Origin of the sequence: Streptomyces sp. NPDC088923, from assembly GCF_044749745.1 — a bacterium.
In the GTDB taxonomy this organism is placed as follows: Bacteria; Actinomycetota; Actinomycetes; order Streptomycetales; family Streptomycetaceae; genus Streptomyces.
This window is the reverse complement of the sequence record NZ_JBIVIO010000011.1, coordinates 97,545-150,403: the sequence shown is the minus strand read 5'-3', so window position 1 is coordinate 150,403 and position 52,859 is coordinate 97,545. Positions and strand designations below refer to the sequence as shown.

At 73.4% G+C, this 52,859-nt stretch carries 58 protein-coding genes; 21 read left to right on the top strand and 37 right to left on the bottom strand.

The window, feature by feature from the left end:
- Positions 1-144: 144 nt before the first annotated feature.
- The 3 genes from ACIP4O_RS29280 to ACIP4O_RS29270 all read right to left on the bottom strand — a co-directional run bounded on the left by ACIP4O_RS29280 (position 145) and on the right by ACIP4O_RS29270 (position 3,769).
- On the bottom strand, positions 145-2,379 hold the full coding sequence (locus ACIP4O_RS29280) for a trypsin-like serine protease (protein WP_401579062.1): 2,235 nt from the start codon (positions 2,377-2,379) through the stop codon (positions 145-147).
- An 82-nt stretch (positions 2,380-2,461) separates the two neighbouring features.
- Positions 2,462-2,746, bottom strand: coding sequence for a hypothetical protein (locus ACIP4O_RS29275; protein ID WP_401579060.1), 285 nt, complete (start codon positions 2,744-2,746; stop codon positions 2,462-2,464).
- 390 nt (positions 2,747-3,136) lie between these two features.
- A complete protein-coding gene (locus tag ACIP4O_RS29270; RefSeq protein WP_401579058.1) occupies positions 3,137-3,769 on the bottom strand; it encodes a TetR/AcrR family transcriptional regulator in 633 nt (210 codons plus the stop codon).
- Between the two features lie 108 nt (positions 3,770-3,877).
- On the opposite strand from ACIP4O_RS29270, the gene ACIP4O_RS29265 reads away from it, so the two are divergent.
- Complete coding sequence (locus ACIP4O_RS29265; RefSeq protein WP_401579056.1) at positions 3,878-5,011, top strand: amidohydrolase family protein; 1,134 nt, start codon at positions 3,878-3,880, stop codon at positions 5,009-5,011.
- An 80-nt stretch (positions 5,012-5,091) separates the two neighbouring features.
- Entirely contained in the window at positions 5,092-6,087 is a 996-nt protein-coding gene (locus ACIP4O_RS29260) for an amidohydrolase family protein (protein ID WP_401579054.1), read from the top strand.
- A gap of 57 nt (positions 6,088-6,144) precedes the next feature.
- Here ACIP4O_RS29260 and ACIP4O_RS29255 read toward each other — a convergent pair whose 3' ends face one another.
- From ACIP4O_RS29255 to ACIP4O_RS29245, 3 genes are all read right to left on the bottom strand, one after another.
- Entirely contained in the window at positions 6,145-6,501 is a 357-nt protein-coding gene (locus tag ACIP4O_RS29255; RefSeq protein WP_401579052.1) for a hypothetical protein, read from the bottom strand.
- 82 nt (positions 6,502-6,583) lie between these two features.
- Positions 6,584-7,072, bottom strand: coding sequence for a hypothetical protein (locus tag ACIP4O_RS29250; RefSeq protein WP_401579050.1), 489 nt, complete (start codon positions 7,070-7,072; stop codon positions 6,584-6,586).
- Between the two features lie 61 nt (positions 7,073-7,133).
- Entirely contained in the window at positions 7,134-7,322 is a 189-nt protein-coding gene (locus tag ACIP4O_RS29245) for a hypothetical protein (RefSeq protein WP_401579048.1), read from the bottom strand.
- Positions 7,323-7,544: 222 nt separating this feature from the next.
- On the opposite strand from ACIP4O_RS29245, the gene ACIP4O_RS29240 reads away from it, so the two are divergent.
- The 4 genes from ACIP4O_RS29240 (at position 7,545) to ACIP4O_RS29225 (ending at position 9,638) form a co-directional block, all read left to right on the top strand.
- Positions 7,545-8,399: a helix-turn-helix domain-containing protein gene (locus tag ACIP4O_RS29240; RefSeq protein WP_401579046.1), complete on the top strand. Its 855-nt coding sequence runs from the start codon at positions 7,545-7,547 to the stop codon at positions 8,397-8,399.
- A gap of 11 nt (positions 8,400-8,410) precedes the next feature.
- Positions 8,411-8,614 carry a DUF397 domain-containing protein gene (locus ACIP4O_RS29235; RefSeq protein ID WP_401579044.1) on the top strand — a complete coding sequence of 68 codons (204 nt, stop codon included), beginning with the start codon at positions 8,411-8,413 and terminating at the stop codon, positions 8,612-8,614.
- 413 nt (positions 8,615-9,027) lie between these two features.
- Positions 9,028-9,162: a hypothetical protein gene (locus ACIP4O_RS29230; RefSeq protein ID WP_401579043.1), complete on the top strand. Its 135-nt coding sequence runs from the start codon at positions 9,028-9,030 to the stop codon at positions 9,160-9,162.
- Positions 9,159-9,638, top strand: a complete 480-nt coding sequence (locus tag ACIP4O_RS29225; RefSeq protein ID WP_401579041.1) for a hypothetical protein — start codon at positions 9,159-9,161, stop codon at positions 9,636-9,638. The genes ACIP4O_RS29230 and ACIP4O_RS29225 overlap by 4 nt, the downstream gene beginning before the upstream one ends.
- Here ACIP4O_RS29225 and ACIP4O_RS29220 read toward each other — a convergent pair.
- On the bottom strand, positions 9,604-10,887 hold the full coding sequence (locus tag ACIP4O_RS29220) for a geranylgeranyl reductase family protein (protein ID WP_361329119.1): 1,284 nt from the start codon (positions 10,885-10,887) through the stop codon (positions 9,604-9,606). The genes ACIP4O_RS29225 and ACIP4O_RS29220 overlap by 35 nt on opposite strands.
- A gap of 98 nt (positions 10,888-10,985) precedes the next feature.
- Between ACIP4O_RS29220 and ACIP4O_RS29215 the strand changes: the two genes are divergently transcribed.
- Together ACIP4O_RS29215 and ACIP4O_RS29210 are read left to right on the top strand one after the other, a co-directional pair.
- Entirely contained in the window at positions 10,986-11,501 is a 516-nt protein-coding gene (locus ACIP4O_RS29215) for a GNAT family N-acetyltransferase (protein ID WP_401579039.1), read from the top strand.
- A gap of 160 nt (positions 11,502-11,661) precedes the next feature.
- The gene (locus ACIP4O_RS29210; protein ID WP_164290909.1) at positions 11,662-12,027 is read left to right on the top strand and encodes a PASTA domain-containing protein; all 366 of its coding nucleotides are present in this window, start codon (positions 11,662-11,664) and stop codon (positions 12,025-12,027) included.
- A 33-nt stretch (positions 12,028-12,060) separates the two neighbouring features.
- On the opposite strand, the gene ACIP4O_RS29205 is transcribed toward ACIP4O_RS29210, so the two are convergent.
- Positions 12,061-12,717: a demethylmenaquinone methyltransferase gene (locus tag ACIP4O_RS29205; protein ID WP_401579075.1), complete on the bottom strand. Its 657-nt coding sequence runs from the start codon at positions 12,715-12,717 to the stop codon at positions 12,061-12,063.
- A gap of 259 nt (positions 12,718-12,976) precedes the next feature.
- On the opposite strand from ACIP4O_RS29205, the gene ACIP4O_RS29200 reads away from it, so the two are divergent.
- The 7 genes from ACIP4O_RS29200 to ACIP4O_RS29170 all read left to right on the top strand — a co-directional run bounded on the left by ACIP4O_RS29200 (position 12,977) and on the right by ACIP4O_RS29170 (position 17,436).
- On the top strand, positions 12,977-13,975 hold the full coding sequence (locus tag ACIP4O_RS29200) for a chitinase (RefSeq protein ID WP_401579037.1): 999 nt from the start codon (positions 12,977-12,979) through the stop codon (positions 13,973-13,975).
- 44 nt (positions 13,976-14,019) lie between these two features.
- The gene (locus ACIP4O_RS29195) at positions 14,020-14,370 is read left to right on the top strand and encodes a VOC family protein (protein WP_401579036.1); all 351 of its coding nucleotides are present in this window, start codon (positions 14,020-14,022) and stop codon (positions 14,368-14,370) included.
- 195 nt (positions 14,371-14,565) lie between these two features.
- Positions 14,566-15,060, top strand: a complete 495-nt coding sequence (locus ACIP4O_RS29190; RefSeq protein ID WP_401579034.1) for a SigE family RNA polymerase sigma factor — start codon at positions 14,566-14,568, stop codon at positions 15,058-15,060.
- A 17-nt stretch (positions 15,061-15,077) separates the two neighbouring features.
- Positions 15,078-15,794 (top strand): hypothetical protein, encoded by a 717-nt coding sequence (locus tag ACIP4O_RS29185; RefSeq protein ID WP_401579033.1) that lies wholly within the window; start codon positions 15,078-15,080, stop codon positions 15,792-15,794.
- Between the two features lie 197 nt (positions 15,795-15,991).
- Positions 15,992-16,381 carry a hypothetical protein gene (locus ACIP4O_RS29180; RefSeq protein WP_401579031.1) on the top strand — a complete coding sequence of 130 codons (390 nt, stop codon included), beginning with the start codon at positions 15,992-15,994 and terminating at the stop codon, positions 16,379-16,381.
- 171 nt (positions 16,382-16,552) lie between these two features.
- A complete protein-coding gene (locus tag ACIP4O_RS29175) occupies positions 16,553-17,107 on the top strand; it encodes a hypothetical protein (RefSeq protein ID WP_401579030.1) in 555 nt (184 codons plus the stop codon).
- A gap of 71 nt (positions 17,108-17,178) precedes the next feature.
- A complete protein-coding gene (locus tag ACIP4O_RS29170) occupies positions 17,179-17,436 on the top strand; it encodes a hypothetical protein (RefSeq protein WP_401579028.1) in 258 nt (85 codons plus the stop codon).
- Positions 17,437-17,445: 9 nt separating this feature from the next.
- Here ACIP4O_RS29170 and ACIP4O_RS29165 read toward each other — a convergent pair whose 3' ends face one another.
- Complete coding sequence (locus tag ACIP4O_RS29165; RefSeq protein WP_401579026.1) at positions 17,446-17,892, bottom strand: imidazolonepropionase-like domain-containing protein; 447 nt, start codon at positions 17,890-17,892, stop codon at positions 17,446-17,448.
- Between the two features lie 17 nt (positions 17,893-17,909).
- Positions 17,910-19,109 carry a cyclic dehypoxanthinyl futalosine synthase gene (gene mqnC / locus ACIP4O_RS29160; protein ID WP_009067989.1) on the bottom strand — a complete coding sequence of 400 codons (1,200 nt, stop codon included), beginning with the start codon at positions 19,107-19,109 and terminating at the stop codon, positions 17,910-17,912.
- A gap of 167 nt (positions 19,110-19,276) precedes the next feature.
- On the opposite strand from mqnC, the gene ACIP4O_RS29155 reads away from it, so the two are divergent.
- Entirely contained in the window at positions 19,277-19,810 is a 534-nt protein-coding gene (locus ACIP4O_RS29155; RefSeq protein WP_401579024.1) for an AAA family ATPase, read from the top strand.
- Positions 19,811-19,868: 58 nt separating this feature from the next.
- Here ACIP4O_RS29155 and ACIP4O_RS29150 read toward each other — a convergent pair whose 3' ends face one another.
- Entirely contained in the window at positions 19,869-21,422 is a 1,554-nt protein-coding gene (locus tag ACIP4O_RS29150; protein ID WP_401579022.1) for a long-chain fatty acid--CoA ligase, read from the bottom strand.
- Between the two features lie 219 nt (positions 21,423-21,641).
- On the opposite strand from ACIP4O_RS29150, the gene ACIP4O_RS29145 reads away from it, so the two are divergent.
- On the top strand, positions 21,642-22,850 hold the full coding sequence (locus ACIP4O_RS29145; RefSeq protein WP_401579020.1) for a PucR family transcriptional regulator: 1,209 nt from the start codon (positions 21,642-21,644) through the stop codon (positions 22,848-22,850).
- Positions 22,851-22,935: 85 nt separating this feature from the next.
- Here ACIP4O_RS29145 and ACIP4O_RS29140 read toward each other — a convergent pair whose 3' ends face one another.
- The 6 genes from ACIP4O_RS29140 to ACIP4O_RS29115 all read right to left on the bottom strand — a co-directional run bounded on the left by ACIP4O_RS29140 (position 22,936) and on the right by ACIP4O_RS29115 (position 29,100).
- Positions 22,936-23,481, bottom strand: a complete 546-nt coding sequence (locus ACIP4O_RS29140; protein ID WP_401579018.1) for a cysteine hydrolase family protein — start codon at positions 23,479-23,481, stop codon at positions 22,936-22,938.
- Between the two features lie 33 nt (positions 23,482-23,514).
- On the bottom strand, positions 23,515-24,933 hold the full coding sequence (locus ACIP4O_RS29135; RefSeq protein ID WP_401579016.1) for an MFS transporter: 1,419 nt from the start codon (positions 24,931-24,933) through the stop codon (positions 23,515-23,517).
- The gene (locus ACIP4O_RS29130) at positions 24,926-25,465 is read right to left on the bottom strand and encodes a MarR family winged helix-turn-helix transcriptional regulator (protein WP_401579014.1); all 540 of its coding nucleotides are present in this window, start codon (positions 25,463-25,465) and stop codon (positions 24,926-24,928) included. The genes ACIP4O_RS29135 and ACIP4O_RS29130 overlap by 8 nt, the downstream gene beginning before the upstream one ends.
- Positions 25,466-25,558: 93 nt before the next feature.
- Entirely contained in the window at positions 25,559-26,932 is a 1,374-nt protein-coding gene (locus ACIP4O_RS29125; RefSeq protein WP_401579012.1) for a DUF4157 domain-containing protein, read from the bottom strand.
- Positions 26,933-27,138: 206 nt separating this feature from the next.
- The gene (locus ACIP4O_RS29120; protein ID WP_401579010.1) at positions 27,139-27,822 is read right to left on the bottom strand and encodes a DUF4232 domain-containing protein; all 684 of its coding nucleotides are present in this window, start codon (positions 27,820-27,822) and stop codon (positions 27,139-27,141) included.
- 159 nt (positions 27,823-27,981) lie between these two features.
- Positions 27,982-29,100 carry an FAD-dependent oxidoreductase gene (locus ACIP4O_RS29115; protein WP_401579008.1) on the bottom strand — a complete coding sequence of 373 codons (1,119 nt, stop codon included), beginning with the start codon at positions 29,098-29,100 and terminating at the stop codon, positions 27,982-27,984.
- Positions 29,101-29,211: 111 nt separating this feature from the next.
- Between ACIP4O_RS29115 and ACIP4O_RS29110 the strand changes: the two genes are divergently transcribed.
- Positions 29,212-29,958 carry a TetR/AcrR family transcriptional regulator gene (locus tag ACIP4O_RS29110; protein ID WP_401579006.1) on the top strand — a complete coding sequence of 249 codons (747 nt, stop codon included), beginning with the start codon at positions 29,212-29,214 and terminating at the stop codon, positions 29,956-29,958.
- A 126-nt stretch (positions 29,959-30,084) separates the two neighbouring features.
- Here ACIP4O_RS29110 and ACIP4O_RS29105 read toward each other — a convergent pair whose 3' ends face one another.
- The 9 genes from ACIP4O_RS29105 to ACIP4O_RS29065 form a co-directional block, all read right to left on the bottom strand.
- Positions 30,085-30,291 (bottom strand): DUF397 domain-containing protein, encoded by a 207-nt coding sequence (locus ACIP4O_RS29105; RefSeq protein ID WP_401579004.1) that lies wholly within the window; start codon positions 30,289-30,291, stop codon positions 30,085-30,087.
- A gap of 87 nt (positions 30,292-30,378) precedes the next feature.
- Positions 30,379-30,510: a DUF397 domain-containing protein gene (locus ACIP4O_RS29100; protein ID WP_401579002.1), complete on the bottom strand. Its 132-nt coding sequence runs from the start codon at positions 30,508-30,510 to the stop codon at positions 30,379-30,381.
- Entirely contained in the window at positions 30,464-31,444 is a 981-nt protein-coding gene (locus ACIP4O_RS29095; RefSeq protein ID WP_401579000.1) for a helix-turn-helix domain-containing protein, read from the bottom strand. The genes ACIP4O_RS29100 and ACIP4O_RS29095 overlap by 47 nt, the downstream gene beginning before the upstream one ends.
- Before the next feature lie 196 nt (positions 31,445-31,640).
- Positions 31,641-32,384 (bottom strand): prepilin peptidase, encoded by a 744-nt coding sequence (locus tag ACIP4O_RS29090; protein WP_401578998.1) that lies wholly within the window; start codon positions 32,382-32,384, stop codon positions 31,641-31,643.
- 412 nt (positions 32,385-32,796) lie between these two features.
- Positions 32,797-35,802 carry a BTAD domain-containing putative transcriptional regulator gene (locus ACIP4O_RS29085; RefSeq protein ID WP_401578996.1) on the bottom strand — a complete coding sequence of 1,002 codons (3,006 nt, stop codon included), beginning with the start codon at positions 35,800-35,802 and terminating at the stop codon, positions 32,797-32,799.
- Positions 35,803-36,106: 304 nt separating this feature from the next.
- Entirely contained in the window at positions 36,107-37,156 is a 1,050-nt protein-coding gene (locus tag ACIP4O_RS29080; protein WP_401578994.1) for an iron-siderophore ABC transporter substrate-binding protein, read from the bottom strand.
- A 99-nt stretch (positions 37,157-37,255) separates the two neighbouring features.
- Entirely contained in the window at positions 37,256-38,095 is an 840-nt protein-coding gene (locus tag ACIP4O_RS29075; RefSeq protein ID WP_401579073.1) for an ABC transporter ATP-binding protein, read from the bottom strand.
- A gap of 172 nt (positions 38,096-38,267) precedes the next feature.
- Positions 38,268-39,380, bottom strand: a complete 1,113-nt coding sequence (locus ACIP4O_RS29070) for a FecCD family ABC transporter permease (protein ID WP_401578992.1) — start codon at positions 39,378-39,380, stop codon at positions 38,268-38,270.
- Entirely contained in the window at positions 39,377-40,579 is a 1,203-nt protein-coding gene (locus tag ACIP4O_RS29065) for a FecCD family ABC transporter permease (protein WP_401578990.1), read from the bottom strand. The genes ACIP4O_RS29070 and ACIP4O_RS29065 overlap by 4 nt, the downstream gene beginning before the upstream one ends.
- Positions 40,580-40,757: 178 nt before the next feature.
- On the opposite strand from ACIP4O_RS29065, the gene ACIP4O_RS29060 reads away from it, so the two are divergent.
- Positions 40,758-41,810 carry a hypothetical protein gene (locus tag ACIP4O_RS29060; protein ID WP_401578988.1) on the top strand — a complete coding sequence of 351 codons (1,053 nt, stop codon included), beginning with the start codon at positions 40,758-40,760 and terminating at the stop codon, positions 41,808-41,810.
- Between the two features lie 58 nt (positions 41,811-41,868).
- Here the strand turns inward: ACIP4O_RS29060 and ACIP4O_RS29055 are convergent, their stop codons facing one another.
- Positions 41,869-43,689: a CocE/NonD family hydrolase gene (locus ACIP4O_RS29055; RefSeq protein ID WP_401578986.1), complete on the bottom strand. Its 1,821-nt coding sequence runs from the start codon at positions 43,687-43,689 to the stop codon at positions 41,869-41,871.
- Positions 43,690-43,878: 189 nt separating this feature from the next.
- On the opposite strand from ACIP4O_RS29055, the gene ACIP4O_RS29050 reads away from it, so the two are divergent.
- Positions 43,879-44,325, top strand: a complete 447-nt coding sequence (locus tag ACIP4O_RS29050) for an NUDIX domain-containing protein (RefSeq protein ID WP_401578984.1) — start codon at positions 43,879-43,881, stop codon at positions 44,323-44,325.
- A gap of 8 nt (positions 44,326-44,333) precedes the next feature.
- On the opposite strand, the gene ACIP4O_RS29045 is transcribed toward ACIP4O_RS29050, so the two are convergent.
- The 10 genes from ACIP4O_RS29045 to ACIP4O_RS29000 form a co-directional block, all read right to left on the bottom strand.
- Positions 44,334-44,816, bottom strand: coding sequence for a DUF3515 family protein (locus ACIP4O_RS29045; RefSeq protein WP_401578982.1), 483 nt, complete (start codon positions 44,814-44,816; stop codon positions 44,334-44,336).
- Positions 44,817-44,946: 130 nt separating this feature from the next.
- Positions 44,947-45,399, bottom strand: coding sequence for a TadE/TadG family type IV pilus assembly protein (locus tag ACIP4O_RS29040; protein WP_401579071.1), 453 nt, complete (start codon positions 45,397-45,399; stop codon positions 44,947-44,949).
- A 2-nt stretch (positions 45,400-45,401) separates the two neighbouring features.
- Entirely contained in the window at positions 45,402-45,827 is a 426-nt protein-coding gene (locus ACIP4O_RS29035; protein ID WP_401578981.1) for a TadE family protein, read from the bottom strand.
- Complete coding sequence (locus tag ACIP4O_RS29030) at positions 45,824-46,273, bottom strand: TadE family protein (protein ID WP_401578980.1); 450 nt, start codon at positions 46,271-46,273, stop codon at positions 45,824-45,826. Before ACIP4O_RS29030 ends, ACIP4O_RS29035 begins: the two co-directional genes overlap by 4 nt.
- Before the next feature lie 138 nt (positions 46,274-46,411).
- The gene (locus tag ACIP4O_RS29025) at positions 46,412-46,696 is read right to left on the bottom strand and encodes a hypothetical protein (RefSeq protein ID WP_007823446.1); all 285 of its coding nucleotides are present in this window, start codon (positions 46,694-46,696) and stop codon (positions 46,412-46,414) included.
- Between the two features lie 103 nt (positions 46,697-46,799).
- Positions 46,800-47,738, bottom strand: a complete 939-nt coding sequence (locus tag ACIP4O_RS29020) for a type II secretion system F family protein (protein WP_361329216.1) — start codon at positions 47,736-47,738, stop codon at positions 46,800-46,802.
- Positions 47,735-48,769, bottom strand: coding sequence for a type II secretion system F family protein (locus ACIP4O_RS29015; RefSeq protein ID WP_401578978.1), 1,035 nt, complete (start codon positions 48,767-48,769; stop codon positions 47,735-47,737). Before ACIP4O_RS29015 ends, ACIP4O_RS29020 begins: the two co-directional genes overlap by 4 nt.
- Entirely contained in the window at positions 48,766-50,067 is a 1,302-nt protein-coding gene (locus tag ACIP4O_RS29010) for a CpaF family protein (protein WP_095682367.1), read from the bottom strand. The genes ACIP4O_RS29015 and ACIP4O_RS29010 overlap by 4 nt, the downstream gene beginning before the upstream one ends.
- Complete coding sequence (locus tag ACIP4O_RS29005) at positions 50,064-51,206, bottom strand: hypothetical protein (protein WP_401578975.1); 1,143 nt, start codon at positions 51,204-51,206, stop codon at positions 50,064-50,066. The genes ACIP4O_RS29010 and ACIP4O_RS29005 overlap by 4 nt, the downstream gene beginning before the upstream one ends.
- 25 nt (positions 51,207-51,231) lie before the next feature.
- Positions 51,232-51,963, bottom strand: a complete 732-nt coding sequence (locus ACIP4O_RS29000) for an RcpC/CpaB family pilus assembly protein (RefSeq protein ID WP_401578972.1) — start codon at positions 51,961-51,963, stop codon at positions 51,232-51,234.
- A gap of 409 nt (positions 51,964-52,372) precedes the next feature.
- On the opposite strand from ACIP4O_RS29000, the gene ACIP4O_RS28995 reads away from it, so the two are divergent.
- Positions 52,373-52,672 (top strand): WXG100 family type VII secretion target, encoded by a 300-nt coding sequence (locus ACIP4O_RS28995; RefSeq protein WP_401578969.1) that lies wholly within the window; start codon positions 52,373-52,375, stop codon positions 52,670-52,672.
- Positions 52,673-52,859: the final 187 nt, after the last annotated feature.

The window sequence follows — 52,859 nt, the reverse complement described above, 5'->3', positions numbered from 1 at the left end:
CTACCACCAGTATACGTCTGTGTGCTCTTTCGTCCCCGCCCGCGGGGGGGGCGCCCGCGGGTGGTGTCGGGGGGCGGGGCCCCCCGGGGGGGGGGGGGGGGGGGGGGTGCCCGCCCCCCCCACGCCTCGTCGGGCGACCGCGGTTCAGCGCGCGGCGGAGCCGAACGCCTTGCCCGCGGCGGGCAGACCGCCGGTGCCGGGCTGGTACGTGGTCACCGCCCCCTTGGTGCCGCCGGGGACGACGTTGCCGATCGGCAGGGTGTGCAGGGCCCCGTACGCGCTCGGTCCGTTGGGCATGCCGACGTAGAGGCGGGTGCCGGTGAAGTGGATGCTCTCGCCGACGCGCTGGTTGGCCTTGTACGGGCCGGGCAGGCCCGGTTCGTTGCCGGCCTCCACCCACACGTCGTTGTCACCGGCCGCGCCGAGCGCCGAGAAGACCTGCACGGCGCCGGCCTTGGCCTCGGTGCCGAGCGCCTCCCCCGGGATGCCGACGGCGACGAGCAGCGTGCTCGTCGTGGCGACCGCGTGCGGCGCGGTGTTGACGATGCTCAGGCTCTCGGCCATCCGGTCGCCGGTCTCCGAGGCACCGCTCACGGTGTCGTCGACCTCGCCCTGGCGCAGCTCGTGAATGTAGCTCCAGGTCTTGTCCGGGTTGATCTTGACCAGGATCGCCCGTCCCGCCTGGGCCCGCTGCGTGCCGCCCTGCGAGGTCATCTCGCCCGGCGAGCCGATCGCCAGCATCGAGGTGCCGCTGCCGGAGGTCGCGGAGGTGCGGTACGAGGTCATCGCGAGCGAGGCGCCGAACTCGTCGTCCTTCTCGGCGGCGCCACTCACCGCGTCGTTGTCCTGGTCCATGCCGCCGATGGCCGTGGGCCTGCCGTCCGCGTCCAGGGTGTGGCTGAAGAGGGCCACGGTGCCGGAGTCGGTGTCGGTGCCGACCGCCTCGCCGGGCGCGCCGATCGCGAAGTAGTTCTCGTCACCCGCGACGGCGGCGCCGAACCTGTCGTTCGCCTCCGACGCCCCCGGCGTGTTGACGGGAAGGTCCTGGTAGAGGGAGCGGCTGGTGTCGCCGTAGACGTAGGTGGCCATACCGGCCGCCGCGAGCTTGCCGATGGACTCGCCGGGGACTCCGATGAGAATCCACGGGCGGCCCTCGGCGGTGGTCCCGGCCGCGAGGGACTGGCCCATGTGGTCGTTCGTCTCGGGGGTGGAGGCCTTGAGGGAGCCCGTGCCCGCACCCTGCTCCAAGTGCTGGGCCTTGACGGTGCCGGTCCCGAGGCCGCCGGGCGCGCCGAAGAGGATGTCGGCGAAGCCGGCGCCCGAGACGCTGCCCAGCGCTTCGCCCGGGGTGCCGACGACGAGGTCGGTGTAGCCGTCCTGGTTGTAGTCGACGGTGGCGAGTGCTCCGCCGAAGCCGTCGTTCGCCTCGGCCCCTCCGGGCACCCAGTCGAGGTCCTGGTCGAGCTGGGCGACGCCCTTGCCGGCGCCGTACACGACCCGTACGAGACCGGCCCCGGCGTCGCCGCCCACGGTGGCCCGGGGGTCGGCGACGGCTATGTCCTCGACGCCGTCGCCGTTGAAGTCGGTGATCCCGGGGGCACCGGTCGTGGCGTCGACCCAGGACTTCAGGTCGTCGACGCGCGCGGCGACGCCCGCCGTACTCGTCTGCTCCTCGTCGATGCCGAAGCAACCGCCCTGGAAGGACCGGCTGGTGAGGGCGACGAGCTGGGCGGAGGCGCCGCTGCCGCGCAGCACGGGGCCGCCGGAGTCGCCCGCGCAGGCGGCGGCGCCGTCCTTGCCGGTGACCTGGGCGCTCGTGGCGTCCACGGAGTCGACGGAGTAGGCGGCGGTGTGGAGCCTGAGCGGCGCCCACTCGTCCGCGGTCCGCCCGTACCCGGCGAACTTCAGCTCCTCGCCCGCGGCGGGGGCCGCCGTGGCGAGGGACGCGGGGGCGATGCCGGTCACGGGCCGGTCGAGCCGGGCGAGGACGACGTCGCGGTCGGTACGGGGTACGAGCTGGACGATCTTGCGCTCGGCGCCCGAGGTGGAGGTGAGGTCGGTGCGGCCGATCGTGGCCGTCACCGGCTGCCGGGGCGCCCCGGCGGGCACGGAGAGGCTCTGCGCCGGGTCCTCGGCGAAGCAGCTCGCGGCGGTGAGCAGCCAGTCGGCGTCTACGAGCACGCCGGAGCAGCCGTGGTCGTGGGAGCCGGTGATGATCCGCGCGGTGTACGCGTGCGTCGTGTCGGACGGCTCGGAGGCGGGGCCTGTGACGGCGGCGGCGGGGACGGCGCTCAGCGCGAGGGGGAGGGCCAGGAGGGCTGCCGCGCCCTGCGCGAGGAGACGCGAGCGTCCGCTCACGCGCGTGGTTCTGTCGGTCATGGGTGAATCGATTCCTTGGAGCGAGGACCGCGCGTCCGGGACGTACCGGACCGCGGCGTGGTTCACGGGCGGCTGCCTGGGGCTACGCGGAGGTCCTGAGGTCGGCGGGCGGGACGTCGCGGTTCTCCGGGTCGGCGGACTCGCCCACGGGGGTCCACGTGTGCTCGGAGAGCGGCTGACCGGTGTGCGCCACGCGGTCGGCGAGGGCGACGTGCCCGTCGCCGCGCTTCGGGACGAGGCCCTTCTCGGCCAGGATCTCGTCCGCCCGCGGGGAGGCGAAGTCCTCCACGGCGTACCCGGGGGTGTCGTCCGCCGCGCTGACGGTGGCGGCCTCCCGCATGGGCGGGGCGGGGGCGCCGGTCACCACGGCGAGAGCGCCCGCCGCCGCGGTGCCGAGATGCGCACCATGGCCCGTTTTCCGCTCGCCTTCACATCTGGTGGGCCGTAATTCCTCATCGCACTCCCCGTCTTGTATCGGAATGTGCCGACAGGTCGCGTACTCCTGTGGCCTTCCTGAGCGTGGTCATGGCAGCACGCGAAGAAGCCTCGATCAAGCGATAAAACGGCCCCTAAAGACGGACATTGACGGTACCTCAGCTGTGATTTCCACCACCTCGCGAAAGGTTGTACGGGCAGCGGCGACGATCGAATAACTTCTCGCACGGCGCCCGCGTCTTTCCCTCTTCTTCTCTCCGTGTTCACCGTGTGGCGCCGGTAGGGTCCCGCCGTTTACGCCGCCCCCACCGCCCCTTCCCCGTCAGGCCCGCGAAGCCGCCAGCGGGAGCAGTACCTCGCTGATGATCGCCTCGACCTCCGCCGCGTCCACCGTCCCCTTCTGCATCGACTCCGCGACGACCATGCGCGGCCCCACCGAGGCGACCCTGCGGTTCACGCGGCGCGGGTCGGCCTCGCCGCGGCCGACCGCGCGGGCCAGGACGTCGAGCAGGATGCGCTCGTAGGGCAGCACGATCAACCGCATGACCTCGTCGAAGAGTTCGGGGTGCCGGGGGCGTTGCGTCATCAGCGGGCGCAGGGCCCTGCCGTGCGGCTCGTCGAGCACGCGGGCGAAATTGCCGAGCAGTTGCGTCAGATCGCCGCGGAGCGAGCCCGTGTCGGGACCGACGGGTGTGCCGAAGCCCGTGTCCGGGTCGGCGAGCGCGTCGAGCACGAGTTCCTTCGGCGTGGACCAGCGCCGGTACAGCGCCGACTTCCCCGTACCCGCGCGCGCCGCGATCTTGTCGAAGGCCAGCTCCTCGAAGCTCGTGAGCGCCAGTTCCTCCAGGGCGGCCTCGTGGAGCGCGCGCGTGAACGCCTGGCCGCGCCGCCGTGTCGCCCTCGCCGGGCGGTCGGGGGCGGCGGGATCGTCGGATGGCCGGGGTGCGCTGCTCACACCTGCCGTTATAGCGCGGCACGGCGGGGTGGCGCGAAAGCACGGCGGGTGTACCGTGGCGCTTAGTGGACAGAATTGTCCACTAATCTCACGGAAGGCGAGACGACAGTGCCCGAAGCACAGCCACCCGAGAGCACCCGGCCCACGACGCCCGCGACGCCTCCGGCCGAGAGGTTCGCCCTCACCGGCGTGCGCGTCTTCGACGGCGAGAAACTGCTGCCCCCGGCCACGGTCGTCGTGGACGGCCCCGTGATCGGCGAGCCCGGTGACACGCGGGGCGCGCGCGAGATCGACGGGAACGGCGGCGTCCTGCTCCCGGGACTGATCGACGCGCACGTCCACCTGGAGGACGAGAACACGCTGCGGGCCTTCGCCGCGTACGGCATCACGACGGCCCTCGACATGGGGACCTGGCCCGCCTCGCGCGTCGACGCCCTGCGCGGGCGCCCCGGCCTCACCGATATCCGCAGCAGCACCTACGCCGCCACCTCGCCCGCGAGCGGGCACGCGGCCCACATGGGCCTGCCCGAGGGCTCCCTCGTGGCCACGGCGGCGGCCGCGGAGCGCTTCGTCACGGAACGCCTCGCCGAGGGCGCCGACCACATCAAGCTCATCATCGACTCGCCCGGTTTCGGCCAGGAGACCGTGGACGCGCTCGTCGCGGCCGCGCACCGGCACGGGCTGCGCACGATCGCGCACGCCCCGGCGCTCGAAGCGACCCGGACGGCACAGCGCGCGGGCGTCGACGTCCTGACCCACGCGCCGCTCGACCGGCCGATGGAGGACGCCGACGTGGAGCGGGCGGCACGCGAGGGCCGCGTCATCGTGCCGACGCTCACGATGATGGAGGGCATCGCGGCCGCGCTCGCCCGCCCCGGGGCGCCGGGGCCCTCGTACGAGGCGGCCCGCGCGAGTGTCGCGGCGCTGCACCGGGCGGGGGTGCCCGTCCTCGCCGGTACGGACGCCAACCACACGGCGGCCGCGCCGTCCTCGCCCCCGTACGGCGAAAGCGTCCACCACGAACTGGAGTTGCTGACGGCCGCGGGCCTGAGCCCGGTGGAGGCGCTGCGGGCGGCCACCGTGCTGCCCGCCCTGCACTTCGGGCTCGACGACCGGGGCGTCATCGCCCCTGGCAAACGCGCGGACCTCGTCCTGCTCTCCGGCGACCCGCTCACCGACATCCGCGCGAGCCGCACGGTCGTACGCGTGTGGTGCGCGGGGATCGAGTACACGCGCGCCTGACGGCACGGACCCGCCCCGCACCCGTACCGCCGGACCCGTGCCACCGAAGAACCCGAACCACCGAAGGGAACGAACCCCCCATGAAGATCATCGCTCTGGAGGAGCACTTCGCCGACCCCGCCGTCGCCAAGGCGGGCGGGCGTGAGGCGCAGGCCCTCAGCCCCGGTTTCGGCGAGGCGTTCGGGCCGGCGAGCGGCCTCCCGTACTCGCCGTCGCCCGAGGTGCTCCAGGACCTCGCGGAGAAGCGGCTCGCGGACATGGACGCGGGCGGCATCACGATGCAGGTCCTCTCGTGCCTCGGCGCGCAGACGGTGCCCGCCGACGTCGCGCCCGAGGTGATCGCCGCGGCGAACGACAAGGCAGCGGCAGCGGTACGGGCCCACCCCGACCGCTTCGCGGCCTTCGCCTCGCTCCCGACTGCCGCGCCCGAAGCGGCAGTCGCCGAACTCGACCGCGCGGTCAACGACTTGGGCTTCGTCGGCACGATGATCTTCGGCCGCACCGAGGGCGAGTTCCTCGACGCCCCGCGCTTCGAGCCGATCCTCGCCAAGGCGGCGGCACTGAACGTGCCGGTCTTCCTGCACCCGGGCGTGCCTCCGCGCGAGATCACGGACAGCAACTACGCCGCCGGACTCCCCCTGGTCACCGAGACGCGCCTCCAGACCGCCGCGTGGGGCTGGCACCAGGAAACGGCCGTGCACTTCCTGCACCTGGTCCACTCCGGCGTCCTCGACCGGTACCCCAACCTCCAGTTCATCCTGGGGCATTGGGGCGAGATGATCCCCTTCTACCTCGACCGCGTGAACGAGGCGCTGCCCCAGCGGGCGACGGGCCTGGACCGCAGCTTCCACGAGTACTTCCGCGGGAACGTGTACATCGCGCCGAGCGGCATGTGGAGCCAGGCGCAACTTCGGTTCTGCCTGGAGACGATGCCGCTGGAGCGGATCGTCTTCGCGGTCGACTACCCGTTCATCGGCAACGAGGGCGCGGTGCCGTTCCTGGAGCAGGCGGACCTCCCGGAGGCCGACAAACGGAAGATCGCCCACGAGAACGCGGAGCGCCTGCTGGGCCTGTGACCCAACGGACGGCGGGAGGCACGGACTTGCCCGCGCCTCCCCGCCGACGTCACGCGCTCAGCAGAGCACCTCGACACCCGTCACGAGGTTGTTCCCGTCCAGCGGGCGACCGGAGTTGGGCTGCACGCGGTCCCCACGCCCGTCCGCGTACTTGACGCCGAAGGCGTTGCCGTGGGCCCAGGCGCAGCCGTAGTGGTCCTTGATCGTGTGGTACCCGCACCCGTCCAGGTTCCACACCGCACCCCCAGCCCCCTGCCGCCCCCCGGAAAGCCGCATACAGGCCCGCCCGGCATCGCACGAGGGCGCCCAGTACCCCCCGGCGGCGGAGGCCGGAACCCCACTGAAGACGATGGTGGCGGCGACGGCGGTGGCGAAAGCGGTGCCGAAGGCGGCAACACGGCTGGTGAGTCTCACAACAATTCCCCGTTCCGTTCAGTGACCTTTCGATCACATGACGCACGCCCCGCAGCGTAGGCGCCCGCACCACCCGAACCGGCTACCGCGGAAGCCGTGTCGCGGACGGCCAAAGACGCGCGCGAACGCGCCGCACCACACGCCAGGCGAGCACACCGACCCCGAGGAGGTCGAGGCAACCACCAAGCACGACAAGGGGATTGACGACGGCCGGCACGAACTCGCGCACCTGCGCCCCGCCGTCCGCCACGCACTTCACGCTGAGCGGCCACGTGTACCGCTCCTCGAACCGCGCCCCGGGCAGCCCCACCGCGTCGCACGCCCCCGCGTCGAACCCCGTGAGCCCCGCCCAGAACCCGAGGCCATAGGCCCCGCCCCCGACAGCGAGCCCCAGCAACACCCCCGCGAACCCCAACGCCCCATCCGGCGGCCACCACACCGAGACCCCCCGGTCCCGCGCCCGCAATACACCGGCCCCGAAGAGCACACACCCGACGAGCCCACACACGACGGCCCACAGGGGCGCGGTGTACGCGAAGAAGAAGAGAGACTCCCGCACTGGCTGACGCATGCCAAGACCGACGAGACCGGCCCCGCAAAGGTTGCACGAGACCCCGGGCCCGCTCCCCTGCTCAGCCGGACACCGGGCCCGCTTCTCCGGCCCCGGCCTCCCGCCCCGTACGCCGAAGCGCGTCCACCCGCGCCAGAAGGGCGCCGGTCCGACGCCGGACGCTGACGGCTTCCTCCTCGGTGAAGCCGAACTCCTTCTTCAGCTCATCCCACGGAACGGCTCCCGATGCCTTCGGCGCGCCAGTCGCCATGACCCCTCCTCCCCGCCAGGGGCATCACTGCCCCGTGGCACCTGTGCCCGTCCGCCCATCGCCAATGCGAGTGGACCCGCTCCCCGGCGAGACGGCAGACTCGGAACTCCACTTTTAACATTCGCCTGAGCCCTCAGTCGTGCCTTCCGTTGAACATTCGGCCGAACCCTCAGCTGGCCTCCGACCGAAGACGCGAACCAGCTTCCGGTAGAGAAGAGAGCCATGCCGCCCAGGGACAACCCGACCGCCCGACAGGTCCGGCTCGGCACGGAGCTGCGGAAGCTGCGCGAGGCGGCGGGCCGCACCGCGCGCGAGGCCGCCGGGATGCTCTCCGTGGACCAGGCCAAGATCAGCCACATCGAGGCCGGCCGCATCGGCGTCAGCGAGGACCGCGTCCGCCGCCTGTGCACGTACTACGAGTGCGCGGCGCCGGAGCTGGTCGAGGCCCTGTGCGGGATCGCGCGGGAGCGGCGGGGGGCGCTGTGGTTCGACGAGTACCGGGGGATCCTGGCGCCGTCGTTCCTGGACATCGCCGAACTTGAGCACCATGCCGTAGAGCTGCGCTCGGTACAGGCCCTCACGATGCCGGGGCTGGCCCAGACGGAGAACTACGCCCGCACGCTGTACCGCAGCGCCATCCCGCCTCTGCCGCCCGACGAGATCGAAGCGAGAGTCGAGTTCCGGATGCGGCGGGCGCGGATTCTGCACACCGATGCGCCCACCCCCTGCACGATGCTGATCCATGAGGCGGCCCTGCGCATGCGCTTCGGCGGACGGGACGTCACGCGCGAACAACTGGACCATCTCGCCGAACTGTCCACTCTGCCGCACATCGTGGTGCGGGTCATCCCGTTCAGTACCACGGAGTTCATCGAGGCCACGCAACCGACGCTGCTCGCCCGAGGTGTCATCCCTCAGCTCGACACGGTGCAGATCGACGCGACTTTCGGTGGCCGACTGCTGGACGCCCCGGCGGATCTCGGACGCTACCCCGCCCTCATAGACGTCGCCGAGAAGGCGAGCCTTCCGCCGGACGAGTCCCGGCACCTCATCCGCTACATCGCACGAGAACTGTGAGACCGCACAACATGAATCCTTCCCACGCCTGGCAGAAGTCGTCCTTCTCCGGGGCAGGCGGAGAGAACTGCATCGAACTGCGCAGCACCGCTCCCGGCACGATCGACCTTCGCGAGAGCACCGCGCCCGACATGGTGGTGAGCACGACGAGCGACAACCTGCGAGCGTTCCTCCTGGGCGTGAAGGCCGGCGAATTCGACCATCTGCTCGACTGAGCCCGCCCACAGGGGAGCGCGCGCCACTGGCGATGCGCCCGGCCTGCGCACCGAGCGCATCGGCAGCGCCATACATGCTCCGTAGCATCCTTGCCACGCTTCTCTCCGTGCGACTACGGTCACTCCACGTCCGCAAGCGGTCTCACCGCTCCTGCGGAGTGGTTTGCCGAGCCTGCGTTCCAGCGGGCCCGGCCGTGCACGGAGGACCATCCATGTACACCACCGGTTATGTCGTCCACGCGGAGCGTCTCGACACCGTGAGGCCCCTCCGCACCGGTCCGCCCGTCGCGTTCCTCCACGCACCGCACGCACTCCGGTTCGTCATACGGGATCTGCGGGACCGTGGCACGTTTGCCCTCAGTGAAGCTGAACGGGCGCGTGCGACTGGGGTGTTGGACCGGGGTGGGCGCATCATGTCGCTGGCCGCACTCGCCGAGGGCAAGTCCTGCGGCTTCCGCTTGCGGATGGACGACGGCGGGTGCGCGGAGTGGCACGTGGGCGTCGTACACCTTCTGGCACAGGGCTGTCTCGGCGCGGTGACCCCGTGAGGGGCCCCGGGGTCTGGAGCTGGGTGACCTTCGGCGGCGGCGCGGCCGTCCCGCATCTGCTGCTCGCACCGGGTACGGCGGAGGAGGCGGAGCGGCTGCGCGCGGCGTACGTACGGTGGGGACTGCGCCCCGCCGCGCGCGCAGCGCCACCGGCGCTCGCCCGGCCCGTACTCCTCAGCTCCCCGTCCGGAGCGCATTTGCTCTTGGACCCGGAGAGCGAACCGCTCCCCGTCGCGGTCGGCTTCACGTGGCTGCTGCACGTGGGGCTCGGCGCACCCGTACTCGTACTGGGCGGGCTCGATCCCCTGCCGCCGACGGCCGGCCTGGGCGCGACCGCGGCGTACCTCGCGGCGCGAAGGCCGTACGGGCGGCTGCACGAAGGCCGCGTGACGGCGCGACGGCGGGGAGCCCTCGCCCGCCATCGCCCCGCCCCCGCTCCGCCTACGCCCTCGGCGCCACCTTCGTCAGGCCGTTGATGATGCGGTCCATCGCGTCGCCGTGCGTCGGGTCGGTCAGGTTGGCGAGGAGCTTCAGGGTGAACTTCATCAGGACCGGGTGCGTGAGGCCGCGTTCCGTCGCGAGCTTCATGATCTTCGGGTTGCCGATGAGCTTCACGAAGGCGCGGCCCAGGCTGTAGTAGCCGCCGTACGTGTCCTTGAGGACCTTCGGGTAGCGCTGGAGCGTCAGTTCGCGCAGCTGCGGGGTGCGGCGGCCGTGGGCCTGGACGATGACGTCGGCCGCGATCGCGCCGGACTCCATCGCGTAGGCGATGCCCTCGCCGTTGAAGGGGTTGACCAGGCCGCCCGCGTCGCCGACGAGGAGGAGCCCCTTCGTGTAGTGCGGCTGGCGGTTGAAGGCCATCGGGAGGGCCGCGCCGCGGATCGGGATCGTCATGTTGTCCGGCGTGTAGCCCCACTCCTCGGGCATCGAGGCGCACCACGCCTTCAGGACCTCGCGCCAGTCCAGCTCCTTGAAGGACGAGGACGTGTTGAGGACGCCGAGGCCGACGTTCGACGTGCCGTCGCCCATGCCGAAGATCCAGCCGTAGCCCGGCAGGAGCCGGTCCTCGCCCGGCCCTCGCCGGTCCCACAGCTCCAGCCACGATTCGAGGTAGTCGTCGTCGTGGCGCGGCGAGGTGAAGTACGTACGGACCGCGACGCCCATCGGGCGGTCCTCGCGCCGGTGCAGGCCCATCGCGAGTGAGAGCCGCGTCGAGTTGCCGTCGGCGGCGACGACGAGCGGGGCGTGGAAGGTGACCGGGGTCTTCTCCTCGCCGAGCTTCGCGTGCACGCCCGTGATGCGGCCGGCCTCGTCGGTGATCGGCGCGCCGACGTTGCAGCGCTCGTACAGCCGCGCGCCCGCCTTCTGCGCGGCGCGGGCCAGCTGCTCGTCGAAGTCGTCGCGCTTGCGGACGAGCCCGTAGTCCGGGAAGGAGGCGAGTTCCGGCCAGTCGAGCTGGAGACGGTTGCCACCGGCGATGATGCGGAGGCCCTTGTTGCGGAGCCAGCCCGCCTCCTCGGAGATGTCGATCCCCATCGCGATCAGCTGCTTCGTGGCGCGCGGCGTGAGCCCGTCGCCGCACACCTTCTCGCGCGGGAACGCCGTCTTCTCCAGGAGCAGGACGTCGAGTCCGGCCTTCGCCAGGTGGTAGGCGGTCGCCGACCCGGCGGGTCCGGCGCCCACCACGATCACATCCGCGCTGTGTTCGGACAGGGCCTCGGCCACGACACTTCTCCCGACGACTTGAAATCACGTGCCGAGCGGCACCGGACACGGGCAGTCTATTCAGGCGCCGTCTCCCCCGACCGAAGGGCTGACCGGAATTGACCACCTCGCCCCCCGCCCCCGTCCTCGCCCTCCGCGTCCCCCTCGACGAGGACGCGCACCACTGGCACCGCGTCTTCGCCGACCCCGAGGTCATGGAGTTCCACGGCGGCCGCCCCGCCGAGCTCTCCGTCTACCAGGAGCTGACCGCCCGGCAGCGCCGCCACGACGCCGAACTGGGCTACTGCCTGTGGACGGTGACCGACGCGGCGGGCGAGGTCGTCGGCTTCACGGGCGCGCAGCCGTGGCCGCACGCCCACTTCGGCCCGGTCGGCGCCGTCGAGATCGGCTGGCGCCTGGCCCGTACCGCCTGGGGCCGCGGCTACGCGACGGCGGCGGCCCGCACGACCCTGGACCGGCTGCGCGCGGCCGGGGTCCCGCGGGTCGTCGCGATGGTCAAGGAGCGCAACACGCGCTCGCTCGCGGTCGCGGAGCGGCTCGGGATGCGACACGCGGAAACGTTCGAACTGCCGGACGGGTCGGAGCGGGGCAGGAGGTACGAGCTGGCGCTGTGACCTCGTGGGCGCGGCGGGTGAGCCCCCCGTACCACCGCTCCGTGTGAGCGCGCCCCGATCCGGGGCACACGCCTGTTCCGGAGCGTCCCGCGCGTACCGACCGCCTCGCACCTGGGGCGCCGCTACCGTTGGGTACCGCCAGACCTGGGGAGTTGAGAGCATGTCCTCGCTCGTGCCGGAGCCGACCGAGTTCGTCCTCGTGCCGCGCCTGCTCGGCCTCATGGCCATGGACGCGGTGACGGCCGCGCAGGAGAAGGGGCTGGCGACCGAGTCGCCCGACGATCCCGAGGTCCTGGAGGGCGGCCTCGACTACGTCGTACGCCAGTACCCGGAGCCCGGCGCGCGCGTGCCGCACGGCGCCGTCGTGACGCTGTGGTTCGACACGTGGCCGGACGAGGGCGACGAGGGCGGCGGCGGTACGGGAGTACGGGAACCGCTCGATCCGGGGCCGGGCGCGAGCGGCCTGGAGCGCGAGAAGCCGGAGCCGGACGCGGACGGGCCGGAGGGCGTCGCGGTCTCGGGCTGAGGTCGCCCCGACCCGTACCCCCCGGGGGCGGGCTCAGCGCTCCTGCGGCTTGAACCCCCGGTGCAGCGCGACGATGCCGCCCGTCAGGTTGCGCCAGGCGACCTTCGACCAGCCCGCGTCCTGGAGCAGCGAGGCCAGGGCGGGCTGGTCGGGCCAGTCGCGGATGGACTCGGCGAGGTAGACGTACGCGTCGGGGTTGGACGAGACCGCGCGGGCCACGGAGGGCAGGGCGCGCATGAGGTACTCGGTGTAGACGGTGCGGAAGGGCGCCCAGGTCGGTGAGGAGAACTCGCAGATCACGACGCGCCCGCCCGGCTTCGTCACCCGGTACAGCTCCCGCAGCGCGGCCGGGGTGTCGCTCACGTTGCGCAGCCCGAAGGAGATCGTGACCGCGTCGAAGACGTCGTCGCGGAAGGGCAGCCTGGTCGCGTCCCCGGCGGTGAACGGCAGCCAGCCGTGCCGCTGCTTGCCGACCTGGAGCATCCCGAGCGAGAAGTCGCAGGGCACGACGTAGGCGCCGGTGCGGGTGAAGGGCAGCGAGGAGGTCGCGGTACCGGCCGCGAGGTCGAGGACCTTCTGCGCCGGGCGCGCGTCCACGGCCTTCGCCACCTCCGCACGCCAGGCGCGGTCCTGGCCGAAGGAGAGGATGTCGTTGGTGAGGTCGTAGCGCTTGGCCACACCGTCGAACATCGAAGCGACTTCTTGCGGCTGCTTGTCCAGGGATGCGCGTGTGGTCACCGGCTCATTGTGGCAGGCGCGGATAAAGACGGCGTACGGGGCCGGGAGCGGGCCGCGCCCGGGGACGGTCCGCGGGGGGAAGCGGGCGGAACGGACAGCGGATCGCAGAAACGGGCAGTTGTCCGACGAATACGGTGGAAACGCCGCACGGAGCGGCCCGGCGTGGGACGTTCGGGAGGCTCCACCGGCCTCCCCCGAAAGGGACTCCCTCGTGCCTCTGCCGCCCCGCCGTTCCCCGCTGCCCGCTCTCGCCTGCGCGCTGCCGCTGCTCCTCGCGGGCTGCTCCGGCGGGCCCGGCGACTCCGCCGACTCCGCGCCCCCGCACCGCTTCGGCTTCGCCCCGTACGTGAGCGCGGAGTCCGCGTCAGCGCTGGACGCGACGGCTCACCCGGACGAGTACCGGCTCGCCTTCGCCGTCGCGGCGGGCCCGCGGCGGTGCGTGCCCGTGTGGGGCGGTACGGAGCCGGTCGACGACCCGGCGGTCGTGCGGCGGGCCGCGGGGCTGCGCCCCGCCCGCGTGTCCTTCGGCGGCGAGGCGGGTACGGAACTGGCGCGGGCCTGCGACTCGGTCGACGAGCTGGCCGCCGCGTACCGCGACGCGCTCGACGCGGCCGGTACGGACCGGGCCGACTTCGACATCGAGGGCGAGGCGCTCGGCGATCCGGCGGCGAACGCGCGCCGTGCGAAGGCGCTCGCGCGGCTGCAATCCGGCGACGGCCTCGACGTCTCCGTCACGCTGCCCGTCATGCCGGAGGGCCTGGAGGCGGACGCGCGGGCGCTGCTGCGGGGGCTGCGCGCGGCGGGCGTGCGGGTCGGTGAGGTCAACATCATGACGATGAGCTACGGCTCCGCGTACCCGGACGCGAAGGGCCCGATGAGCGCGTACGGGGAGCGGGCGGCGCGCGCCGCGCACGCCCAGCTCCGCGACGCGCTCGGCTGGTCCTCCCGTACCGCGTGGAAGCGGCTGCGCATGACGGTGATGCCGGGCGTCAACGACGTACCGCACGAGACGTTCACGCGGGCGGACGCGCGGCGCACGCACGATTTCGCGGTCCTGGCGGGGCTCGGCGGCCTGTCGATGTGGGCGTCCTTCCGGGACCGGGCCTGCGCGAAGGGCGAGACCTCGCGGGAGCGGTGCACGGGGGTGGCGCAGAAGGGGGGCGACTTCGCGCGGCTGCTCGCGGGTGCGGGCGGCGGCGCCGCAGACTGAGGGGTCGCCCGCGTACTCCGCCTCCCACACGTACAGGAGCCCCCGTGCACATCACCCACGTCCTCGCCGTCGCCCCCGTCACCGACCACGAGGCCGCCGTCGACTGGTACGCGCGCCTGCTCGGCCGCCCCGCCGACGCCCGCCCCATGCCGGGCCTCGCCGACTGGCACCTCACCGACGGCGGCTGGCTCCAGGTCTTCACCGACCCCGACCGCGCGGGCAAGGCCCTGATCAACCTCGCGGTCACCGACCTGGACACGGAACTCGCCACGCTGGCCGCGCACGGCATCGCGGCGGGCGCGGCGACCCCGGGCAAGGACGAGGTCCGCTTCGCCGCGGTCCACGACCCCTCCGGAAACCGGGTGACGCTTATCGAGCGGCCTGCGGTGGGGTGATCACGGCCGGGGAGGGCCGGGGAGGGCCGCGCGAAGACGGGCGGTGAGGGGGTGAGGGTGGCGCGCGCGGCCGTCCGCGCCCCGGTGCGCCGAGAATTTCCGGGCTCCGTGCAACGCCGGGGCCCCTCGCATCCGTGAAAGGGGTGACCGAAGAGAGACTCGTCGCACAGAGGATGCGTGCCTGTGGAGCCGACTGTGGAACGGGACCAGGAATTCACCGCGTTCGTACGGGCACACCGTGCCGGGCTGGTGCGGTTGGCGGTGCTGCTGTTGTCGGGGGATCAGGGTCGGGCCGAGGACGTGGTGCAGACGGCACTGACCCGCCTCTACCTGGCGTGGCCGCGTCTGCGCGGGGCCAATCTCGACGCGTACGGGCGTCGTTGCGTGGTGAACGCCGCGATCGACGACCGCCGCACCGTCTTCCGCCGGCGTGAGCAGGTCCACGCGCAGGTACCCGATACGGCCGGGCCGGAACAGCCCTACACCGACTACGCCGACCTGCTGGCACTCCTGGGTTGTCTGTCGACCCGGATGCGGGCGGCTGTCGTCCTCCGCTACGTCGAGGGCCTCGACGTGGCCGCCGCAGCCCAGGTGCTGGGCTGCAGCCAGGGAACGGTGCGGAGCCAGAGCAGCCGCGGACTGCTGCGGCTGCGGAAGATGCTCCCCCAACCTGCGAATTCCTCCCACTGAACAGATGGAGATACGCGATGAATGAAGCGCGGACCGACGACCTCGTCGACTCGCTGGCCGCACTGCGCCACAGCGGCGATCACGCCCCCGTCGATGCCACCACGATCGCCGCTGACCTGGAACGCGGCCACAAAGCGGCGAGGCTCCGCCGTCGCCGTCGGACCGCTGGTGCCGGCCTGGCAGTCGCGGTCGTCGCGGCCGCCGCGACGGCGGTGGTGACGGCCGGGCCCGGCGACCGGCACGGCTCCGAGGCGTCACCCCTGACGCCGTCGCACGCCGCTCCCTCCACCCCCTCGGCGACCGTCAGCCAACCGCCGCAAGCCCTTCAGCTGGTGGCTTACACCGGAGCCCAGCCCGAAGGCTTCCGCGTGAAGAGCGTCCCCTCGGGCTGGAAGGTGAGTTGGGACGGCCAGTGCAGCTTCGTCGCGACGCCGCCGGGCGTCACCCTGAGCCAGAGCGACGAGGAGGTCCACTTCGACCAGGCCATCGCCGTCACGCTCGACGGCGGCCCTCCCGCCGACACGAAGGGGTTCACCAAGGTGACCGTGCGGGGCCGGGCGGGATGGCTCGGGGCGACCGCCGACAAGGGCGCCGAGCTGCTCCTGTTCCCCGACGGGAAGAACCAGACCGTCGAGATTCAGTTCCCCGCCGAGGCGGGCCTGACCCACCAGCAGATGATCCAGTTCGCCCAGGGTGTCACCCCCACTGCCGACGCCTGTCTCTCCTTCGGCTGAGCACTGCTGTCCTCCGGAGGTCGGCGGGGGCAAGGTCCGGGCCCGGGCCCCGTGAGGGGGTCCGGGCCCGGACCTGATCGCGGCATGCCGCCCACGAGCGCATCCACAACGCGTCGAGGCACGCGCGAGACGGAGCGGGGTACCCGTGCGCCAATGATCCGGGGGCGGCTCCGGGCAGCGCGAAGGGGTGGGGACGGATGGCGGTCCTGCGGCAGGAGAAGGCACTGCGCGAGGCACTGGGCACGGACGCGGCGGGGGTGTCCCGCGCCCGGCGCGCGTACCGGAGCAACGAGGTGCCCGGGGACGCGGAGGGCCGCAGGCTGCTCGCGGCCTACGTGCGCTTCTACCGCGAGGAGTTCACCCGCCCCCGGCGCTTCCTGGGGCTCTTCGGCTGGGGCGGCGTCTGCTTCGTGCTCGGCGTCGCGGGCTTCCTGGTGGCCGGGCGGTACGGGACAGCGCTCTTCTTCCTCGGCATGTACCTCGTCCTCGCCCTCGTGAGCCTCGGTCTGCGCGGCCGCCTGCGCAAGAGTCTCGCGACAAGGGAACGGGCGCTGGCGGAGGCCGGGCGCGGGCGGGCTGACGGCTGAGGAGTCCGGCGCCGGGCCAGGCCCGGTATGGACGTTCGGAGAAGGCCGGTTGCGTGGGAAGTGCCATGGGGGGTACCCGCCGGTGCGGCCGGAGGCCGGGACGGGGAGGCGATGGGGATGGGCGCGAGAGCTGTCCGGGCCCGCTTCGGCGGGCCGCGTGAGTGGGCTCGCATGGCTCTGGTGCTGGCGGCGGGGATCATCGCCGGGACCGTGGTGATGCTGCTCCTCGGCGAGAGACCCGGCGAGTTCCTGCCGGTGATGATCCCGGTCTGGATCGTCACCGCCCTGAACGGGCGCTGGCAGGCAGGCGGGGTCGCCGAGGCCATGGGGACGGACCTGGCGGGGGCGCGCCGCGCGCAGCGCGCCTTCCGGAAGAAGAAGGTCCCCGAGGACGCGGAAGGACGCCGTCTACTCGGCGCCTACCTCGCCTACACGCGCGAACGGCGCGCGAAGCGGGGGAAGTTCGTGGTCGCGTGGATCATCCTGGGCCTCCTGTGCGGGGGTGTCCTCGTCCTCTTCCTGCTGGACGGCGAGGTGCCCGCCGCGCTCCTCACGGCCGCCGTGGGCCTCCTCGTGGCACTCGTGCTCGCCATGTCCTGGCGGCGGGACGGCAAGCGGATCGCGGAGACGGAGCGTGCCCTCGCGGACGTGGAGCACCGTGACGCGCGTACGGACGTGGAGCACCGTGACGCGCGTACGGGCGCGGGGCCTGACGAACGGTCCTGACCTGCGCGAACACGCGCCGGTGGCGCCCCCGCTGAGATACTGCGACCCGGAGCACGAGAGGGGAGCAGACCATGGTGCGCACGAGAATCGCGGCCTTCGCCGCCCGGCACGGCTGGTACTTCAGGGGTGGGGTGCCGGGGCGGGTGCGGTGGGTCGTGGGCGGGGTCCTCGTGGTGGCGGGGGTGGGGGACGTCGTGGGCGGGGACTGGTGGGGGCTGGCAGCCGTGGGCTTCGGGATGTGCGTTCCGCTGCTGACGCTGCACCGGCTCCCGCGCGCGGCGCGGCCGGGCGTACGGCCGCTCGACGTATCCGGGCCGCCGCAGGGGTGAGGGGCGGGCTCAGCGCCGCCGGTAGACCAGTCGGCCCGCGCACACCGTCGCCACGCACTCGCCGTCGTCCGTCGTCGCGCGCAGGTCCGCGCGGGCGCCCTCGGTGAGGGGGGTCGGGGGCGGGGTCGCGACGAGGCGGAGGCCGCCGCGTGTCGCCGCCTCGCGGAGCGGCGCGGCGAGCGGGCCGTCCACCAGCAACGCCGTCGCTCCGCTCGCGAAGAGGGCGCGGACCGTTTCGCGGGGGCTCGGCGCCGCCGGGGGCGGGCCCGTGTGGACGCGGGCCGGGGCGAGGCGCCCCGGCCACTGGCGTACCCGCGCCTCGGGGTACGTGGCGAGCAGCGCGGCGAGCGGGCCCACGGCCTCGATCCGGTCGCCGGAGACGGCGACGGCACCCCCGGTCAGTACGGGGGTGCCGTCGCCCGCGTCCACGAGCGGCGCGGTGTGCAGCGTCAGCACGTACGCGTTCCGTCCGCTCAGCTCGCCGGGATGAGCTTCAGCTCGGGGTGCGCGGTGCCGCCGTCGATCGCCGTGGAGGAGATGTGCGAGGCCACGCGGTCGTCGACCGGGTCGTTCGCCGGGTCGTCGTGGATGACGAGGTGCTCGTACGTCGTCGCGCGCTGCGCCGGGACGCGGCCCGCCGTGCGGATGAGGTCGATCAGCTCCTGTCGGTTGGAGCGGTGCTTGGCGCCCGCCGAGGAGACGACGTTCTCCTCCAGCATCACCGAGCCGAGGTCGTCGGCCCCGTAGTGCAGCGAGAGCTGGCCGATCTCCTTGCCCGTGGTGAGCCAGGAGCCCTGGATGTGGGCGACGTTGTCGAGGTAGATGCGGGCGATCGCGATCATCCGCAGGTACTCGAACATCGTGGCCTGCGTGCGGCCCTTGAGGTGGTTGTTCTCGGGCTGGTACGTGTACGGGATGAAGGCGCGGAAGCCGCCGGTGCGGTCCTGGACCTCGCGGATCATGCGCAGGTGCTCGATGCGCTCGGCGTTCGTCTCGCCCGTGCCCATGAGCATCGTGACGGTCGACTCGACGCCCAGGTTGTGGGCGGTCTCCATGATCTCCAGCCAGCGCTCGCCGGACTCCTTGAGCGGCGCGATGGCCTTGCGGGGCCGCGCGGGGAGGAGTTCGGCGCCCGCGCCCGCGAAGGAGTCGAGACCGGCGGCGTGGATGCGGCGGATCGCCTCCTCGGCGCTCACGCCGGAGATACGGGCCATGTGGTCGATCTCGGAGGCGCCGAGGGAGTGGATGACGAGCTGCGGGAACGCCTTCTTGATCGCGGCGAAGTGCTCCTCGTAGTACTCGACGCCGTAGTCCGGGTGGTGCCCGCCCTGGAACATGATCTGCGTGCCGCCCAGCTCGACGGTCTCCGCGCAGCGGCGCAGGATGTCGTCCAGGTCGCGGCTCCACCCCTTCTTCGTGTCCTTCGGGGCGGCGTAGAAGGCGCAGAACTTGCAGGCCGTGACGCACACGTTCGTGTAGTTGATGTTGCGCTCGATGATGTACGTCGCGATGTGTTCCGTACCGGCGTAGCGGCGGCGGCGGATCGCGTCGGCGGCGGCGCCGAGCGCGTGCAGCGGCGCGTCGCGGTAGAGGTCGAGCGCCTCCTCGGCGGTGATGCGACCGCCTGCGGCGGCACGGTCGAGGACGGACTGAAGGTCGGCCTGCTCGGTCACCGGCTGTCACCTTTCGGGGGCGGTTCGCTTCACAGCGGTCGGGGGGTACGGACCGATTCAGCCTACGCCCCCGGGGTGGGGGCGCCTCGGTGGCGGGGGGCGGGACGAGCGTGCCGGGCCCGGACAATGGGCGGGACGAGGGACGGTCCCGGACGAAAGGGGTGTACGTGGCGATCGCCGTGCTGCTCGTGGGGCTGACGGGCTCCGGGAAGACCACCGTCGCGCGGGCGCTCGCCGCGCGCGGCTTCGTGCGGCTCTCCGTCGACGAGGAGGTGCACCGGCTGCACGGGAGGTACGGGGTCGACTACCCGGAGGACACGTACGCCGCGCGGGAGCGGCCGGCCGTCGAGGCGGTGCGCGCGCGCTTCGGCGCGGAGCTGGGGGCGGGGCGGGACGTCGTGCTCGACCACGGCCTGTGGCGGCGGGCGGAGCGGCAGTCGTGGCGGGACGCGGCGCGCGGTGCGGGAGCGCGGGCCGTACTGGTGTACCTGCCGGGCTCCCGCGAGGAACTGCTGGCACGGCTGGCGGTACGGAACCTGCGCGAGGACGCCAACGCGCTCACCGTGACTCCGGAAGCGCTCGACGACTTCATGGCGCGGTTCGAGACGCCGGGGGCCGACGAGGACGCGCTCGTCCACGACGGGGACACGGCGCGGCTCGTGGACACCCTGGCGGCGCTGCGGCCCCCGCCCCGGGGGTGAGGGGGGCGGGGGCCGGGCGACGGCCCGGTCTCGTACGTACGCGAAGGCCCTGCCGCCCTCAGACCGTCTCCGGCACCGCGATGTCCCGCTTCTGGATCTTGCCCGTCGGGCCCTTCGGCAGCTCCGGGAGGAACCACACGCGGCGCGGGTACTTGTAGGCCGCCACGCGTTCCTTCATCCAGGCGCGCAGGGCTTCCGGGGTCGCGTCCGCGCCGGGGCGCAGGACGATCGCCGCGCCGACCTCCTCGCCGAGGCGCGCGTCCGGGACCGGGAGGACCGCCGCCTCCAGGACGGCCGGGTGCTCGTACAGGACCTCTTCCAGTTCGCGCGGGTAGACGTTGTAGCCGCCCCGGATGATGAGGTCCTTCTTGCGGTCGACGATGGAGTAGTAGCCGTCCTCGTCGCGGCGCGCGAGGTCGCCCGTGCGCAGCCAGCCGCTGGGGAGGAGGACTTCGGCGGTGGCCTCGGGGCGCCGCCAATAGCCCTTCATGACGTTCGGGCCGCGCACGGCCAGTTCGCCGATCTCGCCGTCCGCGAGCTCCGTGCCCTCCGAGTCCAGGACGCTCAGCTCGACGCCCGCGACCGGTGTGCCGATCGAGCCGGCCTTGCGGGGGCGGTCGAGGTGGTTGAAGGCGGCGACGGGCGAGGTCTCCGAGAGGCCGTAGCCCTCCAGCACGTCGCAGCCGAACGCCTTCTCGAAGGCGTGCAGGACCTCGACGGGCATCGCGGCGCCGCCGCTGATGCACAGCCGCAGCGAGGACGCGTCGGCGTGCGCGGCGTCCGGGTGGTGCAGGAGCCCGGCGAACATCGTCGGCACGCCCTCGAAGACGGTGGCGCGCGTCGCGGTGAGCGTGTCGAGCACGGCTGCGGGGTCGAAGCGCGGGACGAGGGCGAGCGCGGCGCCCGAGAGGACGGCGGCGTTGAGCCCGGTGAGCTGGCCGAAGGCGTGGAAGAGGGGCAGGCAGCCGAGGATCGTGTCGGCGCCCGTGAGGCGCGCGAGGCCGACCGTCGTCGCGGTGTTGCTCGCGAGGTTGCGGTGGGTGAGCTGCGCGCCCTTGGGGTGGCCGGTGGTGCCGGAGGTGTAGAGGATGACGGCGTCGTCGTCGGGGCCGCGCTCGGTCAGGGCGTCGGGGGCTTCGAGGTGGTCGGTCCCGGCCGGGGTGAACTGCCCGAGGCGCACGGGGTGGTGCGGTACGTCGGCCTTCGCCGCGCCCTCGGCCGGCTCGCCCGGCACGCCGTCCCAGGCGTACAGGGCGCGGGCGCCGCTGTCGGCGAGGTGGAAGGCGACCTCGCGCTCCTTGAGGAGCGGGTTGAGCGGGACGACGACGCCCCCGGCGCGCAGGACCCCGTAGTAGAGGACGGCGAACTCGGGGACGTTCGGGAGCATGAGCCCGACGCGGTCGCCCGGCGTGAGCCCTTCGGCGCGCAGGCGCGCTGCGACGACGGCGGTCGAGCGCTCCAAAGCGCGGTAGTCGAGGGAGTACGGGCCGAGGAGGAGGGCCGGGGCGGCGGGGGTGCGGCGGGCGGTGTCCAGGAGGTGGTGGACCAGGCTGCCGGTGGACTCCTCGGGGGCCGCCGCGACGGCGCTCCGCTCCTTGGCCACGTCGCTCATGGGGGTGCTCCGCTTCCTCGCGCTCGCCCGGGCCCGGCGCGTACGTACCCGCCGCCGGTCTTCGGGCCGCCCGGCCACGGTGCCGGGCGCCACCGGCCATCGTGCGCCCCGCGCTCCGTACGGGGCCATGTTCCCCGCCACAATGCGAGGCGTCTCACGTTGTCGCCGTGAACAACGCCACAGCGGCGGGCGCGCCCGCGCGGCGCTACCGTGCGCCGTATGCCTCCCGTTCCGCCCCTCGCCCCGCCGCCCGGCACGATCCCGCTCGCGCGCACGCTCCTCGCGCGCGAGGAGGAGCTGGCCGAGAAGCTCGACGAGAGCATCCGGGCCGAGGCGGAGGCGTACCGCGCCGAGGACCCGGTCCCGCGCGCGGCGCTGCACGCCTCGACGCTCGGCAACGCCCGGCAGGTCCTCGGCTTCCTCGCGGGCGAGTCGGCGCCGGACGTGTCGGCCGCGGCGGCGACGGGCCGCGAGCGCGCGGCGCAGGGCGTCTCGGTCGCCGACATGACGCGCGCCTTCCGCATCGGCTTCGAGTCGCTGTGGCACCGGCTCGTCCGCGAGGCGGCGCACCGCGAGGAGGTCACCGCGGACGACCTCGTGACGCTCTCCGCCACGTTGTGGCAGCTCGCGGGGGTGTACGCGGACGCGGCGGCCGAGGCGCACCGGGCCGCGACCGCCGAGCGCCTCCTCGCGCGCGAACGCGAACGCTCGGCGCTCGTCGAGGCGCTCTTCACGGGGGTGCTCGCGGAGCGTTCGGGGCTGCGCGAGGGGGCGCGGGCGCTGGGGCTCGCGCTGGACGGGCCCTTCGTGGTGGCGGTCGCGCGTTCGGAGGACGGGGACGCGCTGCCGGGGCGCGAGGCGCTGCCCGGGATCGAGGCGGCGTTGCTCTCGGCGGGGCTGCGCTCGGCGTGGCGGCTGCTGCCCGACGAGCAGATCGGGGTGGTGGGGGTGCCCGGCGCCGGTGCGGTGCAGGCGCTCGGGGAGTGGCTGGGGCGGGTCGCGCACGCGCGAATCGGCGTGAGTCCCCCGTACGACTCGCTGCGCGAGACGCCGCGCGCCCTCTGGTTCGCGCGCCTCGCGCTGCGCGGTCTCCCGCGCGCGGGCGTCGCGCGCTTCGAGGACAACCCGCTGACGGTCGTCGCCGCCGCCGCGCCCGAGGAGGCGGGCCGCGTGGCACGGCTCGTCCTCGGGCCCGTACTCGCACTGGGCGCGGCGGAGCGGGACCGGCTGCTGGACACGGTCGAGACGTGGTTCGCGGCGGGGGGCTCGGCCGAGGAGGCGGGGCGGCTCCTGTACTGCCACCCGAACACGGTGCGCTACCGGCTGCGGAAGGTGGAGGCGCTCACGGGCAAGTCGCTGGGCGCCCCGCAGGCGGTGGCGGAGCTGGGCCTCGCGGTACGGGCCGTCCGGCTGGAGGCGGCGGAGTAGCCCGCCTGGCGGCTTCCGCGAAGCGGCCCACCGGTACGCGCCGGGCCCCGCGAAGCGGCCCGGCCCGTACCGGAGTTCGGCCTCCTCAGAGCGTCGCCGCCCACTCCCCCACCGTCGCGACCTCGCCCCGCCGCGCGAGGAGGTCCTTCAGCAGCACGTCGTGCAGCGCCGGGTTCGGGTCCGCGCACGCGTCCGAGAGCGCCGTGAAGCGGTAGTCCAGGTCGATCGCCTGGAGCGCCGTGGAGAGCACGATGCCACCGGTGGCGATGCCCGCGAGGGCGAGGTGGCCGATGTCCTGGGCGCGGAGGATCTGGTCGAGGTTGGTGCCCGCGAAGGCGCTGACGCGGTTCTTGTACAGGACGACCTCGTCGTCGGCGGGGGCCACGTCGGGGTGGATCTCGGCGTCGGGGTCGCCCGGTACGAAGCGGTCGGCCGGGAGCTTGCCGAACACGTTGTTGTTCGGGTGCCCGTCGACGTGCCCCGGGAGCAGGCGGAGTGCGACGTGGATGACGAGGATCCCGTTCTCACGCGCGGCCTTCAGGGCTGCGGCGGCCTGGGGGAGGGCGGTGGGGTCCACGCGGGTGGCGTGGGCGTTCTGGAAGTCCATGAGGAGGAGGGCGGTACGGGACACGTGGGTGCCTTTCGGTTGCGCGGGTGGGGGGGGTCAGTCCGGCTTGCCGACGCGGCTCAGCGAGCGGTCGAAGAGCGTCATGAGGAGGAACAGCGCACCCGCGCCGAGCATGACCCACGCCAGTTCGTGCATGCCGCCCGTGTCGGCGCGCTCCCCGAAGGAGGCGGCGCTCGCGGAGGAGGCGACCATCGAGCCGATGTAGGCGAAGGTGCGCAGGAGCCCGGCCGAGGACGCGGTGCGTTCCGGATCGGCCTGGAAGTAGACGGAGTTCTGGAGGGCGAGGTTGTTGAGTCCCTGCGGGACGCCGAAGACGACGGCGACGAGGAGCAGGCTCCACAGCGGGCTCGAACCGGAGAGCGTGAGCAGGATCAGGCACGCGGCGATCTGCCCGAGCGCGCCGACAAGGAGCTTGCTCCGTACGCCCTTTCGGCGCCCGGACCAGATGGATACGCCGATGGCGAGCAGGAACATGGGGATCTGCACGAGTCCGGCGTGGAACGGCGAGAACCCGTACCCCTCCTCGGTCCACTGGCTGAAGCCGTAGAGGAAGGCGTACGAGACGACGTACGCGACGAGGGCGCGCCCGTACGTGGCGAGCAGCGTCGTGTTGCCGCCGAGCACGCGGAGGTCGATGAACGGTGTGGCGGCGCGCAACTCCCGTACGGCGAAACCGGTTCCGGCGACGAGCGTGATGGCGAGCAGGTACCAGTCCCGCAGGTGCAGGTTCATGAGGAACAGCAGCAGCGAGGTGAGGGTGGCCGCGAAGAGCGCCATACCGGGCAGGTCGAGCTGTGCGGTGACGCGCCCGCGCTGCGGACTCTCGCCCGTACCAGCGGACTTGGGCAGTCGCCACCAGCCGAGCAGCACCGCGGCGACGGCGAGCGGGATGTTCAGCGCGAAGGTCGCGCGCCAGCCGCCGACGGCGATGAGGAGGCCGCCGAGGAGCGGGCCGATGACGGCGATGGTCTGGTTGGCGACGGCCAGCGCGGTGAGCACGCCGCCCGGGCTGTCGCGCCCCGTCCGCTTCGCCTCGCTCCGTACGAGCGCCATCGCGGCCGGGTAGCCGCCGCACGTGCCGAAACCGAGCAGGACGCGGGCCGCGATGAGGACGCCGAGGTTCGGCGCGAGGGTGCCGAGGATTCCGGCGAGGCCGACGATGCTCGTACTGATGAGGAAGAGTCTGCGCGGCCCGAAGATGTCGATGAGCCGCCCGACGACGGGCTGCCCGAGCGAGGTCGCGAGGTAGAGCGCCGAGACGAGCCACGCGGTCTGCGAGGCGGGGGTGCCGAGGGCGTCGCCGATGGGGACGAGGGCGACCGAGATGATCGTCGAGTTGATCGGGTTGAGGACCGAGCCGAGCATCATCGGAGGCAGCAACCGCCGGTCGAAACCGGGCCGTTGATCCTGGGACGTCTTCTCGCTCGTCCCGGTCCCCGCTTCGGGCTCAGTCATGGGTCAGCCGCTCCAGCACGGACATGGCGGCGATGACCGCCCGAAGCTCCTCCTCCGTGCACTCCTCCTGGAGCCGCGCCGCGAGCCACTCGGTACGGGCCTGGCGTCCCTCGTGCACGCGACGGCGGCCCTCGGGCGTGAGGGTGATCAGCAGCCGGCGGCCGTCCTCGGGATCCGGGGCGCGGACGACGAGGCCGCGCGCGGCGAGGGCGGCGACGGTCGTGGTCATCGACTGGTGCCGGACGCCTTCGGCGGCGGCGAGCACGCTAGTGGTGACCCCGGCCGCCGTCGCGGGCGTCTCGGTCTCGCGGGCGAGGCGGGCGAGCGCGGTGGACTGCCCGAGCGTGAGGTCCTCGGCCTCGGAGGCCCCCAGGATGCGGCGGCGCAGTCGGCTGATGACGGCCCTGACCTCGCGGGACGCCTGGACGGCGGCGGGCGAGGGGGGCGGTCCGGAGGCTTCGCCGGGCTCGGCGCCGGGGACCTTGCCGGGTACGGCGCCGGTGGCTTCGCCGCGTACGGGATCGGTGGACATGCCACCCACCGTAACGCGTACAGGCTGAGCTGTACAGCCTTGCCTGTACATATGGGCGGGCGCATACCGGCGGGCCCCCGGGGGCAGCGGGGTTCAGGAAGCGGACTTGAAGGTGAGCAGCTTCCAGGCGTAGCGGCCGGAGGCCAGCTCGGCGTTGAGGGCCTTCACCGCGTCGCCCTTCGCCGGGTGCTTGCGCTTCGTCTCCAGCGCGGCGATCTCCGCCGTCTTCGTCCGGACGCGCTCCTCCGCCTTGGCGCGGTGCTTGTTGTCGCTTCTCGCGGCGTCGCGCTCGTCCTTGGGCAGGCCCTTGCGAATCTTGTCGATGTCCGTGTCGATCTTCTTGTTCGCCCGGGTGTTGTCGTGCACTTCCCGGCTGTACTTGGCGGTGTCGCCCACGGCCGTCGAGGGCTCGTCGTCGTCCTCCGCCTTCGTCCCCGCGCCCACCGACTGGAGGAACTGGTTGACGTCCGGGACCATCGCGCCCGTCGCGTCGGTCAGGACGGGGCGGTAGAAGACGACGAGGTGGGTCGGGCTGTCCGCCTTGTTGGTGATGTACGACTCCGAGTACGCGCGATTGGTCGCGAAGCCCTGGTAGTGCGCACCCTGCGGCAGACCTCCGCGCAGCAGCCCGCCGAACTCCTCGGGGCCCATCGCGCGGTACAGCGGCCTGTTGTCGACCGTCTGGTCGGACACGGAGTACCGCTTCGCGCCCCCGCCCATGTCGCGCGCGTCCGCCCCCGGCATCAGCCGGAGTTCCGTCGGCACCGCCGCCGTCGGCGCCGGCGCCCGCTGCACCGCGCCGGGGGCCGGACCCGTACCCGCGTGCGCCTCGTGACCGGCGTCCCGCGCCTGCCCCCGCGCCCGCGCCTGTGCTCGCGGTGCGGGACCGGCCATGACGCGTTGGGCGTTCGCCTCCGCCTCGCGCTCGAAACGGTCCGAGGGGTCGCTCACGCGCAGCCCGCTGCCGTTGTCGGTGCCCGCGACGGGCCCCGAGCGCTGCTGGATGACGTGGGTCAGTTCGTGCGCCAGCGTGTGATCGTCCGCACCGCCCGCGCCCAGCACGACGTGGTTGCCCGAGGTGTAGGCGCGGGCGCCGACCTCGGCGGCCGAGGTGCGCGCGGCCTCGTCCGTGTGCAGGCGCACGTCACCGAAGTCGGCGCCGAGGCGGGACTCCATGTCCTGGCGCACCGGCGCGGGCAGGGGCGCGCCGGCCGAGCGGATCACCTGCTCGACGGCGGAGCGCTGCACCGCCGTACCGTGCCCGCACCCGGCACCGTGCTCGTGTTGTTCGCGGGCCAACGCCTCCGCGACGGCCGCGTTCCCGGCGGCGCGCTGGAGGGCGAGGACGGCGTGCGGCACGCCCGCCGACGCGGATCGCCCCGGGTCACGGACCTGCTCCGGCGCCTTCGGGTACGACCTCCGGGCGGCACGCTCCGGTGCGCCCTGAGGCCTGTCGTGACCGTGCATGCGCGAACCCCTGACCGGGCGGAGAGCTGTGGACCCTCCTGCCTACCAGCCCCCGTTTCGCGCGCGACAGGCCCGGGCGGGCAACGGTGCGGGCAACCGCGAAGGGCGGGGCGGGGCGGTGGCGGCGTGCGGGCCGCTCCGTACGCGGCGGGCCACGGCCGGGGGACGCGGGGCCCGGCCACCGCCGCCGTGGCCGGGCGACGCCGTCAGCGAGGGAAGGACGTGACCAGGGGGCCCGTGGTGAAGGTGCCGCCGCAGACCTGGATACCGGCGGTGTCGGTGGAGGTGACGGCCTCGGTGTTGCCCGGGGCGTACACCTTGATCTTCGCGGGCTCGGCCGCGCAGTCGCCACCGGTGACACCCTTCCCCGGGGTCTTGACCACGGCGTGCGCGCTGTCCCCGTTGTCCAGCACGACGTTGCCGACCGCGCCGCCGTCCTGGGAGCGGGTGGCGGGCTTGCCGATCTGCTTGCCCCCGTCGTCGAGGAGCGACAGGCCGGCGTAGCCGCGCACGGCGCAGCGCCCGCCGGTATTGGTGAGCCGCAGGTCGTAGTACTCGCTGTTCATCTCCGAGCCCTTGGCGACCAGTTCGACCCGCAGATCGGCGGCGGTGCAGTCGGACCTCGGGACGTCCGCGCCGGGGGAGCCGGAGCCCGCTTCCTTGGCCGGGGTGGAGTCCCCGGCACCCCGGTCGGAGGCGGAGGGCTGGGGATCGGACGGTGGGGAGTCGGACGTCGGGGAGTCGGAGGCGTCCCGCGTGGCGGGCGCCGAGGACCCGGAGTCGGGGGCCGCCGCCGTGTCATCGCCGCCGACCCCGCATCCGGCCAGGCCGAGGGCGCCCGCGAGGGCCACGGCGGCGAGCAGTCCGGTTCGTGTACGCGCGTTCGTCATGATCGCCTCTTTGCCTCTCGTACGGGGAACATGCTGTCCCTCACTGTGATGACAGGCGAAACGAAAAAGTTCACGCCGCTCGCATCCCGGTACGGGCGGCCGTCCCGTCCGCCCCGTGCGCCCCGGTCGAACGCCGCACGGCTCCCCGAACGGCGCCGGTCACGCTCCCGCGACCCCCTGGAGGAGCCCTCGCGGCGTGTCGTCGCCGAGCATGTCGTACAGGTCCCGCGCCCCCGCGTTCGCCGCCTCGCTCCGTACGAACAGCTCCCGCTCGTACGTGTCGAGCGCGGCCTCGGCGTCACCGGGGTGCGCGGCGAGCAGCCGGGCCAGTTCGGCCCCGTCGTACAGGGCCAGGTTGGCGCCCTCCCCGTTGGGCGCGGCCAGGTGCGCCGCGTCGCCGAGCAGGGTGACGCCGGGCCCGCGGTCCCAGCGGTGCGCGACGGGCAGCGTGTGGATGCGGCGCAGTACGGGCGGGGTCTCGCCGTCCGCGACGAGGGCCGTGAGCTCCGGTGCCCAGCCGTCGAACTCCCGGACGATCCGTGCGGTGGCGGCGGCCGGGTCGGTGAAGTCGATGGCGTCGAAGAACTCCGCCGGCCTGCGCAGCATCACCCACGTGTGCAGATTCCCGCCGCGCTCGCGGTGGGCCAGGATGCCCTTCCCCGGTTCGAGGACCATCATGGCGCCGCCGCCGACGAGCGCGGCGCTCTCCGGGTGCCGCGCGTCGCCGTCGAAGAGGTGCGTCTCGACGAAGGAGATCCCGGTGTACGCGGGTGTCGCCGCCGAGAGCAGCGGGCGCACCCGCGACCAGGCGCCGTCCGCGCCGACCAGCAGCCGCGTGACGAGGGTGGTGCCGTCGGCGAAGGTCACCTCGTGACGACCGTCGCCGCACACGCGGAAGGCGGTGGCCTTGCGGCCCCACCGGACGGTCCCCGCCGGGAGCGAGTCGAGCAGCATCTGCCGCAACTCGCCGCGCTGCACCTCGGGTTCGTCGCCTGTGCCGTCGTCGGGCGCCTCGAAGAGGACCTCGCGGGACCGGTCCAGGAGCCGCATCGCCTGGCGGCCCTCCAGGACGAGCCGCCGGAACTCCGCCGTGAGACCGGCTGCCGCCAGCGCGGGCTGCCCGGTGTGCGGGCGTATGTCGAGCAGGCCGCCCTGAGTACGGGCGGACGGCGAAGTCTCGGCCTCGTAGACCTCGGCCGGGATGCCGTGCACGTGCAGCACACGGGCCAGCGCCAGGCCGCCCAGCCCAGCTCCGACGATGGTGACGGGTGTCGTCATGGTGGTCCTCCTCGGTTCGGTCGGCGCCCCTGATCGGCTTGATTGGATCGCCACTCCAATCAAGCTAGCACGCGGAATGGATTGTCGATCCAACCGTGGGACACTGGGGGCATGGCGAAGAATCCGGCGGACGGACCGGCGCGGGCCCCGCGCCGCACGAGCGGCCTCTCCAGGGACCTGATCATCAGGACCGCGATCGAGATCCTGGACGAGGGCGGTGAGAGCGCGCTCACGATCCGCGCGCTCACGATCCGCCTGCGCACCGGGTACGGGGCGCTCTACCACCACGTCTCCGACAGGAACGACCTGCTCACGGGCGCCACGGACGCGATCATCACCGGCGTCCTGTCCGGCACGGCACCGGACGCGGACCGGCTCGGGTCCGGCACGGAGACGGACACCGACCCGCGCGGGACCGGCACGGCGGCGGACCCGCGCGCCTCGCTCCGCGCCCTCGCCCTCGGCCTCTTCGACGCGGTCGAGGCCCACCCGTGGGTCGGCCGCGAACTCTCCCGCGAGCCGTGGCGGCCCGCGCTCCTCGACTTCTACGAGGCCATCGGCCGCCTGCTCGACGCCCTCGCCGTCCCCGACGAGGCCCGCTTCGACGCGGCTGGCACGTTCATGAGCTTCGTCCTGGGCGCGGGCGCCCAGAGCGCGGCCAACGCGAGCCACCTCGCCACCGCCACGACGGCCCGCGACACCTTCCTCGCCGCCACGGCCTCCCGCTGGACGGACCTGGACCCGGCGAAGTACCCCTTCGTCAGGGCCACGGTGACGCGCCTGAGCGACCACGACGACCGCGAACAGTTCCTGGCGGGGGTGGACATCATTTTGCGGGGGATCGCGGCGCAGGGCTGACGGGGGGCGTTCCCCCCGAGCGGGGGGGGGGGACACGTGGGTGCGAGGCGGCCGCCCGGCCTCAGGTCTCGCGGCGCGGGGGGGGCGGACGCGGGCCGTGGCGGGCGGAACTGCCCTCGGCGAGCCCTAACGGGCCTTGACGACGCTGCGCAGGAAGTCCGAGAACGGCGCCGCCCCTACGACCACGACCGGCCCGCACCCCGCCAGTTTGCTGTCCCGCAGAGGGACGAGGCCACCTGGCAGGCTGAGGGCGACTTCTACGCGGTCCCCACCGTTGGCGTTGCTGTAGCTGCTCTTCACCCAGCAAAGGGCACTCGCTTCGTCACTGGTCATCCCGGCCGTACCTCTCCGTCGCACGCCGAAGGCCACCTCAGCACGGGGATACCGCGCCGAAATGGCCCTCAAACCAGCTCGGTTGTGTCAGCGGGACTCGGTGACATACTCCAGGAAGGCCGAGAACTGCGCAGCGCCCACGGTCACGACCGGACCGTCCACCACCTTGCTGTCACGCACGGGGACGACGCGGCCGGGGAACCCGAACCCGATTTCCACGCAGTTTCCGCCGTTGCCGTCGCTGTAGCTGCTCTTCACCCAGCGGGCGGTGATCAGTTCGTACTTGGTCATCCCCGTCGTACCCTTCCATCGCTTCCCTGAGCAGGGTCGCGGATTCCCTGGCGGACAACGCGTCAGCCCTCAGCACATCATAGGTACGGTTGTGCCGGGCCACTTCCGCCGGATCACTCGCGAAATGGGCTTTGGTCAGTGATTCCGAGTAAACCCAGCGATCACCCCCAGGCATCGTGAGGACGGAGAGCGGCCTGAGCGGACGAGCTATGCCATAGGACGCCGCGCGGGCCACCTGCACAGTGATGTTAGGCCGCTGGGCAAGCTCCAGGAGGTGCGCCAACTGCTGCACCATGACCTCATTGCAGCCCACAACCGTTCGGACACAGCTCTCGTCGAGCACCGCCACTAGCCTGGGGCCCTTGGCGTCCAGAAACCGCAGCTGTCGACTCATCCTGGCGCGCACCCGCTTGTCCGGGTCTTCCTCATCTCCGTGCAGGGAGTGGATGGCGCGAACGTACTCCTCACACTGAAGCAGTCCGGGCACCACCATTGAGGCGTACTCGTAGATCTCCGTAGCTTCCGCTTCCATCTCCGCCCTCCGCTCGAACCAGTCCGGGTGCTCCACCTCCGGGTACCAGTCCGTCTGATCCCAGAGCACCACCAGCGCTCCGTTCGCGTCCAGGAAGCGGTCCGCCGCTTCCGCGTGCCTTCGGTCCGGGACGCGGTCTCCGGATTCGAACCGGGAGATGTGGGTCCGCGTGGCGTTGATCGCGATCGCCAGCTCTTCCTGCGTCTTGCCCGCCCTGGCCCGGAAATGGACCAGGACGCTGCCCCAGATCGCCGGTCCGGTACGTCCGGGCACGGCCCCGTCGCCGTTCCTGAGCCTCTTCACCCTCGACGTGCGGGTCGTGTTGGTCATACGAGCCCCTTTTCCTCGTGTGTCACTCGCTCCTGACACACACCGCGCCTTGCGCCGCCGCCTCCCCGAAGGCGACGATCCCAGTCACCTTCGGTAGTCGCCGCGATTCTCATATCAGGATGTATCACCGCACAAGGGACGCGCAGACGATTCACTCAACAGAGCGAACGCAGGCCGGACTTGGTCCCCGCGACCGTCAGCCCGCGCCGAACGCCCCCGCCAGCACCCCGAGGTACGCGCCCGCGAGGAGGGCCGGGCCGAAGGGGATCGCTGTGCGGCGGGTGGCTTTGCGCAGGGCGATGAGGACGAGGCCGTAGAGGGCCGCGAGGAGGAAGCCCGCGAAGACGCCGAGGAACAGGGCGCCCCACCCGTACCAGGTGAGGGCGAGGCCGAGGACGAGGGCGAGTTTCACGTCGCCGAAGCCGAGGCCCGAGGGGCTGATGAGGAAGAGCACCGCGAAGACGCCCGCGAGGGCCACCGCTCCGAGGAGGGCGCGCGGCCAGCTTCCCGCGTGTTCGGGGTTCAGGGCCGCGAGGCCGAGAAGGGCGGCGGCGAGGGGGGCCGTGGTGAGGGTGAGCGGGTCGGGGAGGCGTTGCACGCGCAGATCGGTGCGGAAGAGGAGGACACCGGCGGGCGCGAGCAGGAGCCAGACGAGGAGTTCGGGGCGGGGGCCCGTCGCCGCCCCGAGCAGCGCGCACACGAGCGCGGTGCCGAGCGCGTACGGGTACGGGGACGGGCCGTGCCCGGCCGGGCAGGCGCGGACGCCGACCCAACCGCGTACCGGATCACCCTCCGTGCACACCGTGCTCCACGGCTCGCCCGCCGGGACGGCGAAGCGGTGTGCCGCGCGCGGCAGGAACGCGCCCGCGAGCGCGCCCCACACGGCCGCGCAGAGAGCCAGGAAGGCGGGCGAGGAGGCGAGTTCGGCGGCAAAGGTCATGCGGTGCACTCCGTTCGCCGGGCCGGGACGGCGGTACGGGACGCGCCGGCGGGGCCACCCGCCGAGAGACGAGCCCTCGCACGGCCCGCACCCGCGGCAGGGCGCCCGCCCAGCCGCACGGCCCGCCCCGCGCCCCACTCACACCACTCACACTCCGCGCGCCACTCGGCGGACGGCGCCGCCGCACCGCACGGCCGCCGACCCCACCGCGAGCACGCCACCAGCACGGCGGCCACCCCGCCCCCCGCCCCGCTCCGAGCGGCACGGCTCCGAGCGCCCCCGCTCCGGCCGGTCTCGCTCCAGGTCGCCCCGCTCCGCGCACCCACCAGAATCCTTCGACGCCCCGTCCCGCCCGGCGAACGCCCCACCGACCGGACCGCCGGTGCGCCGACGCCCGCCGCACCCCCTGGCCTCACGCGGTCCCCGCCTCGCCGGAGTCCGCCGCTCCCGGCAGCAGTTCGTCCAGCAACGCCGCCGAGCGCGGCGGGAGTCCGCGTGCGCCCGAGCGGTTCGCGAACTCGGCCGCGAGGGCGCGCAGGCGGGGTTCGTCGCCCGTCGCGTGGACGGCGCGCAGGAGTTCGTTCCACAGGCGTTCGTCGGTGCCCGCGCTCACCAGGGCGCGTTCCAGGGCCTCGGCCGCTTGCGGGGCGCGGTCGCGTTCCAGGTGGAAGGTGGCGAGCGCCAGGCCGATATCGGCTACCAGGAGCGGGAGTTGGGCGTCGACGATCTCGTGCGCGAGCCAGCCGTAGCGGCCGGCGGGCCGCTCGGCGAGGAGCGGACCGCGCACGAGGCCGAGCGCGTCGGTGAGGAGCCGGCCGCGTACCGCGCGGTCGTCGGCACCGCGTCCGCTCGTCGCCTCGTGGTAGAGCGAGCGGAGGACGTCGAGGTCGGAGACGACGGAGGCGTCGAGCACGAGGCGGCCCGTGGCGTCCTCGCGCAGGCGCGGCGTGCCGTCCTCGTCGGTGCCGAGCCAGTCGCGCAGCCGGGCGACGGTCGCCTCCCGCACGTCGTCGCCGACGCCGCGCGGCCAGAGCGCGGAGGCGAGGACGCGGGGGTGGACGCCCTCGCGGTGCAGGAGGAGAAGCGCGAGGGCCTCGCGCAGGAGCGGCCCGCGTTCGTCGTCGGGCGCTTCGAGGCCCATGAGTTCGTAACGGCCGACGAGGCGCGCGTACACGGAGGGGCGGCCCTGTTCGCTGATGTCGACGAGGAAGGGCGGGCGGTGGGCCACGGCCGGGCCCGCCGGGTCGTCGTCCCCGCCGCCACCGCCGAAGGCGTCGGCCGCCGCGAAGAGGCGGGCGATGGCGGCGTGTTGGGGCGCGGGGAGGAGTTGGGCGTCCAGTTCGAGGCCGAGGAGCGGGGCCAGGAGACGGCCCTCGGTGGTGATCTCCATCTCCCAGGCGGCACCGGGCAGTTGATCGTCCCCCACGCCGACGAGGTAGCCGATGCCCAAGCGGGCCGCGTCGCTGGCGAGTTCGGCCAGGCGGGCCGCCTGTTCGGCGTCGGGTTCGGCGGCGAGGAGGACGAGGTGGGCGGCCCAACCGGCCTGGTGGGAAGGGCCCGTACGACCCGTGAGGACGGAATCCGCTCCCGCCGCGCCGAGTCCCGCGCGGCGGCTCGCCGTCTCGGCCTCCATGACGTCCAGGAGCGCCGCCACGTCGTCGAGCGGGCGCAGCCGGGAGGGGGCGAGCGGGACGAGGTCGGCGCCGAAGCCGACGAGGGTCACCGTCATGCGGTCCGACCAGCCGTTGGTGGCGAGTTCGGCGGCGACCGAGGAGAGCACGGCCTGCCGGTCGGCGGGCGCGCCCGAGAGCGAGACGAGCCCGGGGACGGCTTCCAGGTTGAGGAGGAGGCGCGCACCGTCGTGCGCGCCCAGGCTGACGAGTCCGGGATACGGGGCGGCCTGCGGCTCCTCGTCACGGGGCTCGGCCGTATCGGTCTGCTGCCGTGCGGGGGTGGGCAGTTCGCGGCCTTCGAGGCGCCAGAACGTCTCGTCCTCGCCATGGGTCCAGGGGGCGGGCGGCGGGCCCGCCGGTTCGGCGAGTTGGAGGTGGAGTTCCTCGGTGCCGAGCCAGGCCGCGTAGACGAGGGGCAACGGGCGGCCCTCGGCGGCGAGGGAGCGGGCGAGGGAGCGGAGTGCCTGGTCGAGGAAGCGGACGGCGCCGGGGTCGGCGCCCGCGAAGAGGGCGTCCTGCGCGTCGGCCTCGTCACCGCTCGGGGTGGGCAGTTCCATGCCCCTGCGGCGGCCCGCGACGGCGGTGGCCGCCTGCCACAGCGCGGCCCTGCGGCGGCGTCCGAGCGCGGCGAGGAGACCGGCGGCGAGGAGCGGCGCGCCGAGGAGGGCCTCGGGGAGACCGGGGCCGTGCGAGGCGGGCGCGGCGGACTCGGTCGCGGGCGGGGTGGCGGTCTGCTCGGCCGCCGCGTGCTCGTGGTGGGCGGGGACGGTGAAGTGGCCGGTCGTGGTGTCGCCGTCGCGCGCGGCGGGGCGCTGCCGCGCGCGGGCGTCGTGGCCGCCCTGTTCCGCCTGTCCGCCCCGCGCGCCCTGCCCGTCCTTCGCGTACGCGTCGAGTTGCCGCTGCTGCGCCTCGCTCAACTCCGGGTTCGTGCCGGGCGTTTCGACCAGTTCGCCGCCGTGTGCGTCGGCGGGCATCTCCATGATCCAGCCGGGCCGGATGAGGCTCGCCTCGGAGAGCCGGGAGCCGTCGGGCTGCACGCGGTCCTTGTTGAGGGCGTAGATCTCCTTGTAGCGGCGGCCGTCGTCCAGGTGGCGCTGCGCGATCTCCCAGAGCGAGTCGTGGTGGCGGCCCTCGGGGGGCTGGATGCGGTAGAACTTCGTGCTCTGGTGGTGGGTCTGGCCGGTGTCGGCCTGCTGCGCGATCTGCTCGGCCTGCCGCGCGAGGGCGTCCGCCGCGTCCTGCCGCTGGCCGCCGACGAGGCCGCCCGGGGTCTGCTGGGCGGCGGCGACGGTGGGCCGGTGCGTGTCGGGGGCCTGCTGCCCGAAGCCGGAGATCCCGGGCGTGAAGCTCGCGGCGGTGGCGCCCAGGAGGAGGACGGCGGCGACGAGTTGGCGGGCGAGGAGCTGACTCGGGCCCGCGCCGGGGACCCGCGCGGGCAGGCCGACGCCGGAGACGGCGGCCTTCACCTCGACGAGCACGCAGGCGGTGAACTGCGCCCAGGCGATCCACACGACGAGCATGAGGATGCGTATGAGCGTCTCGGCGTCGATGGCCGAACTGAGCCACTCGCCCGGCGGCCCGTCCGGCACCGGGCGCCCCACCTGGATGAGCCCGAACGGCACTCCGAGGACGAGCGCGAGCAGCGCGACGACGGCGAGCAGCGCCTTCATCACGTCCCCGAACGTCCGCCGCGGGCGCGGCGGTACGGGCATCGGGCTCGCGGACCGTGCGGAACTACGTGCCATGAAAGCCTTCCCGGGCGACCGGTGCGGAACCGCTGCACGGGACACAGCGGGTTTACGGGGCAGAGCCTAACGGCCGGTAAGTGCCCCTCGCAGGGGTCATGCCTCGAAGTACGGGGCGCTTTGGGCGAGTTGCGGAGGGTGGGCCGGTACGTCCCCGGGCTGACGCCCGGCGTTGACGCCCGCCCGCACGCTCCCGACGTCCGCCCCGCCCCACGACCCGCGCGACGTCGCCCCAGGCACGCCGAAGGGCCCGCCCCCGGTGACCTCCCGGAGGCGGGCCCGACTGCCCGCGTACAGAACGCCCTTACTTCAGCGCCTTCGCGAACTGCGGCACCACGTGGTCGATCGCGTACTGGATCGAGAGGACCGAGCCCGTCGCGAAGGCCTTGCTGGAGGTCTCGTCGAGGATCAGCGAGTGGCCCGCCTTGACCGAGGGAACCGCCTTGTACAGCGGGTCGTTGGTGATCTTCGAGTCGGGGACGCCGATGCCCGCCATGACGGTCAGGTCGGAGTCGAGGAGGTCCAGGTTCTCCTTCGAGACGCGGACGGAGAAGGAGTCCCCCTTCTTCGCCTCGACCTTCGGGTTGTTCTTGAAGCCGAGGTTCGTCGCGAAGTCCACGCGGCCGTCGCCGTTGATGTAGGCGCCGTAGCCCTCCGAGGAGAGCGCGCCGACCGTGATCGTCTTGTCCTTGAACTCCGGGTGCGCCTTGGCGGCCGCGGCGAACTTGGCGTTCGTCTCGGAGATCAGCTTCTCGCCCTTCTCCGGCACACCGAGCGCCTGGGAGATCATGAGCGTCTGCTGCTTCCACGACGTGAGGTAGGCGTCGCCACCCTTGGGCACGTCCACCGTCGGTGCGATCTTGCTGAGCGTCTCGTAACGCGTCTTGTCGCCACTCGACTTGGTGTCGAGGATCAGGTCCGGCTTGAGGGCCGCGATCTTCTCGTACTCCGGCTCCAGCGTGCCGATCAGCTCGGGCTTCTTGTCGTACATGCCCTTCGCCCACGGGCCCACGCCGTCGCCGCCGAACGGCAGCCAGTCGCTCGCGCCGACCGGCTGCGCGCCGAGCGCGAGCGCGGCCTCGGCGTCGCCCCAGCCCAGCGCCACGACGCGCTTCGGCTTCTTGTCGACCGTGACCGTGCCGAACTTCGTCGCGATCTTCGCGGGGAACGCGCCGCTCGACGCCGCCGAGTCCTTCGCCCCGGAACCGCCGCCCGAGTCCTTGTCGGAGCCGTCGTCGTCGGAGCCGCACGCGGTCGCGGTGACGAGGAGGGTGGCGACACCGGCGGAGAGCAGGGCGACCGTACGGGTGCGACGGCGGCGCCGGGAGGGGACGGAAGGAGCGGAATCGTTCATACCCATGAGGTTAGCCTGCCCTAACCGGACTGGTGTACGGAGGGGCCTCACGCGGACGTCGCGTGCGTCACATCAGGGGCGCCCGTACGCTCGGGACCGTCAGGACCGCCCGCCCACGTGGTGCCGTCCGAGCGGCACCACCATCGGCGTCCCGGAGGCCGGGTCCGGGATCACCGAGCACCGCATCCCGAACGTCTCCGTCACCAGTTCCTCGGTCACCACGTCCGCCGGGGCGCCCTCCGCGACGACCCGCCCGTCCGCCATCACGATGAGGTGATCGGCGTACCGGCAGGCGAGGTTCAGTTCGTGCAGGACGGCGACCATCGTCACGCCGCGTTCGCGGTTGAGGTCGGTGAGCAGGTCGAGCACGTCGAGCTGGTGGCTCAGGTCCAGGTACGTCGTCGGCTCGTCCAGGAGCAGCAGCTCGGTGCGCTGCGCGAGCGCCATCGCGATCCACACCCGCTGCCGCTGCCCGCCGGACAGCTCGTCCACGGGCCGGTCCGCGAGGTCGAGTACGTCGGTCGAGAGCAGCGCCTCGGCGACGGCGGTGTCGTCCTCGTCGGTCCAGCGCCGGAAGAAACCCTGGTGCGGGTAGCGGCCGCGCCCGACGAGGTCGGCGACGCTGATGCCCTCGGGCGCGACGGGCGACTGCGGCAGGATGCCGAGCACCGAGGCGACCTCCCGCGTCGGCATCTCCCGCACCGACTTCCCGTCGAGCAGCACCGCCCCGGAGAGCGGTGGAAGAAGCCGCGCCATGGCCCGCAGCAGTGTCGACTTGCCGCACGCGTTCGGACCCACGATGACCGTGAAACTCCCGGTCGGGATGGACACGCTGAGCCCCGGCACGATCTCGCGGCCGTCGTAGCCGAGGCGCACGTCCCGCGTTTCGAGACGGGTCCGGACGGCTTCGCCCTTCCGCACGGCGGCCTCGCCCCCCAGCGCGGCGGCTTCGCTCTCCGGCACGTCGGCTTCGCTCTTCACGGGCGCGGCTCCTTCGGGGACAGGGACGGTCGTGCGGTGACGGGGACGGGGAAGGGCGCGCCGCGCCCCGTACGACCCGGGCGGCGGTACGCGCTCGCCCGCCCCATACGGCCCCGGCGGCGGTACGTACTCATCCGCCCCTCCCCACCCGGTTCGCGCGCGCGAGCAGCCACAGCAGGTACGGCGCGCCCACCAGGCTCGTCACGACCCCGACGGGGAACTGGATGCCCGGGATCGCGTGCTGCGCCGCGAAGTCCGCGAGCAGGACGAGAAGTGCCCCGGTCAGCGCCGCGTGCGGCAGGACCGCGCCGCGCCCCGGCAGCAGCATGCGCGCCACGGGCGCCGCCACGAAGGCGACGAACGCGACGGGCCCTGCGGCGGCCGTCGCCGCGCCCGCCAGGACCGTCCCGCAGGCGAGGAGCGCGAGTCGCCGCCGGCCCACGCGCGAGCCGAGCCCGGCGGCCGTGTCGTCGCCGAGCGCGAGCGCGGGCAGCGAGCGCGCGGCGGCGAGCGTGAGCGGGACGAGCACGACGAGGAGCCACAGGAGCGGCCAGAACTGCGTCCAGGAGCGCCCGTTGAGGCTCCCGGTCATCCACAGGAACGCCTCCTGCGCCTCGTCCACGTCGGCCGTGGTCATGAGATACGAGATGACGCTGAGCAGCCCCGTACCGACCCCGATGCCGATGAGCACGAAGCGCGCCCCGACGACGCCGCCGCGCCATGACAGCGCGTAGATGAGCGTGCCCGCGGCGAGCGCGCCGACGAGCGCCGCGCCGGAGAGGGCGAGGCCGCTGAAGGAAAGGACGAGGGAGCCGAGGACGGCGGCGGCGGAGGCGCCGGAGCTGATGCCGATGACGTCGGGGCTGGCCAGCGGGTTGCGCAGGACGGTCTGGAAGACGCCGCCCGCCATGCCGAAGGCAGCGCCGACGAGGAGGGCGAGGAGCGCGCGCGGCAGGCGCAGCTCGATGACGACGAAGTGCGCGCCCGCGTCCCCGCCGCCGAAGAGCGCGCCGAGCACGTCGCCGAGCGGGAGGACGTAGTCGCCGACGCACAGCGAGAGGCACAGGAGCGCGAAGACGAGGACGGCGAGCACGCCGCCGGTCCACAGCGCGCGCACACGGCCCCGGCGCCGCACCCCGGCGACGGCCCGGCGGGCCTCGGCGAGGAGGGCGGGGTCGGGGCGTACGGGGTCGGGGCGTACGGGGGAGACGACGGCACGTACGGAGCCGGGCGGCTTGGTCACAGCTCCACCAGCTTCCTGCGCCGGACCAGGATGATGAACGGCACGCAGCCGATCGCCGCCGTGATGACCCCGACCTGCACCTCACCGGGGCGGGCGATCAGCCGCCCGACGACGTCCGCGAGGAGCAGGAGGACGGGGGCGAGGACGGCGGAGTACGGGAGGACCCAGCGGTAGTCGGGGCCCGTGATGAGGCGGGCGGCGTGCGGCACGGCGAGGCCGACGAAGGCGATGGGGCCGACGATCGCGGTCGCGGCGCCGCACAGGAGCACGACGACGAGCGCGGACCCGGCGCGGATGCGGCCGACCTTCTGGCCGAGGCCGCGCGCGAGGTCGTCGCCGAGCGAGAGCGCGTTGAGCGCGGGCCCGAGCGCGAGCGCGAGGACGGCGCCGACCACGATGAACGGCAACGCGTGCCACAGGTCCGAGCCCTCGCGCCCGGTGAGCGAGCCGACCTGCCAGAAGCGGTACTGGTCGTAGCTGTCGCGGTCCTTGAGGAGGATCGCGCTGGTCAGCGCGACGAGTACGGCTTGGGTCGCGGTCCCGGCGAGGGCGAGTTTGACGGGCGTCGCGCCTTCGCGGCCGAGCGAGCCGATCCCGTACACGAGCAGCGCCGCGAGGAGCGCGCCGAGGAAACCGAACCAGATGTACTGCGAGGGCGAGGCGAGGCCGAGCAGGCTGATCGCGGCGACGACGGCGACGGAGGAGCCCGCGTTGATGCCGAGGAGTCCCGGGTCGGCGATCGGGTTGCGCGCGACACCCTGCATGACGCAGCCCGCGAGCCCGAGCGCGATCCCGGCGAGGACGCCGGCCGCGGTGCGGGGGACGCGGACCTCGTGGACGACGAGCTGCCCCTTGTCGCTCAGGTCGGCGTCGAAGAGCGCGTGGAAGACGTCACCGCCGGAGACGTCGTTCCCGGAGCCGACGAAGAGGCTCGCGAGGACGGCGGCGACCAGGAGGAGGAAGCAGAGGAGCAGGCCGAGCGCGAGGGCGGAGCGGGCGCGCGCGGGACGGATGCGGGCCTTCGCCTGGGCGGGGGTCTCGGCCGGGGGGAAGTCGCCGGGGTCCTCGGCGAGCGCGGCGGTCGTCGTGCCGCTCGCGGCGCGCGACGCCTGGATGCTCGCGGCCTTCACGCGCAGCCGCCGTGCGTACGCGGACTCGGTGGGCCGCTCCGGGTGAACCTCCCGGGGGCCGCCGCTCACGGCTCGTGCCTCACTGCGCTGATCCCTTGCTGTACGAAGTAAGGCAAGGCTAACAGTCGATTCCGGCCAGGTATACGCACGGAAGGCCCACCCACACGGCCACCCGCACCCCCGTTCAGCTCTCGCATGGACGCGGAAGAGGCGACGTATCGGCGCGATTCGGTCAAGACTGATCATCATGACCGAGCCCCGCAGAGCCCAGGGACACCCCTGTCCCCGCGCGCACCGCCCCCGCCGCCGCCTCCTCCCCCTCGCCGCCGCCCTCGCGGGCACGATGGTGGCGGGGGTCGCGGGGATGACGCTCGGGGCAGCGGACGGGACACCGGGTGCGGGGAGCGGGGCGGGGGCCGCGGCGATGAGTGCGCGGGGGGCGGCGGGGGCGCGGGGAGTACCGGCGGCGGGGGCGCGGGAGGTTCGAGGGGCGGCGGGGGCGCCGGGAGTGCCCGCGGCAGGAGCGCGGGGAGGAGGCAGCGCGGCGGGGCGGGAAGCGGGTGCGGCGCTTGCCGGGTCACCCGGCGCGGCCGCCGTCGCCTCTCTCACGGCGTCCTCCGTCACCGCCTTCGCCACCCCTCCCGTCACCTCGGCGGGCCGTGCGGGCGGGACGGGCCGTGCGTACGGGACGGGCGGTACGGGCCGTGGCGGGCTCCGTACGGCCGGGCTCGGCCCGGAGACGCTGGCACGGGTCCCCGCGAACGCGCGGCAGGTCCTCGTGGTGAAGGGTGCGGGCCCGGACGCGAACCGGGGGACGGCTCGCCTCTACACCCGTACGGAGGCCGGGGGCTGGCTCCCCGGTCGCGCGCGCCCGGCGCGGAACGCGCTGCGCGGCTGGACGGACGACCACCACTCGGGCGACCTGCGCTCCCCCGCCGGGGTCTACCGCATCGGCGACGCGGGCGGTCTCCTCCCGAACCCGGGCACGCACCTGCCCTACGACAGGTCGGACGAGTTCGCCGAGGACGGCACCGGCTTCACGGGGGAGTCCCTCGCGACCGCTTTCGACCACGTCCTGGCGATCGACTACAACCGGGTGGCGGGCGTCTCCCCGCTGGACCGCGCCCGCCCGCTGGGCGAGGAGCGGGGCGGCGGCATCTGGGTCCACGTCGACCACGGGGGCCCGACTCACGGCTGCGTGAGCCTGGCCCGGGCGGACCTGGTGGCCCTGCTGAGGGAGCTGCGCCCGCAGTGGCATCCGGTGATCGCGATGGGGGACGGGGAGCGGCTGGCGCGCTGAGGGAGGGGTACGGGGCCGCCGGTCAGCGGGCCCGTACCCCTTTACCGCGCGTCCTCCCTCAGGCCCGCGGCAGCGTGAAGCTTCCCTCCCCCGCCGCCAGCGTCACCGTGTACTGCCGCAGATACGTGTCCAGGAACGGCGACCGCTCCCCCGCCGCGGCGATGTCGCGGGCCGGGTCGTCGAGGGCGAGCGCCAGCCGGGCGTCGTCCACGCGGATCGTCTCACCGCTCGGCGTGTCCCGCCACGACCCGCTCTGGATCGATCCGGCCTCGACCCCGAGCACGTGCCCGGCCTTGAGGGTCCAGTCCGTCGCCTTCAGGTCGACGGACACGCGCCCGCTCTTCACGAGGGACACCTGCTCGTCGAACATGACGGCCTTGCCGTCCGTGCCGACGTCGTAGAGCTTGAGCATCACGTTGCCCAAGCCCTTGGCCCTGAAGGAGATGTTCGGCGTCCCGGTGATCCGGGTGTCCCGCGCGAGCGGGCGCGACCACGTGAAGTAGCTCGACGTGACGGCCCCCGCCTCCTGGATCTCGGCGAGGCCCTTCGCGAGCCCCTGGGGTGCGACGGGATCGAGCGCGGGAGCGTGCTCCATGTCGAAGTCGCCCGAGGCGCCGCTCGCTTGGGGACTCAGCGCCGGCGAGGTCCGCGCCGATGCGCCGCCGTCGTCCACGTACGCCCCGTCGCCGAGGCGCACGGTGGTGGTACGGGAGGTGGTGGGCCAGGAGCGCTCGGCGCGCCACGCACCGGTCGAGTCCTCGATCGCGAAGGCGGGGTAACTCACCTCGGGGCGCTTGCCCTTGAGGTACTGGTCGTAGAAGGAGAGGGTCTCCGCGTACCAGCCCTCGCGTCCCATCGCGAGGCGCCCGTCGCTCACGCGGTCGCCGCCGCGTACGTGGTCCCACTGCCCGAGCCAGCCGCGCTCGGGGCCGTGGTGGTTGTCCAGGTACTCCTGCATCTCCTCGGGTTTGGTGTTGTTCTCCACGAAACCCTGGGTGACGAAGAGGGGCGTGTCGCTGCCCTTCGCCTTGGCGGCGAGGTCGCGGGCCTTCCAGTGCGCGGACTTCTGGTCGGCGATCTTGTAGCCGTCCGCGTTCTGGGTGAGGCACTCGGGGTGCTGCCGCTCGTACGTGGCATTGGCGAGGTAGTGCGGGTCGTCGTCGGCCAACTGGGGCAGCGTGGCGATGGAGTTGTAGGCGTTCGCGGTGCCGGTCACGTTGGGGCGGGGGACGCCGTTGGAGTAGATGTACTGGTACAGGTCCCACACGGGTTCCTGCGCGACGACGGCCTTGAGGGGCTTCTGGTCGAGGTCGTTGCCGACGAGCCCGGTGACGGCGTCGTAGGACTTCCCGTACATGCCGACCTTGCCGGTGGACCACGACTGCTTGCCCGCCCAGTCGACGGCGGCCTTGACGTCGGCCTGCTCGCCCGGGCCTCCCCAGTCGAGGCAGCCCGTGGAGCCGCCGAAGCCGCGCAGGTCGACCATGACGAAGGCGTACCCCTGCTTGAAGAGGTCGCTGCCCTCGATGAAGTCGTTGAAGCGGGCGGAGGGCCCGGTGTGCGTGAAGCCCTCGTCGTCGGTCTGCCCGGAGTGCCCGAAGTAAGGCCCCACGGAGAGGATGACGGGTACCTTCTGCCCCTTCCTGAGCCCTTCGGGGAGGAGGACGTCGGCGTGGAGCTGCGTGCCCGAGCGGTCGGAGGAGGGGAAGTACTCCTGCGTCCAGGCGGAACCGGCGGGCACGCGGTCGTTCTCGGCGTGGGTGGTGCCGCCGCGCGGGCTCGCGTGGTGCGCGGGCGAGGCGACGGCGGGCCCGGCGAGGGCGAGTCCTGCGACTACGGCGGAGGCGGCGGCCAGGGCGACCGCGGGGCGTCTGATCACGTGCGACTCCCTCTGAGGCGTGAAGCGCGGGGGGTGGTGCAGGTGCGCCGACGGCCACGCGTCGAACACGCGACCGACGATCAAGCAGCCTAGAAGCGGTACGCCGGTGCCTCAAGAGGGCGTTGTGACAGCGGAGTTAAGGTTGCGCGGCACGGATGGCGGACCCGGAACCGGGGGAGGTATCCCGCTATGACCATGCTGGTGGCGACCGTCATCGTTCACGACCGGGCGAGCGACGCGCTCCTCCTGATCCAACGGGCTGGGAGCAACGTCTTCGGCGCCGGGCTGTGGGACCTGCCCGGCGGCAAACGCGAGCCGGACGAACCGGTCACGGCGACGGCGGTCAGGGAGGTAGCGGAGGAGACAGGAGTCCAACTGCGCCCGGAATCCCTGGAGGTGGCGCACGTCATCCACGGCCGCAGGGGCACGGCGGCCCCGGACGGCTGGCTGACCGTCGTCTTCACGACGCACGAGTGGACGGGCACGCCGCACAACCGCGAGCCGGAGAAACACGCGCGGGTCGAGTGGGTCCCCGCCTCCCGCGTCCCGACCGCCTTCGTCCCCGGCTCACGCGCGGCTCTCGACGGCTACTTGGGCGACGGGCCCCGCCTGACCCTGCGGGGCTGGGCGGGATAGCGAGAGGCTCAGCCCACCTCGTCCAGGCTCAGGCACTTGTGCCCCGTCCCGGGCGCCGTCCGTACCGCGTCCCGCAGCGAGACCAGGTAGCCCCCCACGTCCTCGCGCGGGCCGTGGTACGTGAACTGAGTGGCCGGGCGGCGACCGTACGTCGTGAGGCGGGCCGTCGACTCCGCGTTCAGGAGGTGCTCGTCGAGGACCCAGTCGACGCCGTCCACCTCCAGGCACGGGTCGATGGTCGGGCTCGATTCCCTGACTCCACAGCGCAGTTCCGCCCGCCCCGCGCCCCACGACACCGCTCCCGCGCGCGGCGGGGCATCGCGGGGACGACCAAGGAGCGTGGCCGGTACGAGTGCCGCGAGCCTCGCACAGGCGGCGGTCGTGCCGCCCGGGGCCGGGGTCGCCGTGGTCTGGCGGGCACCCGCGAGCGCCGACGTCACGGCGCAGGCACACAGGAGGAGGCCGGCCAGCGGCGTCAGGGCTCGTCTCACGCGGTCAGGGTAGCGGGGGCCCGTACGCTCACGCGGTCAGGGCAGCGGGGCCCGTACGGGAGCCTTCGGCGAGGCCGGGCCCTCGCGGCCGGTCCTCGCGTCGGGCACGGGCGACGGCACGCCCGCCACCTCAGCCGACCTTGTTCTCCGCGACCGCGGTGCCCGAGACGTGGATCGAGCCGCCGTAGAAGATGCCCGTGAAGACGGGCCGGTACGTGAGCTGGACGCGCACCTCCACGTGCTCCGCGTCCGCCTCCACGCACCCCGAGGCCGCCGCGTCCGGCCCCGACATCCCGCTCTCCGCCGCGAACGCGGCCACCCTGGCCGGGCAGTTGCCCGCGTTGATCGGCGCCTCGCCCTCGTTGCCGTACAGCGCCTCGCGGTCTATGTCCTGCGCCGCGTAGCGCGCGGCCTGTTCGGCGAGGTCGGCGGCGCGTTCGCGCTGCGAGATCGACAACCCGCCGTCCACGACGAACGCGGCGAGGGAGAGGAAGACGAGCGCGAAGAGGATCACGGCCCCCGCACCGGAACCGCGGTCCGACCGCAGCTCCCGCACACGGGACTTGAGCTTGTCGAGCCGCACCGTCACCCCGCCTTCCGCTTGTACGGGTCCAGCGGCGAAGTCGCCTTCCCCGTCAGCGTCTTCGGTACGTCCAGCCCGAGCATCGCGAGTCCGCGCACCTGGCAACTCACCTCCACCGAGAAGAAGTCGGCGTCCTCGAAGCCGGCGCTCGTCTTGCGCACCTCGACGGGCCCCGCGCACACGTCGCTCAGGTCCGCCTCCGCCGCGCGCCGCGCCTCCGACATCGCCGTCCCCGCCTCCCACTGGAGCGAGCCGGACCGCGCCGCGTCCCGCGCCGCACTGTCCACCGCCCCACGTCCGTCCACGAGTTGGCCCATCGCGACGAGCACGAGGATGAAGAGGATCATCACGGGAGCGAGGATCACGACCTCGACGGTCGAGATCCCCCGGTCGTCCCCCGCGAGGCCATGGTCCGTGCGCCGCCTCACTCCTCCCCCTCCCGCACGAACCGCTCCACGGGCCCCACCGACCGCGCGTGCACGGTGAGGTCGAGCCCGGGGAAGACGGACGGCACGCGCGCGGTGATCTCCACGCCGACCGTGTGCGCGCGCGGCTCGACGAGCTTCACGTCGGGGCCGAGGACGAGCGTGGGCCCGAGCTGGCCGATGTACGAGTCCGTGACCTCGCGGGCCGCGCCGCGCCACTCCCCCGGATGCTCGTCGGCGGTCGCCCGCGCCTTGCGCGCCCCGGCCTGCGCCGCCGCCTGCGCGACGTGGTCGGCGAAGAAGTACAGCGCGAACTGCACCGTCGCGAAGATCATGAAGAAGAGGATCGGGGTGAGGACGACGAACTCGATGGCGGTCATGCCGGAGTCGCCGCCGTGCCGGGCCGCGCCGGAGCCCTTCGGGGCCGCGCCGGAGTCCTGCGGGGGCATGCGGGAGCCCTTCGGGGGCACGCCGGAGCCCGTCGGAGGCACGCCGGAGCCGGAGGCGTCCCCGCGACACCTCCGCAGCACTTCGCGCCCCCGCCCCACGTCCGGCCCCCTCGCCCGTATTCCCCAACCAGCCTTCGTTCAGCAGGTCTTGTCCGCGCTCGCCCCTTCGATGCACTTGCCGACCTTGTCCGCGCCGCCCTTGAGCGCCGCGTTGAGGATCGCCGCGACGACGCCGACGATCGCGACGACGACGGCGGAGATGATGACCCACTCCACCGCCGAGGCGCCCCGGTCGAGTTCACCGGAGGTGGCACGGCGGTAGCGGGTCTGGAGGAAGGCCGCCAGGAAGGCGACGGCGGGGTGCGCGGAGCCGACGAGGCGCCGCGTGTAGAAGTTCTCGGTGGGTGCGTCGTGTTCGTTCATGGTGTCCGGGTCCTCTCCGGTCGGTACTGAGGTCGGTCGCTCCGGTGGACTCGCGCGCGTACGCGTGCGGGGCGCGCCCCGCGCCGTACGTGCGCGGCGGCGCTCACATCTGGAACACCCGCATCGCGGCGGGAAAGATCAGGAAGACCAGGAAGCCCGCGCAGAGCAGGAGTTGGGCGATGAGCATGGACTGCGACTTCTCGCCCGCGCTGCCCTCGATCTCGGCCATTTCGCGGTGCCGCATCGTCTCGGCGCGCGAGCTGAGGGAGTCCCGTACCTTCGCGCCGTCGTCGGCGACGAGCGCCAACGACGAGGAGAGTTCCTTGAGTTCCTCGATACCCAGCTCCTCGCCGAGCCGGCCGAGCGCGTACCACTGCGTGTGCCCCGTGATGCGCGCGTCCTGGAGCGCGTCGCGGATGCGACGCGAGGCCCAGCCGTCGCTCACCTCGGCGGCGGCGAGCAGCGCCTCCGGCAGGCCGCGCCCGCCCGCGAGGCTCATCGCGACGAGGTCGAGGTAGGCGCCGATGACGCGCCGCAGGTCACGGCGCTTGTCCTGGGCGTCGCGGCGGATCTCCAGGTCCGGCAGGAAGAAGAAGAGGATGCCGCACAGGAGCGCGAGCCACACCGGGATGAGGGGGCTGCGCCCGATGCCGAGCACCGCGACGATCGCGAAGACGGCGGGCCCGAAGACGAGCCCGGCGACGCCGAGCAGCACCTTCGTCGCGAGGAACCTCTCCCAGCTCCGGTCGAGCACGGCCAAGTCGGCACGCAGGGAGCGCAGTTCCCAGCCCTGCTGCCGGTAGAAGGCGGCGAGGCGCAGGCCGAGCGAGGCGCGCGCGGTGGCGAACCTGCCGTCGTCCTCCTCGTGCTTGCCACCCCGGTGCACGGGGGGCTCGTACGCGCCCCTGGCCCGCAGCGCGTCGACGCGCGCCACGGTCTGGAGCGGGCTGCGGGCCCCGGGCAGCAGGGCCCGTACGAGCACGTAGAGGCCGAGTCCGACGACGGCGCCCGCGACGACGGGCCCGATCCACTGGCTGTTCACCGGCGTACCGTCCCCTCGTGCTCGCCGCCGCGCCGCGGCACCGTCCTGCTCCCGGTGGCGCGCGGCGCGCTCAAGTCGGGTCGTGCGGGCTGGGTTTGCGTGTCCCGTACGAGGAAGCGCTCGGGGGTCTCGATGGTGGAGAGCTTGCGCAGCCACCAGAAGCCGAGGGCGAAGAGCCCGCAGACTCCGGCGAGCACCACCTGTCCGACGGGTGAGTTGTACGGCGAGACGAAGTCCTTGTTGAAGAGGGCGAGTCCGAGGACGAAGAGCACGGAGACGGCCACGACGATCTGCACGCTGCGGCGGGTCGCCGCGCGCTGCGCCATGACGCGCTGGCGCATGTCGACCTCCTCGCGGGCGGATTTCGCGAGCGCGCCGAGCACTTGGCGCAGACCGGGGCCGCGCAGGCGGGCATTGAGGATGAGCGCGGCGACGATGATGTCGGCCGAGGCGTCGTCGATCTCGTCGGCGAGGGACTGGAGCGCGTCGGGCAGCGGGGTGCGGGCGCGGAGCCGGTCGACGAGCGCTTCCAGGTGCGGGCGCAGGGCGGGCGCGGCGGCGCGCGCCGAGGCGGGGATGGCCTGTTCGAGGCCGACGGCGCCCGCGATGGTGTCGCGCAGGGACTCCGTCCAGGTGGCGAGGGCCTCGACCCGGCGCATCTGGGTGCGCTCCTCGCGGGCGCCGCCGAAGAGGCGGTCCCAGGTCAGGACGAGGATGCCGGCGCCGATGCCCGCGATGACCCACCCGGTCGCGACGAGTACCAGCACGCCGACGAGCACGGCGGCCGAGGCGCGGCGGCTGAGGAGCCGCGCGAGTTCGGCACCGCGCTTCTTACCACCGGGGCCGTTCGCTCCGGCGGCCTTGGCGGGCAGCCCGTACAGCGCGACGACGAGCAGCGCGCAGCCGCCGCCCGCGAGCAGCCCGGCACCGAGGGCTCCGAGGACGCTCGGCGAGAGCAGGCCGCCGAAGTCGCCGAAGGCGTCGAGTCCTGCGGCGAGTTGTCCGCTCGCCGTCGTGTGGTCGTGGTTCATCCCCAAGCCCCCCGATACCCCTGCGCGACGAGGTCTTCGAGGCAGGAGACGGGCGCGTGCGGGACGACGCGGCCGTCGGGGGCCTCGGTGAAGATCTCGCTGGACAGGACGCGGCCGTCGACACCGTTGACCTCGCGGATGGAGGTGACGAGGCGCTGGAGGCCGCCGCCGAGGTGGTAGGTGTTGCGGCGCTCGATGAAGACGACGAAGTTGATGGCGCCCGCGACGAGCATCTGGCTCGCTTCGACGGGCAGGTGCTCGGCGGCCTGGAGCGCGTACGTGGACACGCGGTTGAAGACCTCGGCGGAGCTGTTGGCGTGGATCGTGGAGAGCGAGCCGTCGTTGCCCTGCGACATCGCGTTGAGCATCGTGACGATCTCGTCGCCGAGCACCTCGCCGACGATGACGCGCGAGGGGTTCATGCGCAGCGAGCGGCGGACCAGTTCCGCCATCGTGATGGCGCCCTGGCCCTCGGAGTTGGGCAGTCGCTCCTCGAACGCGACCACATTCGGGTGGAGTTCGGGGAAGGCGTCGAGGCCGAGTTCGAGTGCGCGCTCGACGGTGATGAGGCGCTCGGGCGGGGGTATCTCGTTGGCGAGCGCGCGCAGCAGCGTCGTCTTGCCCGCGTTGGTGGCCCCGGCGATCATGATGTTCTTGCGGGCGCGCACGGCGCAGGCGAGGAAGTGGCCGATCTCCGGGGTGAGGGTGCCGTTGCCGACGAGGTCGGACATGAAGACCTTGCCCATGCGGGCACGGCGGATGGAGAGCGCGGGGCGGCGCGTGACGTCCATGACGGCGGAGAGCCTGGAGCCGTCCGGGAGGCGCAGGTCGAGCTGCGGGTTCGCGGAGTCGAAGGGGCGCGAGGAGAGGCCGGAGTAGGCGCCGAGCACCTGGATCAGCTCGATGAGCTCCTCGTCGTTCTCGGCGACGGGCTCGCCGAGGACCTCGTGGCCGTCCGCGTAGCCGATGAAGACCTGGTCGTGCCCGTTGATGTCGATGTTCTCGACCTCGGGATCGTCCAGGAGCGGCTGGAGCCGCCCGACACCGAAGAGCGCCGCGTGCACGGCGGAGGCGTACCCCTCCTCGGTCTCGGCGTCGAAGGGGGTCCGGCCCGCGTTGATCTCCCCGCGGGCGTGGTCCTCCAGTATCTGCGCGATGACGGCGCGCGCGTACTGCCGCTCGTCCTCGCCGGACATCGCGGCGACGCCGTCGGCCTGGTCCTGGCGCCGCTGCTCGGCGATCCGGTCCCCGGCCTCCTGCCGGAACCGCTTGACGAGCTGATGATCGACCCCGCTCACCGGGGGGCTCCGGGGGCGGAGCCGGGCCCGGGGGCGGAGCCGGAGGCGGGTCCGCTGCCGCCGGGCGCGGGAGCGGTGTGGGGGCCGGCCTGCGTGGGGGCGGGGCGGACGCCAGGCAGGGGCTGTGCGCCGGGCAGGGGCTGTGAGCCGGGCGCGGGGCGCGGGCCGGTGGCGTGCGGCTGTCCGGAGGCCTGCGGCGGTACGGATACGGGGGCGGCGCCGCCCTGCGTGAACGGAACGGTGCCGGAGGCGGGGTTGGCGTGGGCGCCGGGGGCGCCCTGGCTCGGGGCGCCCGGGGCGGCGGGGCCGCCCGGGGCCGGGCTGGGGCCGGGCGCGGTGGCCCACAGCGTCCCGTACCGCTGCTGGATGTCCGCGGAGACCTTCCGCGCGGACCGCACGAGGAGGGACTTGTCGAGGCGGCCCCGGCGGCGCCCGGCGAGTTGTTCGGCGCCGGACTCGTCCTCGGCGAGGGTGCCGACGACGCGCGCTCCCGACTGCGTGGCGTGGAGCATCTCGTCGAGCTGGTGCACGAGCTTGCCCGCGCCGCCGCTCTCCGCCACGAGGAGTACGCCGATGAGCGGAGTCCCGAGTTGGGCGGCGCCGCGCCGTTCGCCGTGCAGGCGGCGGGCGAGGTGGCTCGCGCGGTCGCGGACGCGGGCGAGGGACTCGGGCGTGGTGCGGGCGAGGAGGAGGACGAGCGCCGCGTGCGGGAGCAGGTCGAGCACGGGACTGTCGCCGCTGACGCGCCCGCAGTCGGCGATGACGTCGGCGGGGGCGTGCGGCGAGTCCTGGAGCTGCGCGAAGGCACGGCCGAGGAGCGGCCACGTACCGCTGAGTCCGGCGGCCTGTTCGGCGCCGCCGAGCCCGACGAGGACGTCGAGTCCACCGGCGAGGGCTTGGGCGTGGTCCCAGAGCTGGTCGGGGGCGAGACCCCGGCGGGCTGTGGCAGCGATCGACAGCAGACCCAGGTTCGGGTCGAGTTGGCCGCCGTGCGCGGCGGCGCTGCGGTAGACGAGGTCGCCCCCGGCGGGGTCGGTCTCGGCGAGCAGCACGCGGCGGGGCCAGATCGCGGCGAGCGCGACGGCCGCCGTGGTGACACCGGGGGAGCCCTTGTCCGCCGCGAGTGCGATGAGCGCCATGTCTCGTACCTCCTGGTGAACCGGCTCAGTCGCGGGAGCGGCCGGGCACGAGAACGACGGCGACCTCGCCCACGGAGGACGCCTGGGCGAGGGCCTGGGCCTCGCTCGCCGGGACGGAGACGGTGACGGTGCGGTCACCGGTGGCCAGGGCCTCGCCGCCCTTGGAGCTGCCGTCCTCGTCCTTCACGTCGGCCTGGGCGCTGAGAAGGGTGCGGTTGCCCGCCGAGGAGCCGGACTCCCCGGCCGCGGGGGCACCCGCGTCCTTGCCCACGTGGTAGATCGCGACGGTGTCGCCGGGCTTGAGCCCGCCCGGGTACTGGCCCTCCTTGAGGGCGAGGCCGACGAGCGCCTTGCCCTCGTCCACCGTCGACTTGTCCTTGGCGATCAGCATCTCGCCGACGACGAGCGAGCCCTCCGGCAGCGCGGACCTCAGCTTGTACTTGCTCTTCGCCAGGTCGATCTGGTCCCAGGGCAGGTAGTTGATGGACTCGTCCTTCGCGACGAGGATGTCCGTGGTGTTGTCCCGGGAGAGCGAGCCACCGGCCGGGATGGCCTTCGTCGTCCGCACGACGGAGACGCGGTCCCCCGCGTTCATGACGAGCAGCGTCGCGGCGAGGGCGCCGGCGAGGATCAGGAGCACGGCGAGCGCGGCGAGCGCGGGTTTGCGCTCACGGGGCGGGCTGGGCAGCCGTTCGCCGACAGCGGGCTGCTGGGCGGGCGCGGGCGCACGGCCCGACACCCTCTCCTGGACCTTCACGCGCGTGCTCCCCGTATCCCCGCCGATACCCGCGCACTGTGCGGATACCGGTACGTTCCGTGACTCGCGGCCTCAACCCCGGCGCGCGCACGTCGCGTTGTCGCGTGCGAATCCCCCGCCGGTCCGTCTCTCACGGGCCATGTCAAGCCCCCGCACCGTACCAGCGGCACGGAGGCCGCTCAAGGCTCCCCGGACCCCCCGCACTTGGCCGAAAACGCCCCGAATACGCCCCTAACCCCTCTTGTCGCAAGGCCCGTTCACCCGATCTCCACTCCCCTCCATCCGGAACCTCCTCGTCCGCTTCCCGCCCCCCGAAGGAGTGAGCACCCGCTCCCCGCGACCCCTTTCACCCCCACGGGCCCCCGCCCCGCCTCGCCCTACGCTCCCCACCAGTGACGAAAGGACCCCCATGGCCAAGGACGCCGAACTCACCTACGCCGAAATGCGCCGCGCCGCGGGCCGCCTCACGGAAGCGAGGACCACGATGGACGAGGACCTCGAAGCCCTGGAGCGCTACATCGAGCAACTGGTCCGCGACGGCTACACCACCCGCCGCAGCAGCGTGGCCTTCGAGGAGTCCTTCAAGGAGTTCAAGCGAGGCATCAAGAACACGATCCAGGGCCTCGACGGCATGAGCTCCTTCCTCCACCAGGCCGCCCAGTCCTACGAGGACCTGGACGCGGAGCTGGCGCGGGGGGTGGGGAGGTGAGGTGAGGACGCGGGGGGGGCAGCGCGGGGGGGGCGACGTGGGGGCGGGGTGTGGGCGTGGGGTGTGGGGCGGGGCGGCCCCGCTGACCGCGGCTGCGAACCGCCCTCGGGAGGGCGTGCTGCGGCGGGGGGGCGAGCCGCAGCCGGGGGGCGGGCCGCCGACATACGCGCTGCGGGCCACCGACATG

Bases quoted from the DNA above. Each gene is read 5' to 3' on its own strand.
- ACIP4O_RS29280 (WP_401579062.1), bottom strand. From the start codon at position 2,379: ATGACCGACAGAACCACGCGCGTGAGCGGACGCTCGCGTCTCCTCGCG.
- ACIP4O_RS29260 (WP_401579054.1), top strand. From the start codon at position 5,092: ATGAAGATCATCGCTCTGGAGGAGCACTTCGCCGACCCCGCCGTCGCC.
- ACIP4O_RS29250 (WP_401579050.1), bottom strand. From the start codon at position 7,072: ATGCGTCAGCCAGTGCGGGAGTCTCTCTTCTTCTTCGCGTACACCGCG.
- ACIP4O_RS29245 (WP_401579048.1), bottom strand. From the start codon at position 7,322: ATGGCGACTGGCGCGCCGAAGGCATCGGGAGCCGTTCCGTGGGATGAG.
- ACIP4O_RS29240 (WP_401579046.1), top strand. From the start codon at position 7,545: ATGCCGCCCAGGGACAACCCGACCGCCCGACAGGTCCGGCTCGGCACG.
- ACIP4O_RS29235 (WP_401579044.1), top strand. From the start codon at position 8,411: ATGAATCCTTCCCACGCCTGGCAGAAGTCGTCCTTCTCCGGGGCAGGC.
- ACIP4O_RS29230 (WP_401579043.1), top strand. From the start codon at position 9,028: ATGTCGCTGGCCGCACTCGCCGAGGGCAAGTCCTGCGGCTTCCGCTTG.
- ACIP4O_RS29210 (WP_164290909.1), top strand. From the start codon at position 11,662: ATGTCCTCGCTCGTGCCGGAGCCGACCGAGTTCGTCCTCGTGCCGCGC.
- ACIP4O_RS29205 (WP_401579075.1), bottom strand. From the start codon at position 12,717: ATGTTCGACGGTGTGGCCAAGCGCTACGACCTCACCAACGACATCCTC.
- ACIP4O_RS29185 (WP_401579033.1), top strand. From the start codon at position 15,078: ATGAATGAAGCGCGGACCGACGACCTCGTCGACTCGCTGGCCGCACTG.
- ACIP4O_RS29180 (WP_401579031.1), top strand. From the start codon at position 15,992: ATGGCGGTCCTGCGGCAGGAGAAGGCACTGCGCGAGGCACTGGGCACG.
- ACIP4O_RS29175 (WP_401579030.1), top strand. From the start codon at position 16,553: ATGGCTCTGGTGCTGGCGGCGGGGATCATCGCCGGGACCGTGGTGATG.
- ACIP4O_RS29170 (WP_401579028.1), top strand. From the start codon at position 17,179: ATGGTGCGCACGAGAATCGCGGCCTTCGCCGCCCGGCACGGCTGGTAC.
- ACIP4O_RS29150 (WP_401579022.1), bottom strand. From the start codon at position 21,422: ATGAGCGACGTGGCCAAGGAGCGGAGCGCCGTCGCGGCGGCCCCCGAG.
- ACIP4O_RS29145 (WP_401579020.1), top strand. From the start codon at position 21,642: ATGCCTCCCGTTCCGCCCCTCGCCCCGCCGCCCGGCACGATCCCGCTC.
- ACIP4O_RS29135 (WP_401579016.1), bottom strand. From the start codon at position 24,933: ATGACTGAGCCCGAAGCGGGGACCGGGACGAGCGAGAAGACGTCCCAG.
- ACIP4O_RS29130 (WP_401579014.1), bottom strand. From the start codon at position 25,465: ATGTCCACCGATCCCGTACGCGGCGAAGCCACCGGCGCCGTACCCGGC.
- ACIP4O_RS29125 (WP_401579012.1), bottom strand. From the start codon at position 26,932: ATGCACGGTCACGACAGGCCTCAGGGCGCACCGGAGCGTGCCGCCCGG.
- ACIP4O_RS29120 (WP_401579010.1), bottom strand. From the start codon at position 27,822: ATGACGAACGCGCGTACACGAACCGGACTGCTCGCCGCCGTGGCCCTC.
- ACIP4O_RS29115 (WP_401579008.1), bottom strand. From the start codon at position 29,100: ATGACGACACCCGTCACCATCGTCGGAGCTGGGCTGGGCGGCCTGGCG.
- ACIP4O_RS29110 (WP_401579006.1), top strand. From the start codon at position 29,212: ATGGCGAAGAATCCGGCGGACGGACCGGCGCGGGCCCCGCGCCGCACG.
- ACIP4O_RS29105 (WP_401579004.1), bottom strand. From the start codon at position 30,291: ATGACCAGTGACGAAGCGAGTGCCCTTTGCTGGGTGAAGAGCAGCTAC.
- ACIP4O_RS29095 (WP_401579000.1), bottom strand. From the start codon at position 31,444: ATGACCAACACGACCCGCACGTCGAGGGTGAAGAGGCTCAGGAACGGC.
- ACIP4O_RS29090 (WP_401578998.1), bottom strand. From the start codon at position 32,384: ATGACCTTTGCCGCCGAACTCGCCTCCTCGCCCGCCTTCCTGGCTCTC.
- ACIP4O_RS29085 (WP_401578996.1), bottom strand. From the start codon at position 35,802: ATGGCACGTAGTTCCGCACGGTCCGCGAGCCCGATGCCCGTACCGCCG.
- ACIP4O_RS29080 (WP_401578994.1), bottom strand. From the start codon at position 37,156: ATGAACGATTCCGCTCCTTCCGTCCCCTCCCGGCGCCGCCGTCGCACC.
- ACIP4O_RS29060 (WP_401578988.1), top strand. From the start codon at position 40,758: ATGACCGAGCCCCGCAGAGCCCAGGGACACCCCTGTCCCCGCGCGCAC.
- ACIP4O_RS29050 (WP_401578984.1), top strand. From the start codon at position 43,879: ATGACCATGCTGGTGGCGACCGTCATCGTTCACGACCGGGCGAGCGAC.
- ACIP4O_RS29030 (WP_401578980.1), bottom strand. From the start codon at position 46,273: ATGCCCCCGCAGGACTCCGGCGCGGCCCCGAAGGGCTCCGGCGCGGCC.
- ACIP4O_RS29025 (WP_007823446.1), bottom strand. From the start codon at position 46,696: ATGAACGAACACGACGCACCCACCGAGAACTTCTACACGCGGCGCCTC.
- ACIP4O_RS29015 (WP_401578978.1), bottom strand. From the start codon at position 48,769: ATGAACCACGACCACACGACGGCGAGCGGACAACTCGCCGCAGGACTC.
- ACIP4O_RS29005 (WP_401578975.1), bottom strand. From the start codon at position 51,206: ATGGCGCTCATCGCACTCGCGGCGGACAAGGGCTCCCCCGGTGTCACC.
- ACIP4O_RS28995 (WP_401578969.1), top strand. From the start codon at position 52,373: ATGGCCAAGGACGCCGAACTCACCTACGCCGAAATGCGCCGCGCCGCG.